The 57671-nt window shown below is 66.4% G+C and carries 49 protein-coding genes and 3 tRNA genes (2 of these 52 running past the window's edge); 30 read left to right on the forward strand and 22 right to left on the reverse strand.

The window, feature by feature from the left end:
• Positions 1-523: the 3' portion of an SHOCT domain-containing protein gene (locus OG326_RS20180; protein ID WP_327146204.1), read on the forward strand. The gene continues 152 nt to the left of window position 1, outside the view; 523 of the gene's 675 nt are visible here — the last part of the coding sequence; the start codon falls outside the window, past its left edge; it ends in the stop codon at positions 521-523.
• 15 nt (positions 524-538) lie between these two features.
• Here OG326_RS20180 and OG326_RS20185 read toward each other — a convergent pair whose 3' ends face one another.
• On the reverse strand, positions 539-721 hold the full coding sequence (locus OG326_RS20185) for a hypothetical protein (RefSeq protein ID WP_327146205.1): 183 nt from the start codon (positions 719-721) through the stop codon (positions 539-541).
• A gap of 321 nt (positions 722-1042) precedes the next feature.
• Here OG326_RS20185 and OG326_RS20190 point away from each other — a divergent pair, with 321 nt between their 5' ends.
• From OG326_RS20190 to OG326_RS20200, 3 genes are all read left to right on the forward strand, one after another.
• Positions 1043-1786 carry a hypothetical protein gene (locus tag OG326_RS20190; RefSeq protein WP_327146206.1) on the forward strand — a complete coding sequence of 248 codons (744 nt, stop codon included), beginning with the start codon at positions 1043-1045 and terminating at the stop codon, positions 1784-1786.
• Between the two features lie 180 nt (positions 1787-1966).
• Positions 1967-3304 carry a magnesium transporter MgtE N-terminal domain-containing protein gene (locus OG326_RS20195; RefSeq protein ID WP_327146207.1) on the forward strand — a complete coding sequence of 446 codons (1338 nt, stop codon included), beginning with the start codon at positions 1967-1969 and terminating at the stop codon, positions 3302-3304.
• A 245-nt stretch (positions 3305-3549) separates the two neighbouring features.
• Positions 3550-5151, forward strand: coding sequence for an NRAMP family divalent metal transporter (locus OG326_RS20200; protein ID WP_327146534.1), 1602 nt, complete (start codon positions 3550-3552; stop codon positions 5149-5151).
• A gap of 3 nt (positions 5152-5154) precedes the next feature.
• Here the strand turns inward: OG326_RS20200 and OG326_RS20205 are convergent, their stop codons facing one another.
• From OG326_RS20205 to OG326_RS20220, 4 genes are read right to left on the reverse strand one after another with little or no spacing between them, the layout of a single operon-like run.
• Positions 5155-5361 (reverse strand): hypothetical protein, encoded by a 207-nt coding sequence (locus OG326_RS20205; protein WP_327146208.1) that lies wholly within the window; start codon positions 5359-5361, stop codon positions 5155-5157.
• Between the two features lie 54 nt (positions 5362-5415).
• On the reverse strand, positions 5416-6516 hold the full coding sequence (locus tag OG326_RS20210) for a TerD family protein (protein ID WP_327146209.1): 1101 nt from the start codon (positions 6514-6516) through the stop codon (positions 5416-5418).
• Positions 6517-6553: 37 nt separating this feature from the next.
• Positions 6554-7513, reverse strand: a complete 960-nt coding sequence (locus OG326_RS20215) for an NAD(P)H-dependent flavin oxidoreductase (protein WP_327146210.1) — start codon at positions 7511-7513, stop codon at positions 6554-6556.
• A 41-nt stretch (positions 7514-7554) separates the two neighbouring features.
• Complete coding sequence (locus tag OG326_RS20220) at positions 7555-8748, reverse strand: PucR family transcriptional regulator (protein ID WP_327146211.1); 1194 nt, start codon at positions 8746-8748, stop codon at positions 7555-7557.
• 109 nt (positions 8749-8857) lie between these two features.
• Here OG326_RS20220 and OG326_RS20225 point away from each other — a divergent pair, with 109 nt between their 5' ends.
• Together OG326_RS20225 and OG326_RS20230 are read left to right on the forward strand one after the other, a co-directional pair.
• Complete coding sequence (locus tag OG326_RS20225; protein ID WP_327146212.1) at positions 8858-9718, forward strand: alpha/beta hydrolase; 861 nt, start codon at positions 8858-8860, stop codon at positions 9716-9718.
• Between the two features lie 119 nt (positions 9719-9837).
• Positions 9838-10092 (forward strand): hypothetical protein, encoded by a 255-nt coding sequence (locus OG326_RS20230; RefSeq protein WP_327146213.1) that lies wholly within the window; start codon positions 9838-9840, stop codon positions 10090-10092.
• Between the two features lie 87 nt (positions 10093-10179).
• Here OG326_RS20230 and OG326_RS20235 read toward each other — a convergent pair whose 3' ends face one another.
• Positions 10180-10557, reverse strand: a complete 378-nt coding sequence (locus tag OG326_RS20235) for a hypothetical protein (protein WP_327146214.1) — start codon at positions 10555-10557, stop codon at positions 10180-10182.
• 94 nt (positions 10558-10651) lie between these two features.
• On the opposite strand from OG326_RS20235, the gene OG326_RS20240 reads away from it, so the two are divergent.
• From OG326_RS20240 to OG326_RS20255, 4 genes are all read left to right on the forward strand, one after another.
• A complete protein-coding gene (locus OG326_RS20240; RefSeq protein WP_327146215.1) occupies positions 10652-11194 on the forward strand; it encodes a YaeQ family protein in 543 nt (180 codons plus the stop codon).
• A 120-nt stretch (positions 11195-11314) separates the two neighbouring features.
• A complete protein-coding gene (locus OG326_RS20245) occupies positions 11315-11740 on the forward strand; it encodes a hypothetical protein (protein ID WP_327146216.1) in 426 nt (141 codons plus the stop codon).
• Between the two features lie 165 nt (positions 11741-11905).
• Positions 11906-13153: a threonine--tRNA ligase gene (gene thrS, locus OG326_RS20250; protein ID WP_327146217.1), complete on the forward strand. Its 1248-nt coding sequence runs from the start codon at positions 11906-11908 to the stop codon at positions 13151-13153.
• Positions 13154-13343: 190 nt separating this feature from the next.
• Complete coding sequence (locus OG326_RS20255; protein ID WP_442790980.1) at positions 13344-14501, forward strand: alpha/beta hydrolase; 1158 nt, start codon at positions 13344-13346, stop codon at positions 14499-14501.
• A gap of 86 nt (positions 14502-14587) precedes the next feature.
• Here OG326_RS20255 and OG326_RS20260 read toward each other — a convergent pair whose 3' ends face one another.
• Positions 14588-18361 carry an arabinosyltransferase domain-containing protein gene (locus OG326_RS20260; RefSeq protein ID WP_327146219.1) on the reverse strand — a complete coding sequence of 1258 codons (3774 nt, stop codon included), beginning with the start codon at positions 18359-18361 and terminating at the stop codon, positions 14588-14590.
• A 547-nt stretch (positions 18362-18908) separates the two neighbouring features.
• Here OG326_RS20260 and OG326_RS20265 point away from each other — a divergent pair.
• Both OG326_RS20265 and OG326_RS20270 read left to right on the forward strand, forming a co-directional pair.
• Positions 18909-19418 (forward strand): hypothetical protein, encoded by a 510-nt coding sequence (locus OG326_RS20265; protein WP_327146220.1) that lies wholly within the window; start codon positions 18909-18911, stop codon positions 19416-19418.
• A 771-nt stretch (positions 19419-20189) separates the two neighbouring features.
• Positions 20190-21361 (forward strand): IS3 family transposase gene (locus tag OG326_RS20270; protein WP_442790981.1). Its coding sequence is split into 2 segments (ribosomal slippage): positions 20190-20442 and positions 20442-21361, totalling 1173 coding nucleotides; the frame shifts between segments, so codons are not numbered across the junction.
• A 258-nt stretch (positions 21362-21619) separates the two neighbouring features.
• Here OG326_RS20270 and OG326_RS20275 read toward each other — a convergent pair.
• On the reverse strand, positions 21620-23128 hold the full coding sequence (locus tag OG326_RS20275) for an HNH endonuclease signature motif containing protein (RefSeq protein ID WP_327146222.1): 1509 nt from the start codon (positions 23126-23128) through the stop codon (positions 21620-21622).
• 277 nt (positions 23129-23405) lie between these two features.
• Here OG326_RS20275 and OG326_RS20280 point away from each other — a divergent pair, with 277 nt between their 5' ends.
• From OG326_RS20280 to OG326_RS20310, 7 genes are all read left to right on the forward strand, one after another.
• Positions 23406-23579 carry a hypothetical protein gene (locus OG326_RS20280; RefSeq protein WP_327146223.1) on the forward strand — a complete coding sequence of 58 codons (174 nt, stop codon included), beginning with the start codon at positions 23406-23408 and terminating at the stop codon, positions 23577-23579.
• 4 nt (positions 23580-23583) lie between these two features.
• A complete protein-coding gene (locus OG326_RS20285) occupies positions 23584-24363 on the forward strand; it encodes a helical backbone metal receptor (RefSeq protein ID WP_442790982.1) in 780 nt (259 codons plus the stop codon).
• 74 nt (positions 24364-24437) lie between these two features.
• Positions 24438-24521 (forward strand) — tRNA-Ser (locus tag OG326_RS20290).
• Positions 24522-24525: 4 nt separating this feature from the next.
• Positions 24526-24599: transfer RNA gene (locus OG326_RS20295), tRNA-Thr, on the forward strand.
• A gap of 25 nt (positions 24600-24624) precedes the next feature.
• Positions 24625-24685 (forward strand) — tRNA-Lys (locus OG326_RS20300).
• A gap of 73 nt (positions 24686-24758) precedes the next feature.
• Complete coding sequence (locus OG326_RS20305; RefSeq protein ID WP_327146224.1) at positions 24759-27773, forward strand: alpha-mannosidase; 3015 nt, start codon at positions 24759-24761, stop codon at positions 27771-27773.
• A 147-nt stretch (positions 27774-27920) separates the two neighbouring features.
• Positions 27921-28928 (forward strand): LLM class flavin-dependent oxidoreductase, encoded by a 1008-nt coding sequence (locus OG326_RS20310; protein ID WP_327146225.1) that lies wholly within the window; start codon positions 27921-27923, stop codon positions 28926-28928.
• A 6-nt stretch (positions 28929-28934) separates the two neighbouring features.
• Here OG326_RS20310 and OG326_RS20315 read toward each other — a convergent pair whose 3' ends face one another.
• Positions 28935-29900, reverse strand: coding sequence for an alpha/beta hydrolase (locus OG326_RS20315; RefSeq protein ID WP_327146226.1), 966 nt, complete (start codon positions 29898-29900; stop codon positions 28935-28937).
• A 139-nt stretch (positions 29901-30039) separates the two neighbouring features.
• Between OG326_RS20315 and OG326_RS20320 the strand changes: the two genes are divergently transcribed.
• Complete coding sequence (locus OG326_RS20320; protein WP_327146227.1) at positions 30040-31080, forward strand: helix-turn-helix domain-containing protein; 1041 nt, start codon at positions 30040-30042, stop codon at positions 31078-31080.
• A 24-nt stretch (positions 31081-31104) separates the two neighbouring features.
• On the opposite strand, the gene OG326_RS20325 is transcribed toward OG326_RS20320, so the two are convergent.
• From OG326_RS20325 to OG326_RS20350, 6 genes are all read right to left on the reverse strand, one after another.
• Positions 31105-31941 carry a dienelactone hydrolase family protein gene (locus OG326_RS20325; RefSeq protein WP_327146228.1) on the reverse strand — a complete coding sequence of 279 codons (837 nt, stop codon included), beginning with the start codon at positions 31939-31941 and terminating at the stop codon, positions 31105-31107.
• Positions 31942-31943: 2 nt separating this feature from the next.
• Positions 31944-32552, reverse strand: coding sequence for a TetR/AcrR family transcriptional regulator (locus OG326_RS20330; RefSeq protein ID WP_327146229.1), 609 nt, complete (start codon positions 32550-32552; stop codon positions 31944-31946).
• A gap of 108 nt (positions 32553-32660) precedes the next feature.
• A complete protein-coding gene (locus tag OG326_RS20335; RefSeq protein WP_327146230.1) occupies positions 32661-33608 on the reverse strand; it encodes an AEC family transporter in 948 nt (315 codons plus the stop codon).
• Between the two features lie 82 nt (positions 33609-33690).
• Complete coding sequence (locus OG326_RS20340) at positions 33691-34125, reverse strand: hypothetical protein (RefSeq protein WP_327146231.1); 435 nt, start codon at positions 34123-34125, stop codon at positions 33691-33693.
• 108 nt (positions 34126-34233) lie between these two features.
• Positions 34234-35580, reverse strand: coding sequence for a M1 family metallopeptidase (locus OG326_RS20345; RefSeq protein ID WP_327146232.1), 1347 nt, complete (start codon positions 35578-35580; stop codon positions 34234-34236).
• Positions 35577-39467 carry a Pls/PosA family non-ribosomal peptide synthetase gene (locus OG326_RS20350; RefSeq protein WP_327146233.1) on the reverse strand — a complete coding sequence of 1297 codons (3891 nt, stop codon included), beginning with the start codon at positions 39465-39467 and terminating at the stop codon, positions 35577-35579. Before OG326_RS20350 ends, OG326_RS20345 begins: the two co-directional genes overlap by 4 nt.
• 354 nt (positions 39468-39821) lie before the next feature.
• Here OG326_RS20350 and OG326_RS20355 point away from each other — a divergent pair, with 354 nt between their 5' ends.
• A complete protein-coding gene (locus OG326_RS20355; protein ID WP_327146234.1) occupies positions 39822-40748 on the forward strand; it encodes a cyclase family protein in 927 nt (308 codons plus the stop codon).
• Positions 40749-40754: 6 nt separating this feature from the next.
• Here OG326_RS20355 and OG326_RS20360 read toward each other — a convergent pair whose 3' ends face one another.
• Positions 40755-41576, reverse strand: a complete 822-nt coding sequence (locus tag OG326_RS20360) for an acyl-CoA thioesterase (RefSeq protein WP_327146235.1) — start codon at positions 41574-41576, stop codon at positions 40755-40757.
• Positions 41577-41754: 178 nt separating this feature from the next.
• Positions 41755-42849 (reverse strand): amidohydrolase, encoded by a 1095-nt coding sequence (locus OG326_RS20365; RefSeq protein ID WP_327146236.1) that lies wholly within the window; start codon positions 42847-42849, stop codon positions 41755-41757.
• A gap of 294 nt (positions 42850-43143) precedes the next feature.
• Here OG326_RS20365 and OG326_RS20370 point away from each other — a divergent pair, with 294 nt between their 5' ends.
• The 4 genes from OG326_RS20370 to OG326_RS20385 all read left to right on the forward strand — a co-directional run bounded on the left by OG326_RS20370 (position 43144) and on the right by OG326_RS20385 (position 45455).
• Positions 43144-43380, forward strand: a complete 237-nt coding sequence (locus OG326_RS20370; protein WP_327146237.1) for a hypothetical protein — start codon at positions 43144-43146, stop codon at positions 43378-43380.
• Positions 43381-43758: 378 nt separating this feature from the next.
• The gene (locus tag OG326_RS20375) at positions 43759-44181 is read left to right on the forward strand and encodes a MarR family winged helix-turn-helix transcriptional regulator (protein WP_327146238.1); all 423 of its coding nucleotides are present in this window, start codon (positions 43759-43761) and stop codon (positions 44179-44181) included.
• A gap of 69 nt (positions 44182-44250) precedes the next feature.
• Positions 44251-44790 carry a DUF6790 family protein gene (locus tag OG326_RS20380; protein ID WP_327146239.1) on the forward strand — a complete coding sequence of 180 codons (540 nt, stop codon included), beginning with the start codon at positions 44251-44253 and terminating at the stop codon, positions 44788-44790.
• A 14-nt stretch (positions 44791-44804) separates the two neighbouring features.
• Positions 44805-45455: a TMEM175 family protein gene (locus OG326_RS20385; RefSeq protein ID WP_327146240.1), complete on the forward strand. Its 651-nt coding sequence runs from the start codon at positions 44805-44807 to the stop codon at positions 45453-45455.
• 111 nt (positions 45456-45566) lie between these two features.
• Here OG326_RS20385 and OG326_RS20390 read toward each other — a convergent pair whose 3' ends face one another.
• Complete coding sequence (locus tag OG326_RS20390) at positions 45567-45878, reverse strand: hypothetical protein (protein ID WP_327146241.1); 312 nt, start codon at positions 45876-45878, stop codon at positions 45567-45569.
• 260 nt (positions 45879-46138) lie between these two features.
• Here OG326_RS20390 and OG326_RS20395 point away from each other — a divergent pair, with 260 nt between their 5' ends.
• The 3 genes from OG326_RS20395 (at position 46139) to OG326_RS20405 (ending at position 51146) form a co-directional block, all read left to right on the forward strand.
• Entirely contained in the window at positions 46139-47248 is a 1110-nt protein-coding gene (locus OG326_RS20395; protein WP_327146242.1) for a phage tail sheath family protein, read from the forward strand.
• Between the two features lie 168 nt (positions 47249-47416).
• Positions 47417-49030 carry a family 2B encapsulin nanocompartment shell protein gene (locus OG326_RS20400; protein WP_442790983.1) on the forward strand — a complete coding sequence of 538 codons (1614 nt, stop codon included), beginning with the start codon at positions 47417-47419 and terminating at the stop codon, positions 49028-49030.
• Positions 49014-51146, forward strand: coding sequence for a polyprenyl synthetase family protein (locus OG326_RS20405; RefSeq protein WP_327146243.1), 2133 nt, complete (start codon positions 49014-49016; stop codon positions 51144-51146). The genes OG326_RS20400 and OG326_RS20405 overlap by 17 nt, the downstream gene beginning before the upstream one ends.
• A 107-nt stretch (positions 51147-51253) precedes the next feature.
• Here OG326_RS20405 and OG326_RS20410 read toward each other — a convergent pair whose 3' ends face one another.
• From OG326_RS20410 to OG326_RS20425, 4 genes are all read right to left on the reverse strand, one after another.
• On the reverse strand, positions 51254-52060 hold the full coding sequence (locus OG326_RS20410; RefSeq protein WP_327146244.1) for an SDR family oxidoreductase: 807 nt from the start codon (positions 52058-52060) through the stop codon (positions 51254-51256).
• 20 nt (positions 52061-52080) lie between these two features.
• Positions 52081-53118, reverse strand: coding sequence for an alpha/beta hydrolase (locus OG326_RS20415; protein WP_327146245.1), 1038 nt, complete (start codon positions 53116-53118; stop codon positions 52081-52083).
• A 162-nt stretch (positions 53119-53280) separates the two neighbouring features.
• Positions 53281-53964: a helix-turn-helix domain-containing protein gene (locus tag OG326_RS20420; protein WP_327146246.1), complete on the reverse strand. Its 684-nt coding sequence runs from the start codon at positions 53962-53964 to the stop codon at positions 53281-53283.
• Positions 53961-55469: an APC family permease gene (locus tag OG326_RS20425; RefSeq protein WP_327146247.1), complete on the reverse strand. Its 1509-nt coding sequence runs from the start codon at positions 55467-55469 to the stop codon at positions 53961-53963. Before OG326_RS20425 ends, OG326_RS20420 begins: the two co-directional genes overlap by 4 nt.
• Before the next feature lie 195 nt (positions 55470-55664).
• On the opposite strand from OG326_RS20425, the gene OG326_RS20430 reads away from it, so the two are divergent.
• Both OG326_RS20430 and OG326_RS20435 read left to right on the forward strand, forming a co-directional pair.
• On the forward strand, positions 55665-57119 hold the full coding sequence (locus OG326_RS20430) for an APC family permease (RefSeq protein WP_327146248.1): 1455 nt from the start codon (positions 55665-55667) through the stop codon (positions 57117-57119).
• A gap of 42 nt (positions 57120-57161) precedes the next feature.
• Positions 57162-57671, forward strand: partial view of a primary-amine oxidase gene (locus OG326_RS20435; protein WP_327146249.1) — the beginning only. 1440 nt of this gene lie beyond the right edge of the window; the window shows 510 of its 1950 coding nt (coding positions 1-510); its start codon is at positions 57162-57164; its stop codon lies beyond the right edge, outside the window.

Raw genomic sequence — 57671 nt, forward strand, 5'->3', positions numbered from 1 at the left:
GTGGGGCCCCTTCGTTTACGGGATGTATCTGGTGCAGGCCGGAATGGGCGGCGGGGACAAGCGGCTGTTGAAAAGAGGGATTCGCGGTAGCGGCGTCATACTCTCCGCCAAGGCGACCAACACCATGATCGGCGGATCGTCGGATATGGGTCGAATGGGTCGGACGGTGTATCTGTACGGGGTCCGGGTGAGCCTGCCGAAGCAGCAGCCGTACGAAACCTTCTGCCGGATAGCCGCTTACGGGCTCCGCGTGGGGCAGACCCTCGACGTCTACGCCGCGCCGCACAATCGGAAGCGGGTCGCCATCGATCGTGGACAGCGCGGCGGCAAGATCGGATACATTCCGGGCGCTGCCGGGCGCACAGTGAAATACGATGCGCCCAGGGTGGATTGGGCCGGGCAGGCCACCAGGGCCGATGCCGCGCGCATCCAGCAGCTCAGCGAGCTCGCCCGGCTGCACCGCGAGGGTTCCCTCACCGATGCCGAATTCGCCGCGGAGAAGGCCCGTCTGCTCGGGAACTGACTGCGCGCGGTCGCGCTACCCGGCCAGGACGCGATGCCGGATGGTCTCGATCAGGCCGTCGACCGCTGCGAGTGAGGATCCTTCGTCGGCGCAGATCACTCCGGGGTACTGCGAGGAGCGCGCGACGAATGCCGCGTCCGGCGGGGACCATTGGACTTGGAATGCGGAGAGCTGAATCTGGCGTTCGATTTCGTCCATTGTGGCCTCGGTTGAAGAGCGACTTTGCTGGTTGACCACTGCCTAGTATCAAGTTCTGACCGGCCGGTTCGAATTCCCTTACGGAACTTTGACGGCCTGCTCCGTTTCTTTTACGACCCAACATCTTTGAGGTCGAAGTCGGAATTGCGGCGCGCGTCACTATCGCGGATCGGGGATTGACATCTCCAGAATCCTCCACTCATGATTGGCGCCGGCAAACATTTCGCGAGGCGGAGGTTGCCGGAAAGCAAACATCCTGTGCAGCTTGCCGATTCGCTTTTATCGGCAAGTCGATCAGTCACGCCTGCAGAAAGAAATTTGATGAAGTTCCGCACTATCGCTGCGACCGCCACCATCGCGATCGCCGCACTGTCGATCACCGCTGTCACCGCGAACACGGCCTACGCAGAGCCGAATGCGTCGAGCAACAGCTCGGTCACCACGGATATCGCGCCCGGCATCCACTACAGGGCCAATATCGTCGATCACTCGGTCGTCATCGCCACCGATGCGGGCTCGCTGGCGGTCAAGGACAACCAGGTCCAGATCGTGGACGGCGCCGGCGCGGCCGTGGCCACCGTGCCGCTGAGCTACCAGCGCGACGGTAAGTCCTTCCCGATCGCAGCGCAGATCGACGGCAATACCGCCACCCTGACCCCGAACACCGATCCGGCCGCAGCCCAGCCGATCGCCCCGAGTGCTCCGGTCATCAAGGAGGTCGACGCCACCGCGAACGCCAACTTCAACCAGGCGCTGAGCAACCTGACCAATGAGGTCTCCGTCGGCGTGGCGCTCGGCAGCCTCATCGGCACCGTGGTCGGCGCGGGCATCGGCTGTATCGCGGGCGGCACCGCGGTGGCCCTCGGCGCGACGGCGATCAGCATCGGCACCCTGACCATTCCGGGCTTCCTCGGCGGCTGCCTGGTCACCGGTGCGGCCGGCGCCGCCATCGGCATTGTGGCCGGGACCATCTTCGTCGGCGGACCCGTCGCGACCGTGGCGCTGTTCCAGTTCTTCAATGATCTGGCCACCCCGCCGGCTCCGGCCGCAACCCCGGGCGCCTGAACAACCCCTAGCGTGTGGCGGTGGCCGGATTCCGGCCACCGCCACACTGCCGTCCGGCCTCGATGCGCGGCGTTCGGGTCCCGGTAGCGTTATGTTCAGGCCCAGATCAACTGGAAGTGCTGGTCGTGGTGCATGGTGTGCTTCGACCGGCCGGTATCCGGCCACCGATCAGGAGTGCACATGACAGAGCCCGTGCCCGCACCTTCCGCAGCGGCGGTGGCGACGATTCATCTGTCGCAACTGTTGAAGTCGCCGGTGATCTCCGAATCCGGGGAGTCCATCGGCCGCGTCGAGGATCTGATCGTGCGGCTGCCCGGTGGCGATGCCTATCCACCGGTATCGGGGGTCGTGGTCGGAGTCGGCGGGCGGCACGTGTTCGTCTCCGCCGACCATATTGCCGAGTTCACGGCGGATCGAATCACCTTGACGCGCAATAAGGTCAACCTGACCGGTTTCGAACGCCGCGAGGGTGAGGTGCTGCTGCGCGCCGATATTCTCGGCCACCGTCTCATCGATGTGGCCGCGGCGGAATTGGTCCGGGCCTACGACGTCGAACTGGACGACACCGGCGCCGGCTGGGTGCTGGCGCGGCTCGATACCCGCCGTCCCGCAAGGTTTTTCGGTCTGCTCAAGACCTCCTCGGGGCATGCCTCGAGGGATTGGAAGGCCTTCGAACCGCTCATCGGGCACAGCCAGTCCATGACGGTGCGGGTGAGCGGGCGGGTCAGCGGTTTGAAACCGGCCCAGCTGGCCGATCTGCTCGAGGACGCCGATAAGCGCGAGCAGGGCGAGATTCTGGATCGGGTGCACAGTGATCCGGAGCTGGAGGCCGATGTCTTCGAGGAACTGGATCCGGACAAGGCCAGCCGGCTGCTCAATGACAAGAGTGATGCCGATGTCGCCGCGCTGCTGGGCCGGATGCGTGCCGACGATGCGGCCGATGCGGTCATGGATCTGCGGCAGTCCCGCCGCAGGCGAGTGCTGGATCTGATGCCCGCCGGACAGCGGACCAAGGTCATTACGCTGATGGGCTTCAACCCCGCCAGCGCGGGTGGTCTCATGAATGTGGACATCGTGTCCTGTGGGACCGATGCGACTGCGGCACAGGCGGTCTCGATTATCGCGGCGGCGACCTCGCTGCAGCCGGAGGCGCTGCTGAAGATGCACGTACTCGCCGAATCCGGGCGACTGGTCGGTGTGATCTCACTGGTCGCACTGCTGCAGGCCGCGCCCGGCAGCCTGGTCGCCGACCTCATGGATTCCGATCCGGTGCGTGTCGGGCCGGAGGCCGATCTGACCGATGTCGCGCTGCTCATGGCCGACTACAACCTCTACACCATTCCGGTCGTCGATCAGGACGATCATGTGCTGGGCGTGGTGACCGTCGACGATATTCTCGAGGCGACCATTCCCGAGGACTGGCGCCGCCGCGAGCCCGCGCCCCGTCCGGCCCGCGAATCAGGGCCGCTCACGGCGGAGAACGCCGGCAGCGGGACCGGCGGTCCCGCGCGATCATGAGCAGCAATGACGAAAGACTCTCTGCCACACCCCAAGACACCGGTCCGCCAGGCGTGCACCCGGTCACACCGGCGGCAACCGGACCGGCGGCGGCATCAGAATCCGTACTGGTCGCAGCACCCGAATCCGGGCCGGTAGCGGCACCCGCTGCCGCGCCGCTCGCCGCTGATACCGGTGCTTCGGTCGCGCCTGCGACCACGGCGGTGGTCACACCCGAGGCGCTCGCACCGCGCCGGCAGTCGGCCGTGCTCGATACCGCGCATCTGGGTGATATCGAGGGCGCACTGGGCCGAATCAAGCTGTCCGACAGCGATCGTCCGCGCGATATGCGCACCCGGATGCTGACCATGCTGGCGATTGTGGGTCCCGGCCTGATCGTCATGGTCGGTGACAATGACGCGGGTGGTGTCGCCACCTATGCGCAGGCGGGCCAGAACTACGGCTACAGCCTGCTCTGGGTGCTGCTGCTGTTGATTCCGGTGCTGATCGTCAACCAGGAGATGGTGGTTCGGCTCGGCGCGGTCACCGGCGTCGGGCACGCCCGCCTGATCAATGAGCGTTTCGGCCGCGGCTGGGGCTGGTTCTCCGTCGGCGACCTGTTCATCCTGAACTTCCTGACCATCGTCACCGAATTCATCGGCGTCTCGCTGGCCGCGGACTACATCGGCATCTCCAAATACATTGTGGTGCCCACCGCCGCGGTGGCATTGATCGTGATCATGGCCAGCGGCAGCTTCCGGCGCTGGGAGCGGGCCATGTTCGCCTTCATCGCGATTACGCTGCTGCAGATTCCGATGCTGCTGCTCTCGCATCCCGATTGGAGCCGCGCCGCACACGACTTTGTGGTGCCGGGCGTTTCGGGCGGGTTCACCTCGGATGCTGTGCTGCTGGTCATCGCCATTGTGGGCACCACCGTGGCGCCGTGGCAGCTGTTCTTCCAGCAGTCCAATATCGTCGACAAGCGCATCACCCCGCGCTTCATCGGCTACGAGCGCGCCGACACCACACTGGGCGCTTTCGTCGTCGTGATCGGTGCGGCGGCGGTGCTGATGACCGCCGACTATGCCGCTCGCGCAACCGATTCCGTCGGCAAATTCATCGATGCCGGCAATATCGCGCACCTGCTCGGCAATGTGGACGGGAAACTGGGATCGATCTTTGCCATCGTGCTGCTGGACGCGTCCATTATCGGCGCGGCCGCGGTGACCCTGGCGACCAGCTACGCCTTCGGTGATGTGTTCGGCATCAAGCACTCGCTGCATCGAGGGTTCAAGGACGCCAAGCAGTTCTACGTCTCCTATATAGCGATGGTCGCTCTCGCCGCGGGCATTGTGCTGATCCCCGGCGCACCGCTGGGCCTGATCACCACCGCCGTGCAGGCGCTGGCCGGGCTGCTGCTGCCCAGTGCGAGCGTCTTCCTGCTGCTGCTCTGCAATGATCCGCAAGTGCTGGGGCCGTGGGTGAATCGCGCCTGGCTCAATATCGTCGCGGTCTTCATCGTCGCGGTGTTGCTGCTGCTGTCGGGCATTCTCATGCTGACCACGCTGTTCCCGAATATCGATGTGGTCGCCACCGCCGAATATCTGGCGGTTGCCATGGTGATGCTCGCCGCCGTCTGCATGGGTGTGCTGAAATGGCAGCGCCGCCGTTCGCCGCTGCCGCCCGCACCCGTGGTGCCGGTGGTCGGTGCGAGCGAGAAGGACAGTTGGCGTATGCCGCCGCTGGCGCTGCTGGAACCGGTGACCTGGTCTGCCGGAACAAAACTCGGCATGCTCGCGCTGCGCGGCTACCTCGTGGTGGGGGCGGTTCTGTTGCTGGTCAAGGCAGTTCAGCTCGGTCGCGGATAATCCTCAGGCCTGCGGGCGGCGGGAGCGGCGCAATTGGGAGCGGCGACTCGGCCCGACACCGCGATGCAGGCTCGGGCGCAGCAGTGCGATCACCACCGCCAGCACGATCAGCAGGACGATCGCCGAGCCGACCCAGACCTCGGTGGCGCTGTACGCCGGGACACCGTCGGCCCCGAGCGCTGCGATCGCTTCGATACGGAATGAGATCACCAGACCAACGATATCCACCGATACCGGCCGCGGCCCGTAAAGATTCCGACCTGATCAGAGGAACGGGACGACCTGGGTGACGGCTTCGATGGGGTGACCGGCCTGGATCGGCTGGCCCAGGGACTGGATCTTCCAGACGCCGTCCTGGCGATGCACCTTGGCCACCACCATGCCGGTGTGCGGCCCGCCCGCGCTGAGATTGGCCCGGGTGAGCTCGGCACTGCTGCTGCCGTCGATGAGCCGCCAGAAGGCATTGCGGACTCGTTCGAAGGTGTGCCCGGCGTAGGAGGTGATGACGAAGACGATCGCGGTCGCGCGCATGGGCAGGCGGGTGAGGTCGACGGTGATGACCTCGTTGTCGCCCTTGCCCTCACCGGTGAGATTGTCACCGGAGTGCCGGATCGCGCCGTCGCGGGTGGACAGCTGGCCGTAGAACGCGGCGTCGATGAGATCGTTGCCGGCGAAGACCAGCGCCGAGGCGTCCAGGTCGATCTCCGCCGGGCGGCTTCCCCAGCGGCTCTGGACGTGGACCGGATCCCAGCCGAGCGCCAGCTTCACATTGGCCAGTTCCTTGCCGCCGTGCGTGCGCAGCGCGACGTCCTGGCCGGGTTGCAGGACCGCGGACCAGGCGGGCTCGGTGGGCTGGGCCGTCGGTGAGGTATTGCCGATCGATACGGCGTGCGCGGCGACCAGCGCGGCGAAGCCACTGACGTAACCGTGTCCGACGGCCCGCGTCTGCCAGCCGTCGCCCGTGCGATCGAGATCGAGCGCCACGAGCGTCGACTCCGGGCCGAGTCCCTCGATGACGTACTCGTACAACGGGTTTGCCTGCGCGTCCGCGATGGTGAGATGCGGCGGCGGGTAATCGTTGAAGTGCGCATTGCGGTCATCGAGCGCCAGCACGATGCGGATGAACCCGATATCGGCCGGAATCTCGCGCAGATTGATCGCGAGCGAGGTCTGGCCCGGAATCAGGCGCACCCCGGGACCGGCGGGCTGGTTGTAGAAGACGAGGTCCTCGTCACTGCGCACCCGCCCCCGGGCAGTCAGTAGGAGTGCCGCCAAATCGACGCGGGCACTGTGGAATACGGTAACGACGAGTTCGGCGAGACCTAGCTCGCCGGCCTGGCCCTGGGTCAAGAGTGCGGCCGCCACACCTGTCACTCTACGGTGGTTTCGGCCGAGTTCGCCGTCATCCGGTGGTTACGCGAGTCAGCGCCTGTTCGGCCTCGATCGTCAGTCGCCCGACCAGTTCCGCGGCCGAGGGCGCATCGGTGACCAGATCCACGGACTGACCTGCCCATACGGGCGCGACCAGGCTGTTTCCCCGCTGGGCGGCGGTGCGATAGGCCCGCTGGGCGTCGAGATCGTGCACCAGTTCGTCCTCTCGGCCGCGCCAGCGATCGATATCCTCGGTGCGCACGGTTCGGGCCGAATATTGCGGCGGCCAATCCGCGCCGCGCAGGATATCGGTGATCCGGCTGCGCTCGGTATCGCCGCCCCCGGCATCGATCAGCGCCTTGACGACCTCGGCGGGGACGCGCGCTTCGAGACTGGCCTGGAATCGGGTGCCGATGAGCGCCCCCGCTGCTCCGAGCACCAGGGCGGCCGCGACCCCGCGGCCGTCGGCAATACCGCCCGCGGCCAGGACCGGAGTGCTGCCCGCGAGGTCTACGACGGTCGGCACGAACGACATCGTGGACCAGCCCACCCGGCCGTGGCCACCGGCCTCGCCGCCCTGTGCGATCAGCAGGTCGGCGCCCAGATCGAGGGCGTGTTTCGCCTCGTCGAGGTCGGTGACCTGCACCAGCACCGGGATGCCCGCTCTGCGCACGCGCTGGATGAACGGGGCCGGATCGCCGAAGGAGAACATGATCGCGGCGGGGCGATGCTCCAGGACCTTCTCGATGGTGCTGATATCCACCGCCCACGCGAGAAACCCGATGCCCCAGGGCTTATCGGTCGATTCGGCGACGAGCCGCAGATCCTGATCCAGCCAATCGTGATCGCCGCGGCCGCCGCCGACCATGCCCAGCCCGCCGCCAGTGGATACCGCTGCCGCCAACGCGCCGCCGGCCGCACCGCCCATGGGTGCGAGGGCGATCGGACTCTCGATTCCGAAGGTCTCGGTGAACCTCGTCGTCAGCGACATAGCCCCAGTGTCGGCACACGATTTCGGCCGGGTCAAGGAATTCAAGGGATGTTTGTGATTTCCAATAGCGTGAGAGCCTGCAGGGCCGTGCCGAATTCGGTGACGGTCGCCGGGTCGGTCAGGGAGCGGAGGGTCAGCTCCTCCACACGCCGCAGGCGATAGCGAACGGTATTGGCGTGCAGGTACATTCGGCTCGCCGTCGCGGCGGCGGATCCGCCTGCGGCATACCAGTTCTCGAGGGTTTCGAGAAGCCGGCGCCGCTCCTCGAACGGGAGTCGCAGCAGGGGACCGAGTTGCACGCGCGCCATGCGCTCGGCCTCGACCGGTGCGGCGGCGATCAGCATGGCCAGGGGATTGTCGTCGAAACGGGCAACGCCGGTGCGTCCGCGCAGACCCGTCAGGGCCAGGCGCGCGAAGTGCAGCGCCTGCGGTGTCTCCGGCAGGGATTCGTACGGCGGGCTGATGCCGACGCGGGTGCGATATTTGCGCAAGGTTTTCAGGACCGCCGCCTCGCTGTCGGCGGGCACGGCCAGCACCCCGATCTGCTGATCGGGCAGCAGCCGCCACGCCGAGGTGATTCGGTGCGCGCGCAGGGCCGATTCGATGCCGGGCAAGGCTTCTCGGCCGGGCGCGGGGACATCGGCGGCGGCGACCAGGAAGCGGGCGCTGACCGGCAGGCCGAGAATGCGGGTCGCCTCGCCCAGTGTGGTCGGATCGGCGATCACGCCGGTGAACAGCGCCTCGACCAGCACCGATCGCTCGTGCTCGCGCTGCAGCAGGAGCTGCGAGGACTTCTCCCGATAGGACGTGGCCACTGCCACCGAGTACTCACCCGCGAGCGCCCACACCTCGGCGGCCAGCGATACCAGCACCGCATCACTCACCCCGGGATGGCGGCGGGCCTCGGAAACCATTTCGGACCAGAGGAATTCGAATCCGAGCCGGAAGGCGTGCAGGGTTTCGGCCAGCGGCACGCCCTGCTGTGCGCGCAGGCGACCGGTCTCCTTCGGCGGTTCCGGATCGACCGGCGCGGTGGAGGTGAAGTGCTCGATCATCAGGGTGAGATTCCGGGTGCACGACGTGCGGATGGTCTCGAACGGCACCTGGGCCTCATTGCGATAGGACTCCAGCTCCTGCTGGAAACGATGCGCCAGCGCCACCCCGAGGGCGTCGATGCGGCCGAGCAGTGCGGCGGCCAACTCGATGACTGCTTCCGGTGGCTGGGTTCGCTGCATCGGACCAGGGTACTGCGGGTGTGATTGTCGCCGAGAACAATCGGTCACCGGCGGTCTTGTCCGTGCATCCATGGGCCGGGGCCCGGTGCGGTGCGACGATCGTCGGCACATGAACTCACAGGAGCAGACAGTGTTCACCTTCACCAGTAGCGACGGCGTCGACATCCACGTGCGGGCATGGCTCCCGGACACCGGCGTTGTGGGCATCGTCCAGATGGCGCACGGCATGGGGGAGTACGCCGCCCGCTACGGCCATCTCGCGGAACGTCTTGCGGCCCTGGGCTATGCGGTCTACGCAGGCGATCATCGCGGCCACGGGCACAGCATGGCGGGCGCGCCGGGGGAGCTGGGCGCGAACGGCTGGAACCTCTTGGTCGAGGACCTGGTCACCCTCACCGGCCTGCTGCGCGGCAGACACCCCGGGGTACCGCTGGTGCTCTTCGGTCACAGCCTCGGTTCGTTCGCCGTCCAGCAGTACATTCTCGACCATTCCGCGCTGGTCGACGATGTCGTATTGTGCGGCACCACAGCGGTGGACGAGCTGTTCGTGAATATCGCCGCGGCCGAGGGTGATCTGCTCGGGCTGTTCAATGCGGCGTTCCAGCCCACCCGGACCACCGCGGACTGGCTCAGCCGCGACGAATCCCAGGTGGATGCCTATATCGCGCATCCGTGGTGCGGGTTCGACATCGATGCGGCGAATATGGCGCTGCTGGCGGCGGTGGCGTCCGAGCGTCTGTCGGCGCCCGCCACCGTGCCGGACGATCTGCCGCTCTACGTCATGGTCGGGGATCGCGATCCGCTCAATGACGGTCTGCGCCTGAGCAATCTGCTGGTCGAGCGCTATCGCCGGGCCGGACTGACCGACCTCACCTACCGCGTGTACTCCGGTGCGCGGCACGAGATTCTCCATGAGACCAATCGGGACGAGGTGGAATCGGATCTGATCGCCTGGATAACTCGCGGCTAGCCGGCGGGCAGCGGCGCCGACTCGCGCGGTCGCGGCGCGCGGATGCTGGTTTGGCCCGGTGGCGGGCCGGGCACCCCGGAGGGGTTGGGGAGCACGGCTATCCGAAGGAGATCCCCTCGATGAGTCACCAAGCCAACTTTCCGGAGACCAGCACTCGACCCGGAGAGTCCCTTCTGGATTCTGTTCACTGTTCCGGCCTCGCACTTCTGCTGTGCGGCATCATCATTCTCGGATCGAGCCTGACCGCGGCCACCGACGGCTTCGACGGGTGGACGGTCACCTGGTCGCTGATCAGCGCGCTATGCCTGGTGGCAGGCGCTGCGGTCATTTTGATCGAGCATCAGCACGCCCGCTCCGACGGCTCGGTGAAATGATCGAGCCCCGTTGGGCGGCATGGGGACATGCCGCCCAACGGGGCTCCGTTTCAGCCGTCGAGGCTGTCGTGGCCGGTGCCGGACAGGTCAGGAGATGATCATCAGGGGCTGGGTTTCGGTTGCGGGGCAGGCGGATTCGACCACTGCGGTCAGCCGGATGCGGGAGTCTCCGACGATCCCGGTGAATGCGCGCCGGCCGCCGGCGGCTTCACGGTCGGTGGTGGCATCCACCATCTTCAAGGCCATGGCCCACTTCATCAGTTGGGCGTTCGCCTCTATTTCCGGTATATCGGGATGAATTGTGCCGCAGAATTCGGCGGCACCGGTCGCATGTGAGGCGAACCGGCCGCAGCAATCCCACATCCATGTCACGTGCGGTAGCGGTACTCCCGCGGCTGCGGCCGCATAGGAGTTCACCGTCTGCGAAAGATTCTCGATCGCAGCCATCGTCAGCGATTCGGTCACAGCCGAAAGGTTGCCACCTGCGGGAACAGCTAGCCCGCAACTCCTTTGAGTGCGCGTGTCGGCGCGCGCGGCGGGTTAACTAAGCTGCTGCTCCATGGCCCTGAGCGCAACACTGCACACCTTCGCCGTCCAACTGGCCGACGTCGATCGCGGCGTCTACGTAGATTTGGATTTGCGGGTCGCGCGCCACCCGTCCGAGACCGCCGAATACATGCTGACGCGAGTGCTGGCCTACTGCCTCGAATACGAGGAGGGAATTGCCTTCAGCGAAGGCGGCATTTCCGCGACCAAGGAACCCGCGGTAGTCGTGCGGGACCTCACCACGAGCGTCACCGCCTGGATCGAAGTCGGTGCGCCCGATGTGGACCGCGTGCACCGCGGCAGCAAACTGGCCGGCCGGGTCGCCATCTACACCCACCACGATCCCGCCAAGGTCCTCTCGCAACTTCCCGCCAAACGAATCCACCAGGGCGCGCAGATCCCCCTCTACAGCTTCGATCCCGGCTTCATCGAATCCGCGGTTCCGGCCATCCAGCGCCGCAATAACGTCACCCTGTCGATCACCGAGCGCCTGCTCTACCTGGACATCAACGGCACCGCCGTACAGACCCAGATCGAACGACACTCGCTCCGGTAGACCCGGCGGTGTGAGGTACACGTGGCAGGGTTTCGGTAGCGGACACGTTGCTATTTCCGATAGGGATGTCGTCCGGCTTCCGAGAACAGCTCCATACGACCGTGCAGGGAGATGCATTTCATGAGATTTGCTCGTACGTTCGCCACGTGTTCGACGGCATTCGCCGTATCCGGATTGGCGGCTATCGGCACCGCCGCGGCGGATCCGGTCGCGATTCCGTTCCAGATCAATCCAGCGCCCTTCGGTAATCCGAACGGCAGTTTCGATGCCTTCCCCGGCCGATGCGCCGCCGTGGTCGGCCAGCAGTCCGGAGTTGTTGTCATTACCGGTTCGATGCCCGGTGGGTGGGGGTGCTCGATCTCCTCATCGGTGAGTTGGATCAACCTTTCCAACGGTGCGACGGGAGGCGCGGTGCTCTCCGATGGGTTGAACGGCATTCCGGCGGCGGCGACGCTGCAGACGGGCGTCGGCCAGGTCGCGCTCATTCTCACTACCGCTAGTGGTGGCACGACCACGCCGGGCTTGGCCACGTTCTACGTGCCGTAGTGCTTGTCGCGGGCGCCGAAAAGTATTGCGGTTGTTCGGCGCCCGGTGGGCGAGGTACCGTGCTGAACATGCAGCGCGCACAGTCGACTACGACGCCGGACCACGTCCCGGCGCGCTGATTCATGTTCTGACATCGAGCCCCGGGCGAGTGCCCGGGGCTTTCCCATGTGGTCGCTCGCCTGCAGTTTTCAGGAGGAGACCATGCACGACCACCGCAGACTCGGCCGCGAGCTGGACCTGTTCGACACCGATCCGCTCATCGGGGCGGGCCTGCCGTACTGGTTGCCCGAGGGGGCGATCGTGCGGCACGCCCTGGAGGAGTACATCCGCGATGTGGAGCGGAGGGCCGGGTATCGGCATGTGTATTCGCCGGTACTCGGAAAGCGGGCGCTGTACGAGATATCCGGGCACTGGGAGCATTACAGCGACGATATGTATCCGCCCATGGAGGTCGGCGGGGAGCAATTGGTGCTGCGGCCGAGCCTGTGCCCGCATCATGCGCTGATCTATCGATCGCGCTCGCACAGCTATCGTGAACTGCCGCTGCGGATTGCGGAGCTGGGCGGGATGTACCGCTCCGAAATGTCCGGCGCGCTGGGCGGTTTGACCCGGGTGCGCGCTATTCAGCTCAATGACGCGCATATCTTCTGCACTCTGGAGCAGGTCGCGCAGGAGGCGGTCGGCGCGCTGGCGCTGATCGGTGCGGCGTATCGGGCGCTCGGCATCGGCGCGGCCCGGTACCGGCTGTCGCTGCCGGGCCCGGAGGGGAAATATGTTGCCGGACAGGATATGTGGGAGCAGGCGAGCAAGCTGCTCGTCGCCGCGCTCGAGGGCTCCGGGCTGGAGTACGAGGCGGCGGCGGGGGAGGCGGCGTTCTACGGCCCCAAGATCGATGTGCAGGTGCGGGACAGCGCCGGGCGGGAATCGACCCTGTCCACCGTGCAGGTGGATTTCTACCAGCCGCAGCAGTTCGACCTGCACTATGTGGGCGCGGATGGTGCCAAGCATCGGCCGGTCATGGTGCACCGCAGCATTATCGGCAGTGTCGAGCGGGCCGTGGCCCACGTGCTGGAGCAGCACGGCGGCGCGTTTCCGGCGTGGCTGGCACCGGTGCAGGTGGCGGTGCTGCCGGTCTCCGAGAGCGAGAGTTCGGCTGCCGCACAGTTTCTGGATCGCTGCCTTGCCGCCGGACTGCGTGCGCAGGTGCTGGAATCGGGAAGTCTCGGTGCGCGGGTGCGCACCGCGCGGCTGGTGCCGTATCAAGTGGTCATCGGGCCGATCGAAGCGGCGGCCGGGGAGGTCGCGGTGCGGCTGCGGGACGGGCGCCGGCTCGCCGCGCAACCCGCCGGGCTGGTGATCTCGCACATCGGCGCGTTGGTGAACGATCACAGCGCTGACCTGTGGGCGGCCTGAGGCGCGCCGGTGTCGTGGCGAGTCGAACCGGCTGCGTCGCATCTCAATTCGATGGGACCGGGCCGTGTTGCGCGCGTTATGCTGCACGGCGAACCGCCGGCCCCGGTATTCCGGGGCGGGGGTGGGACATCGTGGGGACGCGGCCGGTTCGGCCGTATTTACAGAAAGGCCGAAACAAAATATGCGAGGCATGGATGTGCGAGGGGCGCAGGGGCGCCGCCACAGATCCCGGGGTGGATGGCTCGAGCGCACCGTGGCGGGTGCTGTTGTGGCTGTATTGCTGCCGTTCGGGGCGTCGGTGGCAGTGGCAGGTCCGGCGTCGGCGGACTATGACCCGTCCGGATTCGACTTCATGGTCGACTCCAGCATGGGGACGATCAAATCCCGGATCTTCCGGGCGGCCGATGGCAATACCGACCGCGTGGTCTACCTGCTCGACGGTGAGCGGGCCCAGAACGATCTGAACGGCTGGGAACTGCACACCGGCATTCCGGCGGCACTGGCCAAATTCAATATCAATGTGGTGCTGCCGGTCGGCGGCGAATCCAGCTTCTACGCCGACTGGAACGGGCCGAGCAATTTCTTCGGCGTCAATCCCGATGCGTCGGCGCTGCCGGGGCGGGACTCCGGATCGGCCGTCGGCGGGTGGGACGAGACGCAGGGCAAGACCAATACCTACAAGTGGGAAACGTTCCTCACGCACGATCTGCGTAATGCGCTGCGGGATCGGCTGGGTTTCAGCGATAGTCGCAATGGCGTGTTCGGATTGTCCAGCGGTGGCAGTGCGGCGGTGGTGCTCGCCGCCTACCACGCTGACCAGTTCGTCTATGCCGGTTCGCTTTCCGGCTATCTGCACTCGTCGGCGCCCGGTATGCGCCAGGCGCTGGGGCTGGCCATGATCGCGGCCGGTGGCTACAACATCGACGCCATGGCGGCGGCGGACAGCCCGGCCTGGGATCGGCTGGACGCGGTGTCGTTCGCGCCGCTGCTGATCGCCAACAACACGCGGCTCTACATCGCCTCGGGTAGCGCGATTCCGGCGCAGCAGGATCTGTCCTCGTCGGATGCGGTCATCCAGGGCATGCCGCTGGAGGGGATTGCGCTGGCCAATACCAAGGCATTCCAGTCGCGGCTGCAGGAGCTGGGCTACGACAATGTGACCTACGATTTCCCGAGCATCGGCGTGCACAACTGGGGTAACTGGGAGCAGGTGGCCAACCGCCTGCTGCCCGATATCGCACAGCACATCGGCAAGCCGCTGCCGGCTGGTGCACAACCGACGCCCCCGGCCGATGGGCCTCCGGGTGGCGGTCAGCCGCCGGCCGGTGGCGCTCCGCCCGCGAAATAGTCTGTACTGCACACAGATCCGCCGCTGTCCGGTAGTCGGGCAGCGGCGGATCTGTTCGGTCTCAGCGGACTAGCATTTTCGAGACGCTAGTTCGTCTTGATAGGTGCGTCATTTGTCCAGCCCCAGCGGTTTTCGACCCGCACCGTGATATCGGCCTGGGGCGCCCTGGCATTCGAGACGAACTGATAGCGCTGCAGTTCGCCCCAGTCACGGGTCCAATCGTGGTCGAGATAGGCCGGGACGGTGCGAGGCTGCAGCAGCAGGTCGATCCAGCCGAGTGGGCCGCCGCCGGTATCGTCCTGCCAGGTCTCGGAGACCTGCGAATTGAGCTTGTCGGGCAGAATGCGCCAGCCGGGCACCTCGGCGACACCGTCCTTGTGATCGAAGGGGTGCTGGCACGGGAAGGCCAGGCCCACATGGAAATCCGCCAATACCGGATCGGTGCCGCCGACCACGGAATTGAGGCTGGACAGGCGGGGGAGCCGGGGCGGAGTGACGGCCAGCCACTGCTTCCCGGTGGGATCGTCGGCCTTGGCCACCAGGCGGATCGCATTGGCCTGCGCGGGAATTCGGTCGAGCGCGATCGGCAGATTACGCCACATCGGGGCGCCGCCGATACTCGGAGGCACCAGATCGCCCAGCGGCGTGACGGTGCCGTCGTCGGCGCGGTGTGCGAACTCGGCCTTCAACTGCTGGCCGTCGACCGCCCGGCCGCTGTCGTCGACCGAGGCGATCTGACCGGCGACGGTCAGAATCAGCACCTGGTAGGCGGAATCCTTGTGTGCGGCAGCCAGATCCAGCTGATACCACTGGGTGGTCAGATGGGCCGGTTGCTTGTCGCCGGTGGTGTAGCTGCCGAGGACGGGTGTCCGGGCCGGATCCAGTCCGAATGGCAATTCGGTTGTACTGCCATTGATTCCGGTCACCTTGCGGGTGTTGCCGCCGGGCCCGCCAGGACCGCTTGGACCGCCACCGGGCGGGGGACCGGGCTTCTTGCCGCCGGGTCCGCCGCTGCCGCTGGGCGGGCCGCCGCCCGGACCGCCGCCCGGACCGCCCGCATCCGGGATGAGATCGCCCAGTCCGTTGGCAGTGAATCCGGCATTGTCCGCGGCGAGGCTGTCGGCAGTGGTGCCGGTGTAGGGATGCAGCAGTGAGTCCGCGGTATTCGTCTCCACCAGAACGTCATCGGCCATGGCGCAGGAGTGGCCCGCGAGGGTGCGGAGATTCGACAGCGCGACCGAATAGCCCGGGTACTGATCGTAGGCGGCGTGGGCCATCGAGGCGACCTCGAACAGCACCAGTGCGGCTGCGGCGATGGTCAGCGGGCGGATTGTGAATCTACTGAAACGTGTTGTGCCGCTGTCCTTTGTGGCAGTCGCGTACGGCTCACGGTAGTACTGCCAACCGGCCACCGCGACGCACAGCACCGCCAGACAGAGGAACAGCGTGGCGATCCCCATACCGCCCAGCAGTGGTGCGCGATCCGGCCAGGACACCCCGTAGCCGGAGACGTACCACCAGCCGTTCGAACCGGTGAAGGTCACAGCGAGCAGGAACAGCACGGCTGCCGCGAACAGCGAGCGTGTATAGCGGGCCCGAATCACGGTGCTGCTCACCGCGACTGTTGTGATCGCCGCCAGTGCGGCGGCCAGTCCCGCGTACACACCGAAGTGGTGGGTCCACTTGGTGGGGGTGAACATCATCAACAGCAGTGACATGAACACGATGCCGAGCACCCGTGCCACCGGCCCGCGTGCGGTGCTCGGGATCCGGCCGCCCCTGCCGCGGGCCACCAGGACGCACACCGCAAGGCAGAGCAGCATGCCGAGAATGCCGAAGCGCCGGGACAGTGAGCCGTCGGGTGTCAGCGACAGCAGCGATTCCCAGCGGGTGGGCTCATCGATCCAGGAGAAGTCGGGGCCGACGAGCTGGCGCACGCGGGTGGCTTCCAGCACGGATGCCAGGGTCTGATCCGCGAAGACCACCACCAGAACGAGTGTTCCGGCTGCCAGGACGGGTGCCAGCAAAGCGCTGTAGCGCAGAAGGATTCGCGTCGACTGACCGGAATAGGTGCGGGCGCGGGTGATGAATGTCTGAAGTATCGGCCGTGATCCGGCGAGCAGGGCGGCTACGCAGATCAGTCCGCTCGGTCCCGCCGCCAGCGAGAATGCCGCGATGAGTACGGCGAAGGCGGCGGGGAGCAGTCGCCTGGTGGCGATCGCGCGTTCCATCGAGCACCAGGTGAGCAGTGCGCCCAGCGCGATCAGCGGTTCGGGGCGCAGGCCATTGTTGTACGGCAGCCAGACCGCCAGGAACACCAGTCCGGCCGTCCACAGCGCCACGGTGTTCGCGCGCAATCGGGATCCCAAGCGCGGCAGGACTTCCCGGCTGATCACCAACCAGCACAACAGCCCGGCCAGCAGGGATGGCAGGCGCATCCAGAGACTCGCGTCGCTGATCCGCGTCATCTGGGCGAGTATCTCGTACGGCCAGCCGAACGGAGCCTCCGCGACCCCGAACCAGCGGTAGTAGTTGGCCGTATAGCCCGCATGCTTGGACACCCGGGCCATGGTGAGGATGTATCCGTCGTCGGAAGTATTGGCGCCGATCACATGCCACACGAGCAGGGTGCCCATGACGACGGCATCGGCGACAGTGAACCGCCACCAGCGCGCGGGAAGGAACCGGCGCTTACGGCGTCCGTCAGCGGTATCGATGAGGTAGAGGCAGACCAGCGCGATGAGCGTGAACAGCACCGCTCCGCCGATTGCCGCCAGCTTCAACAGGCTCGGACTGGAGGAGAATCGGGAATCGATCTCGGCATGCAGCGCCGCATCCCCGAGCCGGGTGCGATCGAGATCGGTATAGATGCCCACAACCTGCGGCCGCACATCTTTGCCGACCGTCGTGCGGAAAGGCGTGCCGTCCTTATGCTTCAGGCCGGTCAGCTCCGCAGTCGTGGCGTTCGCGGTCGAATGCACCGTGAGTGCCGAGCACAGTGGAGCCGGTGCATTCTCCTGATTGGCAACGGGCGCAGAGCCATTCCCGAGCACCGCGTTCGCGCCCGAGTCCGCGTTCGAACCGGGCGGGGTGCCGATGGCGGGCGGTGTAGCACCTGCGGATTGCGGAGCGCCTGCCGGAGGGTTCGCGCCTGCAGGTGGGTTGCCCCCCGCAGGCGGAATTGCACCAGCGGGCGGTGTCGCGCCTGCCGGAGGCGTGGCCCCCGCGGGTGGGGTCGCACCGGGAGGTGGAGTCATTCCCGGCGGTGGAGTCATACCGGGCGGCGGGGTAGCGCCCGGAGGCGGCATTCCGCCCGGCGGGGGATAGGGAGCGCCGGCGGGTGGCAGTGGGGCACCTGAGGGCGGGGTGGCGCCGGAGGGTGCGCTGGAGCCGATTCCATTCGCGGGAGCCGCGCCCGGTGCTGGAGCGGTCCCGGCCGACGGTGGCGCCGCGCCGCCGGAGACAGCCTCTACACCGGTGATATCGCTCAGTGAGGCGGTCAACAGCGGGACATCCCGCAGCAGGACCGACAACGTCCGCCCCGAACCGGCCTTGTCCTCGATCCGAGCCAGCAGCCCCTTCGAGCTCGCTTCGGGCCCCTGCCCCGGAACCGTCGCCAGCACAGTGCCACTGGGCAGATCCCGCAGGGCCGTACACGGCACGCTCAAATCCAACGTCAGCGGCACATAATCCACCAATGCCGCGGTGACCTGAACCGACTGCCCCTGCGGCCAATCCAGGCTCGCTCGATCCTGTCTGACCGGAAGTAGCGGTGTCAGCACCGCCAGCAAAATACCGAGCACCCCCGAAATGAGAGCGACCAGCTGAACTCGGACGAATCCGGAAGAGTCTGCACGCACAATCGACGATGCTAACCACCGCACCAGCGAAACCCCCTGTCACATAATCGGAATCGAGTGCACCCCGCACCCCGCCGCCCCCGCGACGACTCCACCCTGTTTCGTACACGCCCCAAGATCGAAACTCCACCGGCCGCGGCAGAACCCCCAAAGAGCGCTCAACGATCTCGCGCAGATACTAAGCGCCCGCACAGGCCATGGCTACGTGTTTTAGTGCGGCACCGGCACCGGCACCGGCACCGGCACCGGTACCGGTACCGGTACGGCTCTCAGCCGACCGCACAGCTCCCAGCCCAGACACACCGTTCCTGCCCGGCGGTACAGTTCCTGCCCGGCGGTACCGTCCCCGGCGGTACAGTTCCTGCCCGGCCGCGCCGGTACGGCCAGCGGTGCGCTGGAGGTAGCCGGGTGTTGGTGTATCTCAGCCGATGGGGGCTGTGTGAACATGGAATGTTTCATTCCGAAACCTCAACGCCGCCAATCAATCTTGCTGTAGCGTCCTCGCCAGACCGGGTCGATCGGGCCCGGCTCGCCTTGGAGAGTGCGTATGAAGCTCACGAAGTACATTGCGGCCCTTGCTATATCGGCCGCCGCGATCGTATCCATGAACACCGGACAGGCCAGCGCAGGCGCGATCGGTTCAGTGCTCAATACGAATCAAGTACTGACCCAAGGGGATTACCTGACAACCATCGCCCAGGACAGTCCGGCCTTCGCCATCCTGCAAGGAGACGGCAATTTCTGCGTCTATCGCGGCACCGGCCCGAGCAACAACCTGGGTGGCGTCTGGTGCTCCAGTACCTCCGGTCACTCGCAGGTTTTTGCCGTCATGCAAAGTGACGGAAACTTCGTCATCTACAAGGGCACCGGCCCAGGCAACAACCAGGGCTACCTATGGGGTACCGGCGGCCACAGCGGCGCCTCCGGCTTCTACCTCGAACTCAACGGCACCGGCTTCGGCCACTCGAACCCGAATCTCCAAGTAGTCGGATTCCCCGCCAGCGGACACAACACCTGCTACTGGTCCAGCGATGGCAATTGCAACCTGGGCGGTTAGAACCGCAACCACACTCATGGACCAGTCGAGCGGCTGATCCCGGCCGAGGTAGTGCGACAGCCTGACTACGGTGCCAAAACCGTAGTCAGCACAACCAGCCCCTGAATAATCAGCCCGAGAACTGACAACCCGAACCATAGTTCCCATTCTCTGCTTTGGGTTTTCGTCTCGAGAACGGCACCACAGCCGGTCGACCAAGCGGGTACCGCAGGTCCGCTCCTGACTGCGGAAGGTAAATCGGGTACCTCTGCCAACGTGCCCAGCACGGCCATCTCGGGCTCTGCCCGCACCCTCTCGCAGACCAACCCTGCCCGGGAGGCAAGAAACCCAGGTGCACCGACCGTTTCGGCATAGAAACCGTCGGCCACCGGGGATGGAACAGCGGGTGCGTCAGCGGCACAACGGTTATCGGGTCTGTGCCGTGCGGATACCTGCTGTGCGGTCGGAGAGAAGGGTTGTGTGGTGCCCGCTTCAGGGGGTTTCGAGGCCGAGATGAGGTCGGTGCACCTGGGTTGTGTCCGGCGAGAGGCGGTGGTGGGTCTCTGGGTGCGGGCAGGGCCGAGATGGCCGTGCTGGTGGCGTTGGGTGGGGTACCCGATTTACCTTCCGCAGTACAGGGATACCTGCGGTACCAGCCGGAAGACCGGCTGTGGTCCGGTTTCCGAGACAAACACGAAAAGACGAAGAACGAAAAGACGAAGGACTGAGGCGCTGGAAGGTTCTCGGACAGTGGCCCCGAAGTAGAGTCGGGGTTCACCGAACGGAGTTGTTGTGGCACGGAAGAATACGCGGTATTCGCCGGAGTTTCGTGAGGCGGCGGCCAGAGAAGTGGTCGAGCGGTCACGGACGGTGGCCGAGGTTGCGCGCGAGTTGGGGTTGATCGAGCAGACCTTGAACTACTGGGTGAAGAACTATCGGCAAACCCATGTGGTCGTGGAGCCGGAGTTGTCGATACCTGATAAGGCGCGGTTGGCCGAACTCGAGCGCCGGGTGCGAGAGTTGGAGGCGGAGAACGAGTTCCTGGGAAAATCGGCGGCCTTCTTCGCGAAGAGGTTCCGGTGACCGCGAAGTACGCGTTCATCGAATCCGAAGAAGGAAACTACCCGGTCTCCAGGATGTGCAGGTGGTCGAAAGTATCCAGGTCCGGCTATTATGACTGGAAGAGCAGATCGGTCTCGGTGACCACTGTTCGGCGCGAGATCCTTTCTGCTGAAGTTCAATTCGCGTTCGAACATTCCGACGGCACATATGGGTATCGTCGCGTCCACGCTCAGCTCGCCCGGTGGGGCACCATCGCCGATCCGGAGACGGTGCGGTCGATCATGCGTGAGCTGGGTTTGGTGGCCTGCCAGCCGCGCCCGTTCCGGCCGGTCACGACCCTCGCCGGCGACGCAGGCGTGTTGCTGGACCTGGTACGGCGTGACTTCACCGCCGACCGGCCCGGCCTCAAGCTGGTCGGCGACATCACCTACGTTCGCACTGCGGAGGGCTGGCTCTATCTCGCGACTGTGCTGGATTGTTTTTCCAAGAAGGTAGTCGGCTACGCGATGGCCGAACACATGCGTGCCGAACTCGTCACAGACGCGTTGCGAATGGCCTGCCGCACAGTTGCTTTCGTGCCAGGGGTCACGGTATTCCATTCCGACCGCGGTACTCAATATCTGTCCGCGGAGTTCGCCGGTGTCGCGAAGGAATTGAACATTCTCCGGTCGGTGGGGCGGACCGGGGTCTGCTACGACAACGCCTGGGCCGAATCATTCAACGGGACCTTGAAGAATGAACGTGTCTACCGGACGCACTATCGGACCAGGGCAGCTGCCGAGGAAGACATCACTCGTTATATCGAGTTGCGGTACAACCAGATTCGGCTGCACTCAGCGATTGGCTACCGCATACCCAACGAGGTAGAGTCCGAATGGTCCGAACAGAACCAGGCAGCCTGAAAGACCAAACCCTCACTGTCCGAATTCCTTCCGGCTCCTCAGACGCCTGGAATACAGGGACGAGATCAAGAACCCGAAAGGTCGACTCGGGCACCGGCTGTAGGGGCGGGTCGGGCTGGCAGGGGCAGGGAAGCCCTGTGCCTCGATCGAGGTGCATGGTTCGGGTTCCGCGAGCGAGCCGGTCTCGAAACACCCCGATAGGCAACGACCTGTAGCACCGACAGGATGATCCTGTCGGTGACACGAGGGGCGGGAAACCTATTGTCGCGGTGGCGGTGTGGCAGCGCGGCGCAGCACCCGGTACCGCACCGGGGACAACCCCCAGGCACGACACACCCGGCCAGGCCGCAGCGACGGCGGAGCCTCAGCCATCAACTCACCAGGATGATGCAGGTGATTGACCTGCGGAGTACCCGTCGGGTCCACGTGGGCGGGCGCGATCCACGCGGTACGACCGGGGAAGTCCGAATCCGCACCGAGTTTGATCGTCTTCCAGCCGCGCGGACCACCCTTGACCAGGGCATGGCAGTGATCGCAGGCGAGAGTGAGGTTCTCGATATCGGTGCGCCCACCCTTGCAGAACTCGGTCACATGATGCACCGCCGCCATACTCGCCGGAGCCGAGCACCCCGGGCGGGTGCAGCCGCGCTCGGTGGCGATCAACGCCAACCGTTGTGCCGGATTCGCCAGGCGCGCTTCGCCCAGGTGCAACGGCATGCCGTCCTTGTTCTTCACCAACACGAACGTCTTGGACCGGCGGGCGGCCAACTTCAACGCCTCGGGAACAGGCACCGTGCCACCGGTCGCGGTGGTAGCCACCCCGGCCACGCGTTCCACATCCTCGATGCTCATCGTGAGGATCGTCGAGACCGGCAGCCCACGATGCGAGCCGAGCTTGGCCGGGTTGAAATCCGGGTGCAGCACCGCCAAGAGGGCATCGTGCTGGCGTTGCACCTTGCTGCGCTCATCGCGGGCCGCACACGCCTCCAGTACGTCCCGGGGTATCGGGTTGTCCTCATCCTCAGCCCACGGGCTCTCTTTGTCCGCAGGATTGCACATACCCGGACGCGCCAGCTTGGCCATGACGGCATCGAAGGCCCCACGCGCGTCGGGGGTGAGTTCGACGGTGAGGGTGGACATCAGGTCGTAGCGTTGCGGACTTGCACTCGCCGACCGCAACCGTTGGCGGTCATCGTCATCGGTGAGTTTGCCGTCGGGGTCGAGGTAACCGAGGATCCGCTCCCCGATCCTGGGCAGATGCGTCGGATCCAACGCGCGGGCTTGCCGGGCGAGTTCTTCTTCGGCGTAGGCGCGGGCTTCGGCGGGGACTTTGCTGGGCAACCGGTTCATGACCTGCCGGATCACCCGCACATGATCGAGAGAGATCGCACCGTCATCGAGAGCTTGGGCCGAACACGGCAGGACCGGGGCAGGGTCGGGTTCGTCACCGACCCGGTGCCAGACGGCGAGGTCTTCGGCGGTGCGCCACCGGTTGATCGCGTCCCCGTGCGAGATGTGCAGCACCGCTTGCAAATACAACGCCGGGCTCCCGGACCCGTTCTTGGTAGGCAGGGACCGGGCGCAGGCTTGCACGATCAGGTCCCGTTGCACCGACGCCAACCGGCGGGTGCTGGTTTCGATCTGCTGCATCAACGCGACAATGTCGGTGTCGGGCAACGGAATCAACGACAACGCGGTGAGGGAATCGACCGCCGCGACCAGTGCGGCTGCACCGGTCGCGATTGCGGTTTCTTCCCCTGATTCCATGCCTTTATTCTACTCCGGGGAAACAGACCCGGAAAGGCGAATTCCGTTGTGATATAAGGCTATTAAGAATATTCGGGTTTTATCTTTCGTTCTTGTTCTTATGTCTCGCTCTTCTTGTCCAGGCGTCTTTGTCTCTGCGTTCTTCTCGGTGCGAGTCCGCCGGCGGTAACACGTCTTCAGGTCGTGTTCGGCGTGGTCGAACGGACTGTTCGGTTGTGGCTTCGTGACTGGCTACCGGGGGCTGAGGGATTGGGGTTGCTCGTCTAGGCTGGCGATCATGGACCCGAACATCTTGTCGGTGTACACAGGTTTGGTTGTCGGCGTGGCGGTGGATACCGTTTACGGGATTCTGGTTGCTGTCTCGCCGGTTGTCGGTGATCCCTTCGGGGTAGTGGCGCATCCCGAGTGTGTGCTGGGGGCGCTGTCGGCCGGCACGTTCTGTACCGGCTGAGAGTGTGGTTGCCGGGGAGGTGGTCGATGATCTCGGCGCGGTTGTGCGCGTGCGGCGGCCGGTGCGGCGGGTTGTGTCGCTGGTGCCGTCGCTGACCGAGGCGATTGCGGTGAGCTGCCCGGATCTTTTGGCGGGCGCTACCGAGTGGTGCACGCATCCTCCGGGATTGTCGGTTGAGCGGGTTCGGGGGACGAAGAATCCGAATGTTCGGCGGATTGTCGAGATCGCTCCGGATCTGGTGGTGTGCAATCAGGAGGAGAATCGGCGGATCGATGTCGAGCGGCTTCGGGATGCCGGGATTGCGGTGTGGGTGACCAGGATTCGGACGCTGGAGGAAGCTTTCGCGTCCATGGGCCGTCTGTTCACGGTGGGACTCGATGTCGGGATGCCGGACTGGTTGGCGCAGGCCGAGGCCTGCTGGGCTCCGCCGCCGCCGAAACCCTTGTGCAATGCGGTGATTCCGGTGTGGCGGGATCCGTGGATGGTGGTCGGGCGGGACACATTCACCGGTGATCTAGCGCGGCGGCTCGGATTGCGACTTGTCCACGCCGATCTACCGGAGCGCTATCCAACTGTATCCACGCACGAGCTGGTGGCGAACGTCGATCTTGCCGTACTTCCGGACGAGCCATACGTATTCACCGAAACCGATGGGCCGGAAGCCTTTCCGGGAATGCCGGTGGCGTTGGTCGAGGGCCACCATCTCACCTGGTACGGCCCGTCATTGGTCACCGCCCGCAAGTCGCTCACCGATCGATTGGCACAGGCCGCCGTCCGGCCATAGCGAAAATAGGTTGCCGGGCTCCGGCCCACTCTGCGAACGTTGCCGTACCGCAGCCACTTCGGCACTGCGGAAAGGGAAGGTTCCGGTCTGTGGAGGCCGACCGGTCTTGAAAACCGGGGGGACGTTTCGGCGTTGGGGTTCGACTCCTCAACCTTCCGCTCCGCCTTCGTAGCTCAGCTGGTAGTAGCGGCCGCCTTGTAAGCGGTGGGTCCCGGGTTCGATCCCTGGCGAGGGCACGCTTTCGTAGCTCAGTGGTAGAGCAGCTCAGTGGTAGAGCTGCCGCCTCTTGAGCGGCAGGCCGCGCGTTCGATCCGTGCCGGGGGCACTGAAATCACACATCTGTGCAGCAGAATGGGCCCTAGGTAGTGGCCGCCGCTTCGATGGGAGCTAGCGCTGTGCATGATGACCGTCGGTTGATCGAGAGTCGGCTGGGGCGGGTGCTGGGGGAGCGGATTGTTCCGGCGATCTATCCGGAGTCCGTGCCGCTCAGGGCATCCATGTGGGTGGCGCCCGATGAGCCGGTGCCGGTGGCCGAGGGGTTGGCTGGGCCTCGGACCGGGGTCGGGCCGGGGGACCGGTGGGGTGCGCCCTGGGGGACGAGTTGGTTGACGGTGGAGGGGACGGTTCCGGCGGCGTGGGCTGGGAGGACTGTCGAGGCGATCATCGATCTCGGGTTCGATCGGAATATGACGGGTTTTCAGTGCGAGGGGCTGGTCTATCGGGGGGACGGGTCGCCGGTGAAGGGGTTGCATCCGCGTAATCAGTGGGTGCGGGTGGCTGGGCCCGCGGTGGGCGGGGAGGAGGTGGTGCTGCACGTCGAGGCGGCGTCGAACCCGATCATCCCGTTCTTCTCGCCGACCGCGCTGGGGGACAGTCTCACCGCCGGTGGTGAGCCGCAGTATCGCCTGGGGCGGATGGACCTCGCGATCTTCGACGAGCAGGTGTGGCAGTTGGTGATGGATCTGGAGGTGCTCGGCGAGCTGATGCACGAGATGCCCGAGGATCCGGCCCGCCGCTACGACATTGTGCGGGCGATCGAGCGGGCGCTGGACACCATCGATCTACAGGATGTGAACTCGACCGCCGCCGCGGCGCGGGAATGTCTGGTCGAGGTGCTGGCCGCACCGGCCATAGCGTCGGCGCACACGATCTCCGCTGTCGGACATGCGCATATCGATACGGCCTGGTTGTGGCCGCTGCGGGAAACGGTGCGCAAGGTCGCGCGCACCACCGCGAATATGACCGCGCTGCTGGCCGACGAACCCGACTTCATTTTCACGATGTCCCAAGCCGCCCAATACGACTTCCTCAAACAGCATCGGCCCGAGGTCTACGAGAAAGTCGAGAAGGCGGTATCGGACGGCCGGTTCGTGCCGGCCGGTGGGATGTGGGTGGAGTCGGATACGAATATGCCGGGCTCCGAGGCGATGGCGCGGCAGTTCGTCTACGGCAAGCGGTTCTTCCTGGAGGAGTTCGGGATCGAGAACGAGGAGGCGTGGCTGCCGGACACGTTCGGATTCGCGGCGGGGCTGCCGCAGATCATCAAGGCGGCAGGCTCCAAATGGCTGCTGACACAGAAGATCTCCTGGAGCGAGATCAATCAGTTCCCGCACCATACCTTCCTGTGGGAGGGCATCGACGGGACCCGGATCTTCACCCACTTTCCACCGGTCGACACCTACAACTGCTCGATGCAGGGCCGCGAGATCGCGCACGCCGCACGGAATTTCAAGGACAAGGGCCGGGCGTCGATGTCGCTGGCGCCGACCGGCTGGGGTGACGGCGGTGGCGGCACCACGCGGGAGATGGTCGCGAAGGCCGCCCGGATGAAGAACCTCGAAGGTTCGCCGAAAGTGCTGTGGGACAAGCCCTCCGACTTCTTCGCGAAGGCCGAGGCCGAGTATGCGAATCCGCCGGTGTGGGTGGGGGAGCTGTACCTGGAGCTGCACCGCGCCACGCTCACCAGCCAGGCGAAGACCAAGCAGGGTAACCGGCGCAGCGAACACCTGCTGCGGGAGGCCGAGCTGTGGGCTGCCACGGCGGCGGTGCGCAAGAACGCGGAATATCCTCGTGCGGCCTTGGATCGCCTCTGGAAGACGGTGCTACTGCACCAGTTCCACGATATTCTGCCCGGCTCGGCGATCGCGTGGGTGTACCGGGAGGCCGCGCAGACGTACGCGGCGGTGGCGCAGGAGCTGACCGAGATCATCGAGCGGGCTCAATGGGTGCTCGGTGGTGAGCGGGCAGGGCCGAACAGCTTCAATTCCACGCCGCACACCTGGCAATCGGTTCCGGCCGGAGCGGCCGCAGTGCCTGAGCAGTCCGGCTCGTGCTCGGTGACCGCGCGCGCCGAGGGCGGCTTCGTTCTCGAAAACGGTGTGCTGCGAGTCGAAATCGATGTGCGCGGGCTTGTCGTATCGGTATTCGACCCCGCGCAACAGCGGGAGACATTGCCGCCGGAATCGGCCGCGAACCTGCTGCAGCTGCATCCGGACCTGCCGAACTCGTGGGACGCCTGGGATGTCGACCGGTTCTACCGGAACCGGGTCACCGATCTCATCGACGTGGATTTCCTTGCGGCAGGCCCGGATTCGACAGAATCCGCGGTGGTTCGGGTCGGTCGATCGTTCGGGTCCTCGAAAGTCGAGCAGACCCTGTCGCTGCGGGCCGGCGCGCATGGCCTCGATATCGATACCAGCGTCGACTGGCACGAGACCGAGAAATTCCTCAAACTGGCGTTCCCCCTGGACGTTCACGCCGACCGCTACGCCTCCGAAACCCAGTTCGGGCACATGTTCCGGCCGACCCACACCAATACCAGCTGGGAGTACGCGAAGTTCGAAGCCTGCAATCACCGGTTCGTGCATATCGCCGAGCCGGGCTGGGGTGTGGCGCTGGTCAATGATTCGACCTACGGCCACGACGTCACCCGGACGGTCCGGGCGGACGGCGGGACCACGACAACGGTGCGGGCTTCGCTCTTGCGGGCGCCGCGGTTTCCCGATCCGGAGACCGACCACGGCGCGCACGCCTTCCGGCACTCGCTGATCCCGAGCGCCTCGATCGGTGACGCGGTGTGTGCGGGCTACCGCATCAACCTCGCGCCGATCACGCCGACCGTCGCCGAGGCAGTCGCGCCGCTGTTCACCATCGACAATGACGCGGTGGTGACCAGCGCGGTCAAACTGGCCGACGACGGCAGCGGCGACGTTGTGCTGCGCGTCTACGAAGCGCAGGGCGGCCGGGCCTCGGCACTCGTCACCCTCGGATTCGAGACGTCTGGATTGCAGGTGTGCGATCTGCTGGAGCGGCCGACGGAAAGCGATACCTCCGCAGTTCTGGACGGTTCGGCAGTTCGGCTGCGGCTGCGCCCCTTCCAGCTGGTCACGCTCCGGTTCACCCGTGCCTGACCCGGTGAATCGCGTCGAAGTCACGAATCTCACGACCTCGGCCGGGCATCCTCGGGCATAAGTTCGGCGGTTCGAGGATTGTCAAAGAAGGCGGGTGTGTGTTGCCCGCACCCGAACCTGTCGATTTTCTCGGAAAGCTGGTGTCGTATGCCCATCGCACTGTCCCTTCTCGACTTGGCGTCGATCGCGCCCGGGCAGACCGCGCGTGACAGCTTCGACAACAGCGTCAAGTTGGCGCAGGCCGCGGAGCGCAGTGGGCATCGCCGGGTCTGGTACGCCGAGCACCACAATATGAGCTCGATCGCCTCGAGTGCGACGAGCGTTCTCATCGGTTACGTGGCGGCGCATACGGACACCATTCGGCTCGGAGCCGGCGGGATCATGCTGCCCAATCACTCGCCGCTGGTGATCGCCGAGCAGTTCGGCACGCTGGAGACGCTCTTCCCCGGTCGGATCGATCTGGGGCTGGGCCGCGCGCCGGGCAGCGATCAGAAGACCATGCTGGCGCTGCGCCGCAATCCCGCCTCGGCGGATACGTTCCCGCAGGATGTGCTGGAACTGCAGGGCTACCTGTCGGGTCACTCGCGCATTCCAGGGGTCAAGGCCGTACCGCGCGCGGAAGGCGTTGTGCCGCTGTATATTCTGGGCTCCTCGCTGTTCGGCGCTCAGCTTGCCGCGCACCTCGGCCTGCCGTACGCCTTCGCGTCCCACTTCTCACCCGATGCCCTGCACCAGGCGGTCCGCGCCTACCGTGATGGTTTCCAGCCCTCGGAGCAGCTGGCCGAGCCGTACGTCATGGCCGGGGTCAATGTCTTCACCGCCGACGACCACGACCAGGCCGCGGAGCAGAAGACGATCTCCTACCGGGCGCGCACCCGGGCGTTCATCAAGCGCAGCGCGGCCGGTGCCGATTACACCGACGATGAGATCGACGCCTTCCTGGCCTCGCCGAACGGGCACCAGCTGGCCTTGATGACCAAGTACACCGCGGTCGGCACGCCCGCCGAAGTTGTTGCGTACCTGGAGGATTTCGCCGTCGGCATCCAGGCGGACGAACTCATTCTCGCCCATCACGCGCACCGCATCGAGGACCGCGTCCGCTCCGTCGAACTCACCGGCGAGGCCATGGCCGCCCGGGAACCCGCCACCCGCTGAGCTTTTCTAACTCAGCACTCGTCGCAGATAGGCGGTTCGAGCCGCATCCGCGAGCTGTGAGAGGGCGGCCTGTGGTGCGGCAATGGAGAATCCGTGCCACGCGCCCGGCCACAGGTGCAGCTCGACCGGCACCCCGGCCTGCGACAGGCGCGCGGCATAGTCGAGCACTTCGTCGCGGAAGGTTTCGACCTGTCCGACATCGAGGAAAGTCGGTGGCAGGCCGGATAATTCGGTTGCACGCGCGGGGGCCGCATACGATGACACATCGGGGCCGCCGGGCGCCCGGCCGAGGTACATCGCCCACGCCTCGGCATTGGCGGTGCGATCCCAGAAGCCCTCGCGGTCGAGTTCCTGGCTCGAAGGTGTGCGGCCGCGGTCATCGAGCATGGGGCACCACAGGATTTGATGGGCGAGCGCCGGGCCGCCCCGATCCCGCGCCAGCAGTGCGGTCGCCGCGGCCAGTCCGCCGCCCGCGCTGCTGCCGAAGATGATCAACCGTTCGGGGTCGATGTCCAGCTCCTCGGAGTGCCCTGCGACCCAGAGCAATCCGGCATAGCAGTCCTCGACCGGGGTCGGGAAGGGATGTTCCGGGGCCCGCCGGTAGCCGACCGAGATCGCGACAATGCCGAGCTCATCGACCCAGCGGGCCAGGGTGTCGGCGAGCTCCCACTCGTCGCCGGCGATCATTCCGCCGCCGTGCGTGTGATAGACGCAGGGCCACGGGCCGGGCCCGCGAGTCGGGCGCATGATGACGACGGGTAGTTCCGGGCCGTCATCGGCCCCCGCGACCGTGCACTGCTCGATCCGCACCGCGCCATTGCGCCGCAGCAGTTCGGGATTCGCGGTGCTGGAGTTCATCTTTCGGTACTCGGCCAGCGCGCGGGGTGCTGTCCAGCCCAGCTCCCGCATTTCCAGGGGGTAGGAGGCGAGGATTGCGTCCAACTCCGGGTCGAAGGGCGGGCGAGTGCTCATCTGGGGTGTCTCCTGTCGGATGGTTCACCCAGCCTCTCGCGGATGGTGCGGCTCGGGGTACCGCCATATGGCGGATGCTCGACCAGATTGCCCGCCGATCGGCGATACAATTCTGCAGTCGTCCGAGCGAGGAGTGGGTATGGAAGAGCTGCTCCAACGGCTTGCCTCTCTCGATCCCGCCGCCGAGGGCGCGGTGCGGGCGATCGCCTATTTCGACAAACTCGTGGAGGGCCGGGCGGGGCTCGAGGCCTTTGTCCGCGCCGCGGCAATCCTGGCGGGTTGTCCGGCGGGATTGCATGATCCGGACCGTCATGTGCTGGTCCGCATGCATCCCGATGGGCATCGGCTCGAAGCCGGTTCCTTCCACGGCGAATGGCCGATGGTCGAGCTCGCCGGGGGAGAAGGCGGGCGGGTCTGGCTGGAGCGGGATGCCGGTCCGAGTCCGACCGATGTGATCATTCTGGAACGGCTGGCCGTCGGCGTCCGGCTCGTGCTGGACCGTACGCGCGGGCGCGGGCCCGCTCGTGATCCGGCCAGCGTCGAGGCTTTGCTCAGCGCGGATATCTCGGCGAATGTGCGCCGGCAGGCTGCGCGTCGTATTGCCCTGCCCGCGGATCCTCAGGTCAAAGTGGTGGCAATGCTCGCCGAGCCGGATTCGGCGGTACCGGAATCCGCGGATCTGAGTAGATGGAGTGCGCAGCTTGGCCGGGTGCTGGCCGCGATCGTGCCGGCCGACCTCGAGCCCGAGACCTCCGTGCGGATCGGACTCGGGCCCGCTGTCGAGTCCGCCGATCTTCCGCGTTCGTGGCACGGGGCGCTACAGGCGTTGCGGCTCACCGGAATTGACGGTCCACGGCGGGTGCGATTCGAGGACCTCGGTGGGATGGGCATCATCGCCGAGCGGATCTCGCCGGCGGATGCGCTGGTCGACGATGTGCTGGCGATTCGAGCGGCGCAGGATCAGATCCCGGCGGCGCTAGCGACCCTCACCGCCCTCGTCGAGCATGACAGCCTGCGTGCGGCGGCGGCAGCACTGTATCTGCACCACTCCACACTGCAGGCTCGAATTCCGCGTCTCGCAACAATTCTCGGCTATCGGCCCGATACGGCGTTCGGTCGCAATCGCTTGCACATCGCCCTGGTTCTGAACCGGATCAACCTCAACGGGCCACTGCCCTAGCAAGACCTCGGTGCGGGTCAGCCGTTACGACGTAGGCGCGGTCTCCGGGATCAAGCGGTGCTGGAAGAAGGCAAGGATTTCATCGCGGGCGGCGATGGTCGGCTGGCCTGCCTCATCGATCAGGTGGGCGGTGACCACGCTGTGCGGACTCGCGACGTGTACCGAAAAGAACGGCGCTGTTTCGGGATTGGCCGCATGGTCGGGGAGGACTCGGCCGACGAATCGGTCGCCCAGTGCTTCCTGGTACGCGGCGAAACGCTGGGCGCGGCAGAACTTGTCACCCGCGAATCGGTAGGCGAGCACCGTGAGGTCGTCCTTCTCGAGCCGATTGCGCACGGCGGCAAGCTCATCGGGGGGACTCTCCAGTCCTGCCGGATTGTCCATCGGCAGCGTGGGCTGGGACAGTACGGGGGCGAGCACGGCGGGTTCGAGCATCATGGACAGTGCGAAATTGCCGGTAAAGCACATTCCGATCGCGCCTACGCCCGGGCCGCCGCACTCGTGCAGGGCCAGCCGTGCGAGCGCTCGCAACCAACCGGTGACGGGGCTGGACTCGTCGGCGGCGAAGGCGCGGAATTCGGCACTGACGCACGCTTTTCGGAATACCGCCGCACCTTCGTCGGCGGTGGCTACGGCTCCGTCCCGGCCGAATAGCGACGGCATGTAGACGGTGAATCCGGCGTCCCGAACCCAGCGGCTGAAGCGAGTGACATGCGGGCTGATGCCCGGCATCTCCGTCATGACGATCACGGCCGGGCCGGATCCGGCGACATACACCCGCTTCGTAACGTTTTCGAGGGTGATCTCGCGAATGGTGAAGTCCGACAACGCATCATCGGCGGACATGTTCTGCGGCGTCATCGTCAGACTTCCTGCGTTCCGTTCGTGAGGGTGGTGAGTAGGGGGAGGAGCAGTGCCGACAAGGTGCGGCGCTGGCGCTCGGCGGGCCATGATCGCGGCTCCAAGGTGGCTCGGGTGCCGACTCCGTCGATCGCCGCGAGGACCGAGTCCGCGATGATGCCCAATTCCTGCGGTGCGGGTGCGCCTCGGAGCGTCGAAAGCCGGTGCGTAATGCGCTCGACGATCTCCTCGTAGTAGCGGCGATGCACGGCGGCGAGGCGTTCATCGGTCATCGCCCGGCCCCAGAAGGCCAGCCACACCCGCCATTCGCCGAGCCCCCGCGCATCCAGGGGAAGGTAACCGCAGTACAGCTCGATACAGCTCACCAGGTCGATCGGTTCATCGGCCGAGGGCGCGGGCCGCTCCAGTATTCGCCGCACAACCTCCGACAGCGCCGCCTCCAGCACTGCGTCCTTACCGTCGAAATAGTGCGTGACCGCGCCGGTCGTCACATTGGCGGCCGCCGCCACATCCCGCAGCCGCGCCCCGTCGATCCCGGCCTTGTCGATCACCGCGACGGCGGCAGCCGCGATCGTCCGCCGCTGCACGGCAAAGTCGACCTGTTTTGGCATAACGGTGATTATGTATCAAAGACCCCCGGTCGCCAACCCCTAGTCGGGTCTGTCCGCCACCCGCACCCGATACGCGCGGATATCGGACGCGGCATCGCACGCCGATGATCAGTGTGCGAGGGCCGCCCACATCGGCAGCAGGAGAAGCGCGAGCACCGAGGTCTTGATGACCACCGATGCGGCGAGGTCGACGTCCGTGTCGTACTGGGCGGCGAAGATGAAGAGGTTCTGTGGGGCCGGCATTGCCGCGATGAGGGTGAGGTAGGTGAGCCAGGGCGCGCCGATGCCGAATACGTAGCGGGCGAGCGTGAATGCCAGCAGTGGGAACAACAGGCATTTCATGGTGACCAGCCAGTACTCGTCGCTGCTGGTCCCTCGCAGTCGAATCCCGCTGCCGCCCAGGTGAAGTCCCAATGCGAAGAGGGCGACGGGGGATGCTGCCGCTCCGGCCATCGAGAGTGTGTCGGTCGCCCAGCCCGGGACGGGCAGGTGTGCGAGATTGGCAGCGATCCCGGCGTAGCAGGCCACCACTATCGGTGTGGTGACCGCAGCTCGCAGGCCCCTTCGCACGCCGCCGGTCGTGCCTTCCGGATCGGTCGGTGTGCCTGTGGATTCCATGATCGCGATGACCACCACCGTCAGCACGCAGACCTGCAGCAGGATGACAGGGAAGATCGGTGTGGCGTCGCCGAACAGCAACAGGAATACCGGGATGGCGAAGTAGGTGGTGTTGACCTGGCAGGCGGCCATGATCCGCAGCGCGGTGGCGCGGGCATCGCATCGAGTCACGGTGCGGGCCACCGTCGCCACCACGATCATGCCCAGCACGGCGGTGGTGGTGTAGGCGGCGATCGCGACGGGGTTGAACACCTGTCGCAGATCGGCGCGGTAGAAGCTGCCCAGTAGGTACGCGGGGATGGCGAAGCGGAAAGCGAACTCGGAGAACGCCTTCGACAGCGTGGCATCGATGATCTTGCGGCGGGCGAACAGCACCCCCGCTCCGCAGATGAGCGCGACCGGTGCCAGTTTTTCGAGTGTGCCGAGAAAACCGGTCACTCGGCACGCCGATCGCCGGCCACCGTGGCTGGTCTACTCACGCGCAGCGCTCCATGGTCGCCCGGACGGTAGAAGCGTGCGATCAGTGGGCTATGTAGACGCCCTGGGCTCCTGTGGTGGCTATGACGGTCGATCCTTGGGAGAGGTTGGCTGTGACGGTGCCGCCGGAATCGGTGGGGAGGGCGCGGCCGGGGGCGATGAGGCGGCCTGACCAGTTGTGGGGGGCGCCGTCGCAGGTGACGAGGACCGAGCCGTCGAGTTGGACGGCGATGGGGCCGCCGATGCCGCCCTGGAACATTTGTTCCAGGGAGCCGTTCGCGATGTTGACTCCGGCGGTGCCGCCTCCTGCGCAGGTGGCGGAGCCGTTGATGGTCAAGGTGGTGACGTTGTAGCTCATCTGCCGGTCGACGGAGATGGAGGCCGGCTGCTGTGCGGACGCCAGTGCGGCGGTGAATCCCAGACAGCCGGTGGCTGCGATGAGAACCGCCCCTAGCGCGGGGTGCGGAGTGCGGAACATGGCGTTCCTCCTGTCGATGCGCGATCACAAGATCGCCAACACCTACATCCTGCGCGCATTCGGTGATCGCCACCAGTGGCTGGCGCATCGATCGGCCGTGCGTGACTGTCAGGCCGATGCGGCGCCCGGCGGCGGCAGATGGGGGAGCGGGAGGCTGTGCAGCCAGTCGTCCCACAGTGAGCGCAATGGCGCCGCGCTGTAATGCCCTGCCAGATCCATGAATTCGTCGGTGGTGACCGAGCTGTGGCGGTAGCGGGTGGTCCATTCGCGCAGCAGGTTGAAGAATTTCGGATCGCCCAGTTGCAGGCGGAGGGCGTGCAGGGTCAGGGCGCCGCGTTTGTAGACGCGGTCGTCGAACATGCGGGTGGGGCCGGGATCGCCGAGCAGGATGTCCTGGGGCTGGTGGGACAGGCGCAGGCGGGCGGTGCGGGCCAGGTGGTCGGCGGTCGCGCCGCCGGAGGCCTCGGACCAGATCCATTCGGCATAGCAGGCGAAGCCCTCGTGCAGCCAGATATCGCGCCACTGGCGAATGGTCAGGCTGTTGCCGAACCACTGGTGCGCAAGCTCGTGTGCGACAAGGCGTTCCGAGCCGCGATGACCGTCGCAGTGATTGGCGCCGAAGGTGGAGATGCCCTGCGCCTCGATGGGGATTTCCAGATCGTCATCGGTGACGACGACCGTGTAGGCGTCGAAGGGGTACGGGCCGAATTTATCGGTGAAGACCGCCATCATGTCCGGCTGACGTGCGAAGTCGTGATCGAATGCGGCGCGCAGCCGCTGCGGCAGCACGGCCTGCATGGGCACCGCACCGCGCGGGGCCTCCAGCCGATGCTTGCGGTACGGCCCGACCTGCACCGTGGCCAGATAGGTCGCCATCGGTTCGGGCTGCTCGTACACCCAGGTGGTCTGACTGGCCTTGGTCTGCTTGCGCATCAGCGTGCCATTGGCCAGCGCGTAGTACGGGGTGTCGGTGGTGATCGAAATGCGGTAGCTGGCTTTGGAACTCGGGTGATCGTCACACGGAAACCAGGAGGCCGCGCCATTGGGCTGACTGGCCACCAGCGCACCCTCGGTGAGCTCCTCCCAGCCGACCTCACCCCACGGGCCGCGCACCGGTTTGGGCGTGCCCGCGTACTGGACGACCAGCGCCAGCGCCCCACCGGCGGGGACCTTGATCGAGGGTGTGATCACCAGCTTGCCTTGCTGGTGAGTGTATTTCGCGACCTTGTAACCGTTGACCAGCACCTTCGACACGGCCAGCGACTGCGAAAGATCCAGTGCGAAGCGATCCCGCACCCCGGTGCTCACCGCCGTGATCTCGGCCCGCCCCGCCAGCCGATTGCTGGCGACCTTGTACACCAGTTCCAGGTCGTACCGCGATACCCGGTAACCGCGATTTCCGTTCTGCGGCAGGTAATCGTCGATGGCGTCTTCGGAGAACTTGTTCGGCATCATTCGCCGGCCTCCGCCCGATCCGGCCACGGCGCAATGGGATTGCCCCACCAGCGAGTGGACGGCGGCACAGTGTCACCGCGCATGACCAGCGAGGCGGGGCCCACGGTGGCGCCCGGGCCGATGCTCGCGGCGGGCAGTGCGACGCAGTGCGGGCCGAGGGTGGCGCCCGCGCCGACGGTGACGGTGTCCATGGCCATGATTCGATCGTGGAACAGGTGGGTCTGCACCACGCAGCCCCGCTCCACGGTCGCGCCGTCGCCCAGAGTCACCAGGTCCGCCTCGGGTAGCCAGTAGGACTCGCACCATACCCCGCGGCCGATCTCGGCGCCGAGTCCGCGAAGCCACAAATTGAGTACGGGCGTACCGGTCGCCGCGCGTGCGAACCACGGCGCCGCAACATGTTCCACGAAGGTGTCGGCGACTTCATTGCGCCAGACGAACGAGCTCCACAGCGGATGTTCTTCGGCGCGAATGCGTCCCACCAGAACCCACTTGGCCACAACGGAACTCGCGCCCGCGATCGCGCCCGCCGCCAGCAGCACCAGGCCACTGAGCAGTGCGGTGGGCAGATGTCCGAGGGTCTGCGCCAGCCAGGCCAGGGTGAACAGCACACCCAGGCCGATGGCGAAGGTCACCAGCACCGGAAGCAGCCGGCAGGTCTCGACGATGCCGCGGGCGATGAGCAGACGCGGCGGCGGATCGAAAGTGCGTGCGGTATCACCGGTTCCGGCCGTGCGGCGCAGGCGCACCGGCGGGCTGCCCAGCCACGACGAGCCCGCCTTGGACTTCGACGGTGCGGCCGAGAGCACCGCGACCAGACCGTTCTTCGGCACCCGGCGGCCCGGTGCGGTCATGCCGGAATTGCCGAGGAAGGCGCGCTTGCCGACCTTGGATTCGCCGATATGCAGCCAGCCGCCGCCGAGTTCGTAGCTCGCGATCATGGTGTCGTCGGCCAGGAACGCGCCGTCGGCGACCGTGGTGAACTTCGGCAGCAGCAGCACGGTGGAGGCCTCGACGCCCTTGCCGATCTTCGCGCCCAGCAGGCGCAGCCACATCGGGGTCAGCAGGCTCGCGTACAGCGGGAACAGGAAGGTGCGGGCCGAATCCAGCAGGCGTTCGGTGGCCCAGGTCTGCCAGCCGATACGACTGCGCACCGGGTGATAGCCCTCGGTGAGTCCGATGCTGAGCAGTCGCACCGCGACGATCGTCACCACGGCGTACACGCCCAGGCTGATCAGCGTCGCGATCGGCAGCAGGGCGAAGGCGTGGCCGAGAGCCGTTGTCAGCGTGGTGGTCTTGCGAATCTCCCAGGCGATGAAGAGCCCGCCGGTACCCAGGCCGAGAATCGGCACGGCCGCCAGCAGCATCGAGGTGATACCGAAGATCGCGACCCAGTGCCGCGCGCGCGGCGGGGTCTGATCGGGCCAGCGGTGCTGTGCCTTACCGACTTTCACCGCCGGTGAGCCCGCCCACGACTGTTCGGCCTTCACCTTGCCCGATACCGCGGAACCGGCGGCGATCTCGGCATTCTTACCGATCTTGCTGCCGGGCAGCACGATCGAGCGCGCACCGACCACCGCGCCCGGGCCGATCTCGATATGACCGATGTGCACCACATCGCCGTCGATCCAGTAGCCGGACAGGTCCACCTCGGGTTCGACGCTGCAACCGTCGCCCAATTCGAGCATGCCGGTCACCGGCGGCAGCGTGTGCAGGTCCACACCCTTGCCGATCTTCGCGCCGAGCGCCCGGGCGAACGGCACCATCCACGGTGCGCCGGAGAGGTTTTCGGCCCCACTGGCCTCCGAGAGCCGCACCGCGGTCCATAGTCGCAGGTGCACCCAGCCGCCGCGCGGGTAGCTGCCCGGCTTCACATTGCGCAGCAGGGTGCGCGCGCCCGCCACACACAGCGCCATGCGCCCGGGCGGAGAGATGAACAGCAGGAAGGCGATCAGCGCCCACCACCACGACAGGCGCGGCAGCCAGGGCAGCGAGCCGGTCCAGGCCCCGATATTGCCGACAATGCCCAGCCAGGTGAGCCATTGCAGCCCGGTCAGGGTGGTGAGCGGAATGGTGGCCAGCACCTGGAACCACTGGGCCCGCAAGGGAACCGGGCGCACCACACGATCGACGACCGCGACGGCGGGAGCGCTGGCATCCAGCAGCGCCGCCAGCGCGCCGAGCCGGGGATGGTCGTACAGATCGGCGACGGTGATGCGCGGCTGCCGTTCCCGCAGTGCGGTGACCAGCTGCGCGGCCGCGAGCGAACCGCCGCCCAGATCGAAGAAGTCGGCATTCGGATCGCTGACCTCGGCGCCGAGAATCGAATCCCACAGTCCGGCAACCCATTGCTCGGTGGCGGAGAGTCCCGGATCGGCGTCGGTCGCCTTCGGCAGCGGCCACGGCAGGGCATTGCGATCGACCTTGCCGGAGGTGCGGGTGGGCAGTTCCGCCACCACCGCCAGCCGGGGGACCAGCGGGGCCGGGAGTTGTTCGCCGAGTTGAGCTCTGGCGGCCTTGATGTCGTAGTCCGCGCCGGGGCCTGTCAGGTAGCCGACCAGGATCTTATTGCCCGCCTTGGTGGTTCGGATGGCGGCGGCCGCGCCCGTCACCCCCGGCAGGTGCTGTAGCGCATTGTCGATCTCGCCGAGTTCGATGCGGCGGCCGCCGAGCTTGATCTGATCGTCGGCGCGGCCGAGGAACACCAGTCCCTCGCTGTCATTGCGGACCAGATCGCCACTGCGGTAGGCGCGTTCCCATCCGACCGACTCCAGCGGCGCGTACTTCTCGGCATCCTTGGCCGGGTCGAGATAGCGGGCCAGGCCGACGCCGCCGATGACCAGCTCACCGGATTCGCCCTCGCCCACCGGGTTTCCGGCCGCATCGACGACGGTGAGATCCCAGCCGTCCAGAGGTAGTCCGATGCGCACCGGGAAGGATCCGTCGAGCAGTGCGGCGCAGGCGACCACGGTGGCCTCGGTGGGGCCGTAGGTATTCCAGACCTCACGGTCGTCGGTGCCCGCCAGGCGTTCGGCGAGTTCCGGCGGGACCGCCTCACCGCCGAAGATGAGCAGGCGCACCGAATCCAGGGCTTCGGCGGGCCAGGTGGCGGCCAGCGTGGGCACCGTGGACACGATGCTGATCTCGCGCCGCACCAGCCACGGGCCGAGATCCGCGCCGGTGCGCACCAGCGCACGCGGGGCGGGTACCAGGCAGGCGCCGTGCCGCCAGGCCAGCCACATTTCCTCGCAGGAGGCATCGAAGGCGACCGAAAGGCCCGCGAGGACACGGTCTCCGGGGCCGATGGGGGCTTGCTGCAGGAACAGCCGGGCCTCGGCGTCGACGAAGGCGGCGGCGTTGAGATGGGTGACCGCAACACCTTTCGGGGTTCCGGTGGAGCCGGAGGTGAAGATGATCCAGGCGTCGTCGGCCGGGGTGGGCGGCGCGGTCGACGCGGCGGTCGATTCGTGTGCCGCAGCGGTGGTTTCGATTCCGCCGGCGGTGGCCATGGCGGTCACCTTCGCCTCGCCGAAGACCAGGCGGGCGCGCTCGTCGGGATCGTCGGCATCCACGGGCACATAGGCCGCGCCCGCGTGCAGCACCGCGAGAATCGTCAGGTACAGCTCCGCGGTGCCCGATGGCATCCGCACCCCGACACGGTCACCGGCGCGCACGCCGGCCGCGGCCAGCTTGCCGACTACGGTGTCGATCTCGGCCAGCAACTCCGCGTAGCTGAGCACTGTCTCGCCGTCGTCGATGGCGGGTGCGTCGGGGTGATCCTGCGCGGTCGCGGCCAGGATATCGACCAGGGTGCGAGCGGGTGGTGCGAGTGCGGCCCGCAGCATCGGACTGACGTCCGTCGCGGTCTCGACCTCGTTCTGCACCATCAAGTCCTGCCCACCTCTCAGAGAACTGCCCGGTCAGCGAACTGTCCGGCGTTTCGATGTCCGTTGTTTCACATAAGGGTTACCAGTGGGCAAACACCCCGGTGACCAACAGTCCACGGTACCCGCGAACTGGTCGCCCGCTGTTCACCGAACCGGTGCGGTCGTGCAGGTCACAGTCCTACGCATTGTCGCAAGACGGATATGAACTTAGAGTTTGCTCGTCACTTGCCAAACCTGCGCCGGGTCCTTTCGGGCGCGGCAGCGAACCACTCGAACCTGGGATGACGCCCCGGCCGCGCGATGAGGGCGCAGCCGGGGCGTCGTCGTTTTCCGCCGGTCTGTAGGTTCGGAGGTATGGCGTTTCCATCGGAATTTCTCGACCTCGCAAAGCGCGTGAACAACTGGGGCCGTTGGGGTTCCGACGATCAGATCGGCACGCTCAATCTTATTACCGATGAGGTGGTGCGGGCCGCGGCGGGCACGGTGCGCAGCGGACGCCGGGTGGCTCTCGCACTGCCGCTGAGTCAGCAGGGTGTGCAGACCGGGATGATTCCGGGCCGGGTCAATGCGCTGCACAGCATGATCGCGATCAATTGGGAGTTGTTCGGGCCCGGCACCATTGCCACCAGTGACGACGTGGTGACGATGGGCCTGCAGGCCGGAACCCACTGGGATGCCCTGACGCACATCTCGCACTCCGGGCGGATCTACAACGGCCGTTCCGCCGACACCATCACCGCGCACAAGGGCGCGGCCTTCAGCGGGATCGACAAGGTGCCGCACATCGTGTCCCGCGGCGTGCTTCTCGATGTGGCCCGAGCGCGCGGGGTGGACGGTCTGGCGAGCGATCACGCGGTCACGCCGGAGGATCTGGAGGCCGCCGAGGAATTCGGCCGGGTGAAGGTGCGCGCGGGCGATATCGTGCTCGTCCGCACCGGTCAGATGCGACTGTTCCTGTCCGGCGACCGTCAGGGTTATGCCGTCCCCGCGCCCGGTCTGTCCGTACGCTGCCCCGAATGGTTCCATGCGCGCGATGTCGCGGCCGTAGCCAATGACACGCTCACCTTCGAGATCTTCCCGCCGGAAATCGACAATCTGATGCTCGCCGTGCACGCCCTCCACCTCGTGGAAATGGGCATGCTGCAGGGGCAGAACTGGAATCTGCAGGAGCTCTCCGAAGTCTGCGCGGAGGAGGGGCAGTACGAATTCCTGCTCTCCGCCATGCCTGAACCCTTTGTCGGTGCGACCGGAACCCCCGTGGCCCCGGTCGCCATCCTCTGAGGGCCGTCAGTCCTTGAAATAGACCATCTGGTGACTTGTTGCCAGCAGTGTGCCGTTATTCGCCCAGAGTTCGGCCGACTGGTCGAAGAAGCCGTTGCCGAAGTGCTGTGAGCGGGCGGTGGCGAGCACCGGCAGGTCGGATTGTGCTGTCAGCAGTTCGTTGTCGGCGTGGAAATAGACGGTCAGCGAGACGGTGCCGGCGGGGACGACCCGGCCCAGGCGCAGCATGACCCGCGGAAAGAACACATCGCTGAGCGCGGTCAGGCCGCAGTAGTCCAGCGGCCGCGCGGGCGTATCCCGTACCCATAGCGTGGTTGTCGAACTGTGGTTCGGATCGGCGTCCGCAACGGCGATGGCGCCCTCGACGAATCGCATGTCGTAATTGCGGACCCAGGCGATGAACTCGGGCAGCGCCTCGGGCTCGAGGGTGTCCGCGGGCGGCACCGCCGGTGCGGTGACCTCGGTGGAGGTCCATGTCGGGCGGCGATTGCCGAATACGGCTGTGGCAGTGGTGGCGACAACACCGTCCTGGCTCAGGCTCAGCGTCCAGTGCTGTGTATTGCGGTTCGTGCGCACCGGAACCGCGGAGATGACGAAGGGGCCGTTGGCAATCGGCCCGGCATAGTTCACGGTGATCGAGAGCGGTTCCCCGAGGCAGTCCGGATGCTGCTGCGCCGCCCGCAGCAGAGTCGCGGCGGTGATCCCGCCGAACGGGCCCACCATATTGGCGTAGTCCGGGGTGGTCTGCCCGCGATAGTTCCCGTCGCCGTCGTAGATGAGCTCGGTCGCGACGTCGAACGGATGCGGCGGGGTCACGGTGCGGGGCATCGATCGAGGCTACCGCTCGTGTGAAACGGGCTCGACCCGGCGGGTCGGCCACGGCGCGGGATCGGTGAGAGGTGAGCGCCGGGGCGGGGGAGTCGTCACCAATATTCAGTCCTGGTGCGATCTTTGACCGCTCAGGCCGATTCGCCAGCCGATCCCAGGTGGCCCGGTGGTCCCACGGTCAGCAGCACCCGCCTATCCGCGGACGCGAGCTCGGATCGGAGACGCCGCCGCGGACGGCTTCGAGGAAAGCGGGGAGGTCGATGCGCCGCCCACCCACCCAGGTGCCGAGGACGCTGACGGTCTCGGCCAGCCGTGCCGGGTCCACGTCGTAGGGGTCGGCGGACAATTCGACGAAGTCGGCGAGCTTGCCTGTGCGGATGGACCCGACCAGGTGGTCGCGGCGCAGGGTGCGGGCGGCATTGATCGTGTGGGCGCGGATCGCGGATTCGAGCGGGATGGCCTGATCGGCGCCGTGCACGTTGCCGGCGCGGGTGCGGCGGGAGACGACAGTCTGGATATTGATCAGCGGCGACGGTGGCGAGACCGGCCCGTCGTTGTGCAGCGACAGGCAGGCTCCCGAGGCGAGCGCATCATTGAACGGAGCGAATCGGCTGCCGTGGGCGTGGTCGAAGATCTGCCCGTCGAGCAGGTCGCCCCAGAAGTAGTACTGGAACGGTGACATCGACACGTGCACGCCGAGGCGGGCGGCACGATCCAGCTGGGCTCGGGTCGCGCCGCCCAGATGTTCCAGCCGCCACCGATGGTCGGTACCGGTGAGCCCGTGGCGTTGCAGCGCCGCCTCGTAGGCGTCCAAGCCCATCTCCACGGCCAGGTCCCCGTTGGAGTGGAATGCGATCTGCCAGCCCGCGGCCGCGGCGTTGTCCAGGATCGCGTCCAGCTCCGGCCGCGAGTAGTTCAGTGAACCGGTGCCACCGGCGGTCGCCGGGTCGATGCCGGCCCGCCGGGTTGCCGCGGTGTCCAGGTAGGGGTACGAGGTCGCCCCCGATCCCACCCAGACCGCGCCGTCGATCCACAACTTGACTCCCGCCTTGCGGAGCATATCGTCGGCGGCAGCGAATACTGTTGCCTCCGTGTAGGTGTCGGTCGTCGACATCTCCCACAGGCTGACTCGCAGCGGGCAGGACACGGTAGCGGCCAGTGCTTCGTAGTCGGTTTTGCGTTGCGGGTCATAGGCCATATCCGAGGTCGAGGTATACCCGGCGCGCGACATCGCGGCGCAGAACTGGGCGGCAGACTGAACCGGACCGGGCATCTGGGCGATCAAGGGATCCAGGACCTAGAGCGTGCTCCTGACGCCGCTTCGAGGCCCAGAAGCCCCGCACCACAGCCTGTTTGAAGATCAGCGGGGCTCGGATCGATCTCCCTGGGCCGACCCGACAGCACACCGCACGCATCGTCATCCTCCTCAGTCGTTGCCGAGCTGGCGACGCCCAGGACACGGGCACCTGTTCTCCCATCCATCGGAGGGTGAACCGATCGGCCAACGGCCGTATTATTGGGCCCGCCACCACAGCGTGGCCGAATTGTCGGAGGGCGGAGGCGAAGTATGACCGATGAGGAGATCATCATCTCGTTCGCCCTGACCAGACTGGATAACGCGAACAGCGACCTCGATCTGGAAGACGTTGCCGCCCTGGTGGTGCGCCGCCTGACCCCCGATCAGATACTCGACCTCGCCACCCGCAACCTCGTTGAACGGAATGAGTTGCGGGGAGCATTGTTCGAGTCTGCGGTCGAGCATGTGCTCAGGACCGTTCTGACGGCCCGAGGTCCTGTCGACTGACGCTGTTCGAAGGAACGGACCGCCACCACCGTCACACAGCGCACCCCCTCCGGAATCCGGAGGGGGTGCGCTTGTCGAATCGGGGTGGTCCCGATTACATGGAGCCCCAGGACTGGAGCAGGTAGGTGATGTTGGAGAGCAGACCGGTGATGGTGCTGGCCAGGTCCAGGGTGGCGGAACCGAGGTTGATGATCGGGAAGTTCATGGGCTACCTCACTGCTGATCGGATCTTGTTCCCGACGGCAATGACCGTCGACGGCTAACCCAGCCTCTATCAAACGTCCAGTTTGTACCTCACCCGCAAAGGGTGAAGTCGACACTGCTGACCGAGGGGTCGCGGTGAATGTTAACCAGACAAGATTCTGATACTTTCGATTCGTGGACGATGGACTCGGAGACATGCTGCATCGCGTCGTGTACCTGCTCGGCGAGGCGGCGCGGGGGCGCGTGGGCGACGCCGGGGCGTTGACGTACAGCCAGATACGCCTGCTGGGGATGTTGGAGGAAATCGAGCCGGCCACCCAGCATCAGCTGGCGCAGGCGCTGGCGGTGTCGGATCCGGCGGTCAGCCGGGCCTTGCGCCCGTTGGAAGTGGCTGGATTCGTTGCGATCGAGATCGACCCCGAACATGCGCGGCGGCGGTTGGTCAGCACCACCGAAGCCGGGCGCGCCGCCTTCCACGGCAGCGACAGGCCGTTGCAGAACGAGTTGCGCGACGCGCTGCTCGAAGCGGGTTTTCCGTACGAGCGATACCTGAACGACACTGCCGCGCTGGCCAAGCTGCTGGAGCCGCGTCGATAGGTCCTGGCAACCGGCCTCGATGAACATGAGTCTTGACTGGTTAATATTAACCATGCAACACTCGGAGTCATGAACGCTCTGTCGTACCTCGCCCAGTCGGCTTTCCCTCTGATCTGGATCGTGATCGCGGTTGTCGGCGCGCTGATCCGAACCCGCCGCAGCCCCTCCCGTGCGGCCGCTCTAGAAACCTGGCAGCGCTGGTGGGCCGTCGCCGCGCTCGGCTGCGGCAGCCTGTGGATGACCATCGCCTTCCTGACCGCCCCGGACGTGATGGCCACCGCGATCGGCTTCGACCGGACCCCGTTCCAATTCGAGATAGCCTTCGCCAACCTCGGACTCGCGGTCATGGGTTTCCGCGCCGCCTCGGCCCCCGCCCGCGAGCGCATCACCATCGGCCTCGGTGCGGGAATGTTCCTGTGGGGTGCGGCAATCGGCCACGTCTTCCAGTGGTTCGCGCACGGCGACCATGCTCCCGGCAACACCGGTGGAGTGCTGGTGTGCGACATACTCTTTCCCGCGGTCATGATCATCCTCGCGCTCCGGTCGCAGCGGCTCGCCAGTGCCGAACGGCCCACGCTCGCGCCCGCCGTTCGAGAAGCCCGCGCGTAACCCAGGAGACTCCGATGTCGCTGCACCACAATGCGACCGGTCACAGCGCAGGCTGGTCACCCGACCGCATCGGCGCCTTCGCCGACGCCGTTCTCGCCATCGCGATCACCCTGCTGGTCGTCGAGATCAAGCGGCCGCAGGACGAGAACCTGGTCGATGCCGGCGCCCTGGCCGCATTCCTCTGGCGCGAGCGGGCCTCTTTCGTGGCGTTCGTCCTCGCGTTCGTCCTGCTGTGGGCGGTATGGCGCCGCCATCACACCTTGATCTACGAAGTGACGCTGCTGGATCGGCGCACCCTCGCATGGCATGCGCCGCTCCTGCTCTTCGTCGCGATCCTGCCCTATTCGACAGCGGTATTCGGGCACGCCACCGACAACAGCCTGGCCGTCTGCCTCTTCGCCCTGACATCGGCACTGCTGTTCGCCAGCGAAGGTGTGGTCCGGGATCTGGCCGCCCGCCGATCCGCACTAGCCGAGCACATCGCCCCGGCCGATCTCCGTACCAGTGCCGACGCCTCGTTCGCAGTCGCCGCGGTCTTCGTCGCCACAGCCGCACTCGCCTGGCTCACTCCACACGTCTGGTACGCCTGGTTTCTCGCACCACTGTCGGCCACATTCGGTGGACGCCTGATCGACCGCTTGCGCGGCGACGCTCCAATTCGCTGAACTGCATACCTACGCTCTGGCCGAACTGCGCATGGTCGCCGCCTGATTGGAGCATGGCTCTGATCGCGAATCACGACACCACTGCGCCGATCTCGAAGGTCGTCGGGGCGGTCAGGGCATGCGGGGCCAGGGGGTGTCGGGGACTGCGGGGCGGGGTTGTGGGATGCCGCCCGGGTACATGCTCTGGGCGTGGGCTTGGCCCAGGAGATTGGTGACGTCGGTGGAGGGGACGGTGGTTTCGGCCCCGCACCAGCTGCAGACCAGGCGGTGTCTGGTGCTGATCGTGAACAGCGGAGCGAAGAACAGCGTGAATTTCTTGATCACTTCCTGGAAGGAGTGGGCGCTGGGATTACGACAGCGCGCGCACAGAAAAGTGATCATGGCCAGTGTGCGCGCTTGCGTGCGCCAACCCCAGATGAGCATCGGAAGCCCCCCGATTCGGAAATACGAACGGGGGGAGCTTATTGCCTGCGGTCAGGTGGGGGCGATGAGGGTGCGTTTGAGGATTTTGCCGGTGGGGTTGCGGGGAGGGAGTCGCGGAAGGTGACAGCACGCCCTTCGCCTGCTGCATGCCTGAAGCCATCGTCGTGTGCGACCAAATCCTCGGAACGTGGGGTCTTGCCGTTTCTCTTGCGGGATCATGGTGACAACCTGTTCGCCGCAAAACGTAAGGGGGACAATCCATGCCGACCAATATTCAGACGAAGTGGCCTGGGGTGTATGTCGAGGAGTTGCCCGGCCTCTCGCTGTCCGTGAACTCGGGTGCGACTGCAGTTCCGGTCTTCATCGGCGCGTTCAGCGGCGCTCCCTCGGGGCTGACGAGACTCAACAGCTGGCTCGACGTCCAGGACCAGGTGTCCGATTCCGGCGCAGAGGGGGAGGGCGCTGGGACGGCGTTGAAGCCCGTATTGCGCGGGTACTTCGAGAATGGCGGCGGATACTGCTACGTGGCCAGCACCGTTGACAGCAGCCTGGCCGGCACCCTCGAGCAGGTGAACGCGCTCGACGACGTGACGATGCTGATCGCGCCGGGCCTGTGGGACCAGGGTGCCGAGGCGGCCCGCGAATGGGCCTACGCCTTGATCGCGTACGCGGACGAGCACCAGGCGATGGCGATCCTGCATACGGACCAGGGACAAACCCCTGCTCAGGCCCGAGAGACACTGGACGACTGGAAAATTGATTCGGACCACGCGGTCATGTACTACCCGTGGCTGATTCCGACCGGAGGTGAGGCGGCGGTGCCACCGTCCGGAGTCCTCGCGGGTATCTGGGGGAGGGTCGACCGCGAGCGGGGCGTGTGGAGGGCCCCGGCCAACGTTGCTGTCAGGGGCGTCGCCAGCCTGGAGTGGGAAGTTTCCGATTCAGAACAGGGTGCCCTCGGCAACATCAACCCCCTGCGTAGCTACTCGGATACGGGGATCCTGGTGTGGGGTGCCCGGACATTGCGGGACACCGACAGTTGGCGCTACATCCCGGTCCGACGTCTGTTCAATGCCGCCGAACGCGATATCCAACGCGCCATGCGGTTCGCGGTTTTCGAGCCCAACACCCCTCCCACCTGGGAGCGGGTGCGGTCGGCGGTCGACAACTACCTGTACAACCTCTGGACATCCGGGGCCTTGCTGGGCAACACACCCGAGGAGGCGTACTTCGTCCAGGTCGGAAAGGGCATCACCATGACCGATCAGGACATCGCCCAGAACAAGCTCATCCTCAAGTTCGGCCTGGCGGCCGTCAGGCCGGCCGAGTTCATCATTGCGCAACTCACGATCATCGTGGGCGAGGGCTGAAGGGTCCAGCTCCGAGCCTGCGTGAGATCTCTTCTCGTTCAACCGGACTCGGCCGTGTCCGGTTGCGGTGCCTTGGCGCGGGGCGGACGCCGCGGACGGACTCGGGCATTGGATATGACCGACGGGTTCGGTGCCCAGTCGATCGGTAGTCGAGTCTGATCGTTCTGGATGTCGTTGCACGCCGGTTTATTTGATTTCAACCCCGCGATGTCGGCTCGGATCTATCCTTTTCAGCAGCAAGTCCGATGGACGGCAAGCGCCGGAAAGCCGAGAGCGGCGGGCCGGTCATTGTGGTTGCTTTCGTGTGGCACTCTCCAATTCACCTCTTCGATTGGTGGTCGAGTCATGCCTGAAACAACAGCAGAAGTGAGCCCAGACGTCAACGGGCACAATGGAACTGGACATCTCAGCCTCAGTACTGCGGCCGCGCGGAAGTTGGCGGCGACCACCAAGTCTGTTCCACAGATGCAAAGCATCACCCCGCGTTGGCTGCTCGGACTACTGCCGTGGGTCGAGGCGCGCGGTGGCGCGTACCGAGTCAACCGGCGAATGAACTACACGCTGGGTGACGGACGGCTGGACTTCCACACCACCGGCGACGAGGTGCAGGTGATTCCGGCCGAGCTGACCGAACTGCCCTGGTTGCGGACATTCGCAGACACGGACGTGCTGGATGCCCTGGCAGGCAGGTTCACTCGACACGAATACGAACCCGGCGAGGTCTTGGTAGCGGCCGGCGCCCCGGCCGACGAACTCTATCTGCTCGTTCACGGCCGCCTCGCGAAACTCAGTGAAGGCGAATTCGGGCAGGAGTCGACCCTGGAAATCATCGCCGACGGCGACTATTTCGGCGACGAGGCACTGGTCGGTCCCGACTGCGCCTGGAGCTACTCGGTCAAGGCCACCACCTCCTGCACGGTCATGTCGTTGCCCAAGACGGCCTTTCAGGAACTGCTCGAGCAATCGGGCACACTGCGCAGCCAGCTGGACCGCTACCAGCAGACCGTGGACAAAGCGCAAAACGTCCACGGCGAGGCCGACGTGGAGGTCATTTCCGGTCATCGCGGAGAGGTGCCCATCGCCGGCACCTTCGTGGATTACGAGCTCAAGCCTCGCGAATACGAGCTGAGCATCGCCCAGACCATCCTGCGCGTGCACACCCGCGTCTCCGACCTCTACAACGAGCCGATCGACCAGCTCGAGCAGCAGTTGCGACTGACCATCGAAGCGGTGCGCGAGCGTCAGGAGTACGAGCTGGTCAACAACAAGGAATTCGGTCTGCTGCACAACGCGGACTTCAGCCAGCGCGTCTATACCCGCAGCGGCCCGCCCACCCCGCACGATATGGATCAGCTGCTCAATACGGTGTGGAAGAACCCCAGTTTCATTCTGGCGCACCCGGAAGCCATCGCCGCGTTCCACGACGAGTGCACCCGTCAGGGCGTTTCCCCCGAGATCATCCATGTCCTCGGCGGCCGGGTCTCCGCGTGGCGTGGCGTGCCCATCTATCCCTGCTGGAAGATCCCGATCAGCGACCGGCGAACCACCTCGATGATCGTGATGCGCACCGGCGAGACCGAGCAGGGTGTCATCGGCCTGCGCAAGACCGGCCTGGTCGATGAGCGCGAGCCCGGTCTGAGCGTGCGATTCATGTGCATCGATCAGCAGGCGATCGTCAACTATCTGATCACCTGTTATTACTCGCTGGCCGTCCTGGTGCCGGATGCGCTGGGCGTTCTGGAGAACGTTCAGCTCGGGAGCGTCAATGGCCATCAGCGCTGAGCCGGGAGCCGACCCCTTCCTCCGCGCCCGCCGGTTGATCGCCCCGGGTCTGCGCGCCGCGGCGGATCGGATGAGCCCGTCACTGCGCAAGGTGATCGGCTATCACTTCGGCTGGTGGGACGAGCACGGCGACCCGGTGGCGGAGAACAGCGGCAAGGTACTGCGACCCGTCCTGGCCATGCTCGCGGCCGAAGCGGTCGGCGGCACCGCCGAGCGTGCGACCAACGCGGCCGTCGCCGTTGAACTGGCGCACAACTTTTCGCTCCTGCACGACGACATCATGGACGAGGACCGCGTCCGCCGCCATCGGCCCACCGCGTGGACCGTTTTCGGGGTGCCCGCCGCGATCCTGGCCGGTGACGCGCTGAGCACCCTGGCGGCGGAGGCCCTGGTGGCCGACGGCCCACCGCTGGCCACCGACGGGGTGCCCCGGCTGCACGAGGCGCTGCTGCGTCTCGACGACGGCCAAGCCGCGGACCTGGGCTTCGAGGGTCGTGCCGATGTGCCGCTGGCGGAATGCGTGGCGATGGCACGCGACAAGACCAGCGCGTTGTTCGCCGCCGCCTGCGAACTCGGCGCCATGTCTGCCGGTGCGTCACCCCAAAGGGTCTGGCAGCTGCGCCAATTCGGTGAACATCTCGGCCTGGTATTTCAACTGGTCGACGATCTCCTGGGCATCTGGGGTGATCCGGCCGCGACCGGAAAGCCCGTCATGTCCGACCTGCGCGCTCGCAAGAAGTCGCTACCGGTGGTGGCCGCGCTGGATGCGGGCAATAGCGCTTCGGCACGCCTGGCCGAGTTGTATTGCGGTGCAGCGCCATTGGACGAGGATGCGCTGCGAACCTGTGTCGGCCTCATCGAGGAGGCCGGCGGGCGCACGTGGGCGCACCAGGAAGCGCAGCGTCAGCTCGACTTGGCGCTGGCATGTCTGCACGCCGCCAACCCGGAGCGGAAAGCGGCCGCAGAACTCGCCGCCCTGGCGCGACAACTCAGCGTGGGCCCGAGCGCATCGCCCCCGGCTACGGCGAAGCCGCTCCAGCTACCGACCTTCGAGGCCCTTCGTCCCGCCCGGCTCAACCCGAACGTGGAAGCCGCTCGCGCACATGCCCTTTCGTGGGCCAGAGACATGTCCATGTTCACTACGCATGCCGGCAATGAGCCGTGGACCGAGCAACAGTTCGAGAAGGAGGACTACGCACTGCTGTCCTCCTACATGTTCCCCACCGCTCCCGGAGGCAAGATCGATGTACTCACCGACTGGAATACGTGGTTGTTCTATATCGACGACTATTTCGCCAATGCCTGTGCGCCCACCGGCAATTCGACGTCGGTCAAAGCTCAGGTGGCAAGGCTGGGGCAGTTCATGCCGATCGACCTGGCTCAGCAGGTGCCCGTGGCGACCAGCCCCACCGAACGTGGTCTCGCCGATCTGTGGTCGCGCACCGCGCCGGGCATGTCGCACGACTGGCGGTGCAAGACGCGCGAGCGAATCGAGCAATGTCTGGGCGGCAACCTCCAGGAGCGGCGTAACCTGCAGCGGCACAACAGCAATCCGATCGACTACCTCGAACTCAAGCGCATCACCAATGGCGCTCCGGTGGTCGCGTGCCTGATCGAATACGCCCGAGCGGCGGAGCTGCCCGCCGCGGTCGTGCATGCTCCGGTGTTGCGTTCGCTCGTCGACAGCGTCAACGACGCGAGCATCCTGGTCAACGACCTCCACTCCTACCAGCGCGAGATAGCGAGCGAGAACGAGCCCGCCAATATGATCTTCGTGCTGCGGAATTCCCTCGGTTGCGATCTGGACCAAGCGGTGACCATGACCGGCGAACTGGCCCGCTCCCGGCTGCAGCAGTTCGAGTACATCGCCGACGTCGAGGTGCCGGCGATGCTCACAGAATGCGGCTCGAGCCCGGCCGAGAGTTCGAACGTGCTCGGATACATCGAAAGTCTCCGAGACTGGGTACCGGGCTGGCAGCAATGGTTCGCGCGAACCGAACGGTACGCGCAGGATCCTGTGCGTACCGCAGGCCACGAGTCGGTGCCCATCCGCCGTCTCGGCGGCCCCACGGGCTTGGGCACCGCCACCGCACGCCGACTGCTGCCGAGCCCATGACCCGCGATCTGCGACTCACACGCCGGGAAAGCGGGTGTGTGAGTCGCAGATCGGGGCTGGGAATCTTAAAGCAGGGCCTTTGTTCGGCGACTGGTTCGAGGTTGTCGCTAGAGCGAATCGGCTTTGCTGAGCCAGCCGACGACCGCGCGGGTGACCCAGGGTGGGCCGAGGCGGACTGCGAGGCCGGTGAGTTTAGTCTGCAGGCCGATAAGGACGTGTGGGCCGCGCAGGCGGTGGTGGTGAGTGGCGGTGCGCCACAGGGCTTCCGCGATGTCGTCGGGGGTCAGGTGTACGCCGAGGGTAGTTGCCGATTTCGAGCCGCGGGCCACCTCGTCCATCATTCCGGTGGCCACGAACAGGGGGAGCAGGTCGTGGACCGGGATGCCGTAGTGCCGCCATTCCAGGTCGAGCGCTTCGGTGAGGTTGCGGACGGCGGCCTTGGTGGCGCCGTAGGTGGCCAGTCCGGGCTGGCCGTAGAAGGCCGAGGCGGAGGCTAGGTTGACGACCTGGCTGCCGGGCGTGCGGCGCAGGTGCGGCAGTGCGGTGTAGCAGCCGTTGAGGACGCCTTTGACGTTCACGTCCACCAGGCGGTGCTGGCGTTCCAGTGAGATATCGCCGAAGGCCCCGGAATAGAGGATGCCCGCATTGTTGACCAGCAGGTCCAGGCGGCCGGTGGTATCGGTGAACTCCTTCAATGCCTGCTCCCAGCCCGCGGGATCGGTGACGTCGAACGCGCCGGTGACGGTCCGGCCGCCGATTTCCTCGGCGGTGCGGCGCACCGCGTCGGCGTCGATGTCGTAAAGGCCGACCGTCCAGCCCGCACCTGCGAACCGGGCGGCAATCGCACGGCCGATACCGGCGGCCGCGCCGGTGATGAGGACGGCGGGCTGGGACGCAGTGGCAGGCTGTGACATTCGAGCCTCTCGCGGTCGATTCAGGCGGCGCTGCGGCCGGTGGCGGCCGAATCGATCATCGCACGGTGGAACTCGGCGGCGTCGCAGGCGGCATCGCGGCCGTCGGCGAGCAGACCTGCGCCGAGGTGAATGAGGGTGTGCGGCGCGCTGGCCCGGATCTGCAACCGCAGCGGCACCTGCGCCTCTTCACAGCGCCGAGCCACCGCAAGTGCGTCGGCAAGCAGCATTTCGCGGGAGCCGACCTGCAGCAGAATCGGGGGCAGTCCGGTGAAATCGTGATTGACCACCGACCAGCTGGGGTCGAGCACCCCATCGATGGCGATCCCGCGCCGCACCACCATGCCGGGGCCCGCCGCGGGCAGCACCGCGTCGGCGTGGGCATTGGCATGTGCCATGCGGGCGGTGGAGTCGAAATCGGCCCACGGTGAGGTGACCGAAATCGCCACGGGCAGCGGCAGACCCTGATCACGCGCGGTCAGCGCCAGGCGCAGTGCCAGGCCGCCGCCGGCGGAATCCCCTGACAGGATGATCTTTTCGGGTGCGAAGCCCTGATCGAGCAGATAGCGGTACGCGGCGAGCGCGTCGTCGAGGCTCTCATTGGGATGCGCATCGGGCAGTTGCCGGTAGTCGACGGTGAACACCGGCAACTCGCTGATGCTGCCCAGTCGCGCGGTGTGGCGGCGGTAGCTGTTGAGCCCGCCCGCGATGAACGCACCGCCGTGGAAGTAGAGAATGGCCGCATCCCGCTCGATGCGCGGATCGGGAATCGGTGCGGTCCACAGCCATTCGGCCTGGAAATCATCGAAGAACACCGGATGCCGGTGCAGCCCGCGCGGCGCGCCCAGAATGCGGGCGGGCGCCTCCGAGAGCCGGGTGGCCCGGAAGATCAGCTCGGCGGGACCCGGCCCGAAATCGGCCACCCAGGCGCCCGCCCGCAGAAATTGCTGCAGGGTGGTGCGCAGTACGGGATGCGCGATGCGGGTGCCGATCCGGGCCGGTGGGCTGGTTTCGACGATCACGGACGTGACGGATTCCGAGGTCTGCGGCGACGTTGCCACGGGGCTCTCCTTGTCCGCGCCGCGAGGGGCCGAAGCGCTGGAACTGTTCTCAGATAGGTCGATGTGTGGCCGGGGCCATTGATCATCTTGACCTGCCGAGAGCGAATTGTCATGCCCGAGAGGCAAATTCCCTCCGGACCGAGACCTACCTCGCGGATCGGATCAGCGGTCGGTGAGCGCGGATTCGAGCCGTTCGCGCCCCGGCATGAGCAGCCCGAGCGCATCGCCGAGGTCCCGCAGTCGCGCCGAGGTGGTCGAGAGTGTGAGCCCGGCGACGAGGGCGCCGCGGCGGTCGCGGATCGGCACCGTGAGACAGCCGCTGCCGGGCCGCAATTCGTCCACCTGCAGCGCGTAGCCAAGACTGCGGGTCCGCACATCGGACTCGGCCAGAGCGAGGCGGCCGATGGCGGACACAGTCAGATCGCTGGTGATCGCATGCTCGTGTTCGATCGGATAGTCCGGGTCGGCGTCGAGAATGCGGACTCGGGGCCGAGTGGTGCCGGTGCGCAGGTATCCCGCCAGATGCACGCCGCCGCGAATACTCCCGCGCAATTGTTCGAGGACCTCGAGCGCCGCGCTGGGAAGTGGTGCGGGCGTGGCCATTCCGGCCAGTTCGGTCACCTTGCTGCCGAGCGCGAAGCCGCTCAGATCGGGGGTGCGGACCAGATACTCCTGCTGCACCAGCAGATTCAGCAGCCGGTAGGCGGTCGCGCGCGGCATGGCGAGATTGCGGCTGATCTCGCGCGCGCTCACACCCGGTCCGCAGGCGGCCACCTCCTCGAGCACCACCAGGGCGCTCAGGACCGCCTTGGGTTGCCGTCCTCCGATGCCCCCGGGTGCGCTCATTGCGGTTCCCGATCGCCGGGCGCGTTCGCCGCCCCGCCGAGCACCTCGGTACCGATGGGGGTGTCGTGCGTGCCGACCAGGAGTGCCCCGCGCTGCCGGGTGCGCCGGAATGCGGCCAGCCCGAGGAGGACACCGAGCAGGAACAGCCACACACCCGCGGATCGCGGTCCCCGCCATTCGGCGCCCAGGAACACCAGCAGACATCCCGCCAGCCCGAGCGCCGCCGTCAGCGCGACCACTGCGGGGCCGAGCGTGAATTCGCCGATGCGGCGCAGGAAGAACGGCACCGCGAGACATACCAGCGTGTACGCGAGCACATATCCGCCCGCCGAGACCACCAGCAGAATGCCGACCGCCGTCTTACTGGTGACACCCACCGCGAGCAGGACCAGCGGCACCGCGGTGACGATCGGCATGGACACCCCGATCGCGAGATGCGGTGTCCGGAACCTCGGATGCGTGCGACTCATGGCCTCCGGCAGCACCCCGTCGATCCCCATGCTCAGCAGCACCCGGACCAGCGCGGTCGCGGAGGCCAGCGCACAGGCGAAGAACGATGCCGCGACACCGCAATCGAGAATCGGGGAGATCCACCCGACCCCGTAGAACGACGAGAGTGCGTGCACCGGTGCGGAATCCTGGTCGAGGGCCACACCCGCCGCCCGGAATCCGGTGGTCTGCACCGACGTGGCGGCGACCACCAGGATCCCGGTGGCGATCGGTGACCAGATCAGCACCCGGGGCACCGCGGCGAACGGCCGGCGGGCCTCCACCGACAGCGATGCGGCACTCTCGAATCCGACAAATGCGGTGATCGCAATGACCACGCCCGTCACCAGACCGGCGAACGACAGGTGCTGCGGCGCCAGCAGATCCCGCGCGATCGGCCGCCGCCCCTGCCCGAGGAACAGCACCACCACCAGCCCGACGAGCACGGCCACCGCGACCGATTCCACCAGCAGACTCAGGCGCGCGGACACCCGCACTCCGCGCAGCATCACCACCGCGCACGCCGTACCGCAGCCGAGCACGCACAGCACGGGAACCAGGACGCCGGTGCCGAAACCCAGGGCCGCCAGCAGATTCGACAGCTGCAATCCGATATTCGCCAGGGAGTACATGGCGATGAACGCGTACCCCAGGATCATGCCGACACCGCACAGGAATGCCGCCGTGGCGCCGAGCCCCTTCGCGGTGAAGGTGTACAGCGATCCGGCGGTGGCCACCCGCTTGGTGAATTGATTGATCGCCGCCGCCACCGGCAGGGTCAGGCCCGCGCCCAGCACCGCCGCCCACAGCGCCCCGTCACCGCTGGCGGTCACCAGCATGGCCGGAATCGTGGCCGCCGCCGCACAGGGTGCGATGGCCGAGACCGATTGCGCCAGCAGGCCGGGAAAACCGAGGCTGCGGCGGCGCAGCCCGGACATGGGCGAGGTATCGCGCACCCCGGTGACCGGGGGCGGATCGGCGATCGCCTGATCGAGTGCGCTGCCGCGTGGGTTCATACGCTCGGAACGTACGAACGTGGTGTGTCGCAGATGTTTCCGGAATGTCAGCGCTACGTGTTGGCAAACGAGACGCCCGCCACCGGTGCGGTCTCAAACGCGGCGGCGATGACCGTTACTGCCGGGTCACGGTCCGGAAAAGGTGTGCGCCAACAGTATTGAGGGTTCCAGTTTCCGCTTCTCGGAGGTGCCCCCGTGACCCCCATATCCCCGCCCGGCGCGAGCGCGTCCGCACCGCCCGCCGGGCTGCACGGCTCGCTCGGGACCGGCGCCATCATCTTCATGGTGGTGGCCGCCGCCGCACCGCTGACCGTGATCGGCGGTAGTGCGCCCATCGCCATGCTGATCGGCGACGGGGCCGGGTTCCCGTCCATGTTCGTCGTGGCCGCCGTGGTGCTGCTGCTGTTCTCGGTCGGACTCAGCGCCATGAGCCGCCATGTTCCCAAGGCCGGCGCCTTCTTCACCTATATCGGCTACGGACTGGGCCGTCCGGCCGGGCTGGGTGCGGCCTATCTGGCGCTCCTGACGTACACAACGGTTCAGGTCGCGGTCTACGGCTTCCTGGGCGCGGCGCTGCGCCGTTCCGTCATGGATATCCACGGTCCGGATATTCCCTGGTATGTCTACGCCCTCGCCGTGATCGCGATCGTCGGCACACTCGGCTACCGGCATATCGAATTCAGCTCGAAAGTGCTGGGGCCGTTGCTGATCGCGGAAGTCGGGATCGTTCTGCTGCTGGGCGTGGTCATCGTGGCGCGTGGCGGGGCGGCCGGACTGTCGGCGCAGCCGTTCACACCGCACCTGGCGCTGTCCGGCTCTCCGGGACTCGGATTGATGATGGCGCTCGCCGGTTTCATCGGTTTCGAGGCGACGGCCATCTTCCGGGACGAGGCCCGCGATCCGGCCCGCACCATTCCCCGCGCCACCTACGGCGCGGTGATCTCCATCGGCCTGTTCTACACCTTCGGCACCTGGGCGCTGGTGATGGCGTGGGGTCCGGATCGGATCCTGGACGAGGCCGGAAAGGATCCGGGCGGGCTCATCGTCCGCACCGCTTCGGAATATCTCGGCTCGGTAGGTGCTGTCGCGGTGAACGTTCTCTTGCTCACCAGCCTGTTCGCCTGCGTGCTCTCGTTCCACAATGTTGTTGCGCGCTATCAGCATTCGATGGGTACGACGAATGTGCTGCCCGCCGGACTGGCCCGCGTGCACGCCCGCCATGCCTCACCGCATCTGTCCTCGCTGGTGCAGACGGCGACGGCGGCCACGCTGGTGGTGGTGTTCGCGCTCTGCCGCCTCGATCCGGAACTGGAGGTGTTCACGTGGTTCTCGGGTGTCGCGAGCCTCGGGGTGGCGGTGCTGATGGCACTCACCTGCGCCGCGGTGATCGTCTATTTCGCGCGCACCCGCGCCGATACGCGGATCTGGCACACGCGTATCGCCCCGGCGCTGGGCCTGGTCGGCCTCGCGCTGACCGCCTGGCTGATCGCGGTCAATTTCCCGACCCTGATCGGCGGCTCGACCACCCTGGCCGCGGTCCTGCTGCTGATCACCGCCGCTTTCCCGCTCGCCGGAATCGCGCAGGCGTACGCGCTGCGCCGCGCCAATCGGATCGTCTACGACGGCATCGTCGACGCGATCGCCGCCTGACCGTCCCCCGGAATTGCTGTCCTTCTCAACAGGAGTTGCCCCATGTCCACTGTCGAATCCCTCTCGGCCGCAGCCGATATCGAGGCGCGTGTGCTGGAGAGTCTGTCCGCCGCCGAGATCGGCGCCGCGCGTGAGATCCTCGCCAGGGCCGAATTGATCGGTCCCACCTGCCGGTTCGTCTACGTCGGGCTGGACGAGCCCGATAAGGCACAGGTGCTCGCACACGAGAACGGCGGGCCCGCGCCCGCACGGCTGGTGCGAATTCTCCTGCTGGACATCGCGACCGGCGCGTCCCGGGATGTGCTGGTATCGCTCACCGCCGGGGAAGTCCACTCGGACACCGAGATCGACACCGCCTGCGGTCAGGTGCCGATTCTGGAGGAGGAGTTCGCCGCGGTCGGCGTGGTGCTCGCCGCGAACGAAACCTGGTGCGCGGCACTGCGCACACGCGGTGTCGATCCGGCGATGACCGTCTGCGTCCCACTGTCGGCCGGGCACTACGACATTCCGAATGAAGAGGGGCGGCGCATTATTCGCGTCTTCGCCTTCCGG

Source organism: Nocardia sp. NBC_01327, assembly GCF_035958815.1.
In the GTDB taxonomy this organism is placed as follows: Bacteria; Actinomycetota; Actinomycetes; order Mycobacteriales; family Mycobacteriaceae; genus Nocardia.

Coding starts and splice junctions, on each gene's coding strand:
- OG326_RS20215 (WP_327146210.1), bottom strand. CDS start 7,513: ATGTCGCTGACGACGAGGTTCACCGAGACCTTCGGAATCGAGAGTCCG.
- OG326_RS20345 (WP_327146232.1), bottom strand. CDS start 35,580: ATGATGCCGAACAAGTTCTCCGAAGACGCCATCGACGATTACCTGCCG.
- OG326_RS20190 (WP_327146206.1), top strand. CDS start 1,043: ATGAAGTTCCGCACTATCGCTGCGACCGCCACCATCGCGATCGCCGCA.
- OG326_RS20420 (WP_327146246.1), bottom strand. CDS start 53,964: ATGAGCGCACCCGGGGGCATCGGAGGACGGCAACCCAAGGCGGTCCTG.
- OG326_RS20280 (WP_327146223.1), top strand. CDS start 23,406: ATGGACCCGAACATCTTGTCGGTGTACACAGGTTTGGTTGTCGGCGTG.
- OG326_RS20390 (WP_327146241.1), bottom strand. CDS start 45,878: ATGCTCATCTGGGGTTGGCGCACGCAAGCGCGCACACTGGCCATGATC.
- OG326_RS20380 (WP_327146239.1), top strand. CDS start 44,251: ATGAACGCTCTGTCGTACCTCGCCCAGTCGGCTTTCCCTCTGATCTGG.
- OG326_RS20330 (WP_327146229.1), bottom strand. CDS start 32,552: ATGCCAAAACAGGTCGACTTTGCCGTGCAGCGGCGGACGATCGCGGCT.
- OG326_RS20220 (WP_327146211.1), bottom strand. CDS start 8,748: ATGCAGCGAACCCAGCCACCGGAAGCAGTCATCGAGTTGGCCGCCGCA.
- OG326_RS20365 (WP_327146236.1), bottom strand. CDS start 42,849: ATGCCCGGTCCGGTTCAGTCTGCCGCCCAGTTCTGCGCCGCGATGTCG.
- OG326_RS20320 (WP_327146227.1), top strand. CDS start 30,040: ATGGAAGAGCTGCTCCAACGGCTTGCCTCTCTCGATCCCGCCGCCGAG.
- OG326_RS20385 (WP_327146240.1), top strand. CDS start 44,805: ATGTCGCTGCACCACAATGCGACCGGTCACAGCGCAGGCTGGTCACCC.
- OG326_RS20185 (WP_327146205.1), bottom strand. CDS start 721: ATGGACGAAATCGAACGCCAGATTCAGCTCTCCGCATTCCAAGTCCAA.
- OG326_RS20230 (WP_327146213.1), top strand. CDS start 9,838: ATGAGTCACCAAGCCAACTTTCCGGAGACCAGCACTCGACCCGGAGAG.
- OG326_RS20395 (WP_327146242.1), top strand. CDS start 46,139: ATGCCGACCAATATTCAGACGAAGTGGCCTGGGGTGTATGTCGAGGAG.
- OG326_RS20350 (WP_327146233.1), bottom strand. CDS start 39,467: ATGGTGCAGAACGAGGTCGAGACCGCGACGGACGTCAGTCCGATGCTG.
- OG326_RS20405 (WP_327146243.1), top strand. CDS start 49,014: ATGGCCATCAGCGCTGAGCCGGGAGCCGACCCCTTCCTCCGCGCCCGC.
- OG326_RS20275 (WP_327146222.1), bottom strand. CDS start 23,128: ATGGAATCAGGGGAAGAAACCGCAATCGCGACCGGTGCAGCCGCACTG.
- OG326_RS20265 (WP_327146220.1), top strand. CDS start 18,909: ATGAAGCTCACGAAGTACATTGCGGCCCTTGCTATATCGGCCGCCGCG.
- OG326_RS20355 (WP_327146234.1), top strand. CDS start 39,822: ATGGCGTTTCCATCGGAATTTCTCGACCTCGCAAAGCGCGTGAACAAC.
- OG326_RS20325 (WP_327146228.1), bottom strand. CDS start 31,941: ATGACGCCGCAGAACATGTCCGCCGATGATGCGTTGTCGGACTTCACC.
- OG326_RS20245 (WP_327146216.1), top strand. CDS start 11,315: ATGAGATTTGCTCGTACGTTCGCCACGTGTTCGACGGCATTCGCCGTA.
- OG326_RS20195 (WP_327146207.1), top strand. CDS start 1,967: ATGACAGAGCCCGTGCCCGCACCTTCCGCAGCGGCGGTGGCGACGATT.
- OG326_RS20370 (WP_327146237.1), top strand. CDS start 43,144: ATGACCGATGAGGAGATCATCATCTCGTTCGCCCTGACCAGACTGGAT.
- OG326_RS20225 (WP_327146212.1), top strand. CDS start 8,858: ATGAACTCACAGGAGCAGACAGTGTTCACCTTCACCAGTAGCGACGGC.
- OG326_RS20410 (WP_327146244.1), bottom strand. CDS start 52,060: ATGTCACAGCCTGCCACTGCGTCCCAGCCCGCCGTCCTCATCACCGGC.
- OG326_RS20255 (WP_442790980.1), top strand. CDS start 13,344: ATGGATGTGCGAGGGGCGCAGGGGCGCCGCCACAGATCCCGGGGTGGA.
- OG326_RS20360 (WP_327146235.1), bottom strand. CDS start 41,576: ATGCCCCGCACCGTGACCCCGCCGCATCCGTTCGACGTCGCGACCGAG.
- OG326_RS20240 (WP_327146215.1), top strand. CDS start 10,652: ATGGCCCTGAGCGCAACACTGCACACCTTCGCCGTCCAACTGGCCGAC.
- OG326_RS20400 (WP_442790983.1), top strand. CDS start 47,417: ATGTCGTTGCACGCCGGTTTATTTGATTTCAACCCCGCGATGTCGGCT.
- OG326_RS20340 (WP_327146231.1), bottom strand. CDS start 34,125: ATGTTCCGCACTCCGCACCCCGCGCTAGGGGCGGTTCTCATCGCAGCC.
- OG326_RS20315 (WP_327146226.1), bottom strand. CDS start 29,900: ATGAGCACTCGCCCGCCCTTCGACCCGGAGTTGGACGCAATCCTCGCC.
- thrS (WP_327146217.1), top strand. CDS start 11,906: ATGTGGTCGCTCGCCTGCAGTTTTCAGGAGGAGACCATGCACGACCAC.
- OG326_RS20310 (WP_327146225.1), top strand. CDS start 27,921: ATGCCCATCGCACTGTCCCTTCTCGACTTGGCGTCGATCGCGCCCGGG.
- OG326_RS20425 (WP_327146247.1), bottom strand. CDS start 55,469: ATGAACCCACGCGGCAGCGCACTCGATCAGGCGATCGCCGATCCGCCC.